The organism is Nocardia sp. NPDC055050, from assembly GCF_053608345.1.
The window spans coordinates 1-54,969 of record NZ_JBSGVG010000003.1 but is presented as its reverse complement, the minus strand read 5'-3'; the positions used below and the strand labels follow the sequence as shown (position 1 = coordinate 54,969).

Here is a 54,969-nt window from a genome sequence, read left to right as displayed (position 1 = left end):
ACCGCCCGCGATCGCACGCCATGGCGCGCACGGCAATATCTCACCGTCGACAACAGGGGAGAACGGGGTGGGCGTGAGCGCCATCGGGCCCCAGGCATCGACGAACTCGGGCATCGCGGCGATCACCGCGGTGGTGGCGTCGGTGAGTGCGCGTGGCGGCAGCAGGGCGAGGTCTTCGACGGTGGCCTGGACGCCGAGCTGTGCGGCGATCGTGGTCGAGATCGCGGCGGCGAGGCTCGGAGTGAAATAGGTGCCGGGCATGCTCTGGCTGATCGCTCGGCGAAACAGTCCGGCCGCCATCGGCATCACCAGCAGCGCACCGATGGACGCACCGCCCGCGGACTGCCCGAAAACGGTGACGTTGGCGGGGTCGCCACCGAATGCGGCGATGTTGTCCTGGACCCAGCGCAGAGCAGCGATCTGGTCGAGGATGCCGCGATTGTCCGGAGCTCCAGCAATGCGGGCGAAACCGTCGACGCCGACTCGATAGTTCATGCTGACCACCACCACGCCGGCCGCTGCGAGCAGCGCACCGTCGCAATGCGGGTCGGCGGTGTCGTTCTCGAGGTAGGTGCCGCCCTGGATCCACACCATCACCGGCAGTTTCGCGGCCCCGAGGTCGGGTGACCAGACATTCAGGGTCAGACAGTCCTCGGATCCGTCATCGGTCGAGCCGGACGCCGACGACATCACCGAACCGCCATTGCGGGCCTGGGGAACCGGAGGGCCGAACATCAGCGCGTCGCGAACGCCCTGCCACCGCTGTGCAGGCCCAGGCGCCGCGAACCGTCGTGCGCCGACCGGCGGCGCTGCATAGCTGATCCCCCGAAAGACCGCGACAGCGCCTTCCCACCGGCCGCGCACAACACCGGCGCCCGTGCGGATTTCAGGTTCGTTGCCCACGCGATACTCACTTCCTGGTGTCAGAGGCCGCGCATCGTCGACCACATCGACGACCACGGCTGAATCGGACCCACGCATTCCCAGATCGTGGCATCGGTGGTGATGCCGGGAATTCCGAGCGGGTAGTCGGTTCGGCCCGCTGGGACGACGGAGCTGAACCAGCGACGCAGATCCGCCTCGGTACCGCCGACGTAGACGACCGTGTCAGCGGTATCCGGCGGGACACCGAAGTAGCCGAAGCCGCGGTTCGGACTGAAGACCGGCGGTAGACCCGCAGTGGAACGAGCGTGATCGAGCGCTGACGCTTGCACATACCATTGCGTCACGACCACGGCCGTGCGCTGCCGGTGCGGCGGTAATGCGCGGTAGGCGTTCGCAGTAGCCGCCACCAGCTCGGGCCATCCGAGTTCGCTGTATGCCGAAGGTCCCAGTGCGGCAGCGAGATCGGGGGCAGGGGCGTAGTCCGAGGCGGCACGCCACGGCGTCACGTACACGACGGCCGCAACCATCGACAGCGCTGCCGCCTGCACCGCGACGATGGTGAGCCAGCGTCTGGGTATCGCGGCCGATCCCACGGCCCCGGCCGCGATCACCACCGGGTAGATGCCCGCACCGTAGCCGCTGCGACCGCCGCTGATCGCGATGATCGCCACCGCCAGTAGAAACGCCACACCGAGGAACCGGTAGCGGCGCAGGAGCGGCGATCGGCACAACTGCCACACACCGCACACCACGAGCACCGCGGCGAGCGGACCCCACCATGGCAAGGTGCGCGGGACGAACCACAGCGAGCCGGCGAAACCGCCGGTCTGGCCGCGAACCACCGCCCCCATGCCCAGATGCGGCCAACCGTTCATGGCCTGCCAGATCAGCCCCGGCGCTGCCGCCAGCACCACAATGCTCGCGCTCCACCACAGCGCCGGTCGCCGCAACAACGCTCTGGGCCCCAGCCAGGCCACGGCGACGACCACCGCGATCCAGAAAATCGGGATCAACCATTTGACCTGCACGGCAACGGCTGTCGCGAACCCAGCCGCCCACAGCAACGCATCGTCGCGGGTCCGGACCCAGCGCACCAGCAGCCAGGTGAGCACCGCCCACAGCAAGGTATCGATGGCGTTCGTCGACAAAGTCTGCGCCTGACCGAGTACGAACGCCGATGTCGCGCAGGCGATCGCTGTCAGTGACTGGGCTCCGCGAGCACCGCCCAGTTCGCGGGCGATGACCGCGCTCAACACCACTACGGCGAGCGACGCCGCCACTGCCGGAATGCGCAATGCGATGAACGATCCGGGACACAGCCAGTCCATCGAGCGCGCGAGCAGCGGCACCAGTGGACCTTGGTCGGCATAGCCGAACGAGGGGTGCTTGCCCGCGGCGATGAAATACAGCTCGTCGTAGTAGTAGCCGTACCGCGTCGCCGATAGCGCCGCGACGATGCCGAAGACCACTCCCACCACCGCAACAGCGAACCGCGCGAAGGGCGGGCGTGGATCATCGGTCGTAGAAGGAGATCGAGCTGAGTCGACAACCACCCCTGGCACGGTGTCCGACACTACCGGCTCGGCGGGAACGACAAGCATGCAAACGATCCAGCCCTGGCCTACGCCACGGGTTTCGGGCCCCGCAGGCGCTGTCGCTTCGACAGGCGTCCGACGCCGCCCCCTGTCGGCGGACAACGGCATCAGCTTCGGTCTGCTGCGGTGCCGCTATCGCACACCGATACTGCCGACGATCAGATCGGTCAGCGCCGAGATCGCTTCGTCGGGCGTGGTCGTACCCAGGTTCAGTTCCGCGGCCAGTGTTTCGGCCGCGCCGAGCACGCCGACGCAGCGCAGTCGCAGTGCTGTGGCGGTGAGTGGCGAGAACGGTTGCAGGGTGGCTGCCATCCAGTCGCGGTAGCTGTCGAGCATGTCGTGCTGGATCGCCTGGACGTCCGGATTGCCTTTCAGGGCGGCGGAAATCGCGTCGAATTCGGGCATGTCGGTGGCGCAGGCGAAGTAGGCGGTGCCCATGACGCGGGCGATCTCGTCGACGGTGGGGGTGGCGTCGCGGGCGGCTTGTTCCGAGGCCAGGCGGTGGCGTTCGTCGAGTTGACGGTAGAGCGCGAGGAGCAGTTCGGGGCGGGTACCGAAGTGGTCGTAGACGATCGGCCTACTCACGCCCGCAGCTTCGGCGAGAGTGGCCAAGGTCAGGCCGTCGGTGCCTTGCTCTCGTACCAGCGTCAAGGCGGTGTCGAGCAGCTGCTCGCGCCTGGCCGGCTTCGCCAATCTGCCCGATCGTGTGGTCATCGTCCTCCCTTGCGCCATGTCCACAGCTTAGCTACAAAGAGTAAGTTACAACTTGTAGCTTAGCGGAGAGGGATTTCACCATGGAGCAATCGGTACTGATCTTGGGCGGGTCGGGACAGGCGGGGTCGGACACCGCCGCCCTGTTGCGTCAATGGCATCCGACCCTGCCGTTGACCATCGCGGGCCGTGATCTCGGTCGTGCGCAACGGGTCGCCGACGCCGTCGGCATTGCCACGGCGGTGACGATCGATCTGTCACGCCGCGACCTCGGTCTCGCCGACGCCGACTACTCCGCGGTCGTGGCGACCCTGTGGGACCATCGGCTCAACGGCCTGCACTACGCACAGGACCGTGGCCTGCCCTACCTCAGCATCTCCAGCGGCCTGCTCGACATCGGCCCGGAGATCGTCGCGGGCGCGCAAAGGTCCAGTGCGGCACCGGTTCTGGTCGCCAGCCACTTGATGGCGGGCATCATCGTTCTCGCCGCGCTGGATTCCGCGCGCGAGTTCGACCGGGTCGACAGGGTCCGAGTCGGCGTCGCGCTCGATGACACCGACACCGGCGGACCCGCGGGAATCGCCGACCTGGAACGCTGGTCGGCCGTCACGACGGCAGGTCTCGTGCGCCGCGACGGCGTCTTCACCTGGCTCGCCGAGGCCGACGCGCAAGCCGACGTCCGCACCGTCGACGGCACCGCCCTGCCCGGCCAGAGCATCCCGGTTCTCGACGTGCCCAGCCTGGCCCTCGCTACCGGCGCACCGAACGTCCGGGTCGACTTCGCGGTCGGTGCCACCCCGAGCAGGCGGCGCGGTGAACCTGCCTCCGTCGAGGTTCGGATCGATCTCGCCGGAACCGGCCGGAACGGCGCACCGCTCAACAGAACACAGCACCTCGTCCATCAGGACGGTCAGCGACCGCTGACCGCAGTGGGGATCGCACTCGGCGTCGAACGGCTGCTCGGCCTGCGCGGCGACCGTCCCGCACCGGGCATCCACACCCCGGAGGCATTGATCGACCCCACCTACGCCGTCGAGCGGCTGAGCGAGATCGGTGCCGCGTGGCATCGAGATGGCGACGGCCCCCGGCCATAACCGGGGGCCACCGACTCCTACCGCACCGACCGGAAGAACTCGCGCACATCATCGATCAGTAGCTCGGGCGCTTCCATCGCGGCGAAGTGGCCCCCGCGGTCGTATTCGGTCCATCGGACGAGGTTGTTCTGCTTCTCGGCGATGCCGCGAATCGTGGTGTCACCGGGGAAGACCGCGACCGCTGTGGGGACACCGGAGCTGGGCAGGTCCGCGCCCCACTGCTGGGATTCTTTGTACAGCCGCATCGAGGAGCCCGCGGTCCCGGTGAACCACAAGATCGCTGTTTCGGCGAGCATGGCGTCGCGGTCGAGGGAATCCTCGGGCAGCGCGGCGGCGGGGTCCTTGTAGGTGTTGACGACATCGACGACCCACGCGAGCAGACCTGCTGGTGAATCGGTCAGAGCATGGGCCAGGGTGTGCGGGCGGGTGCTGTGCACACCCGCGTAGGCAGAAGTTTCGTTGCTGCTCCAATCCTGGAGCGCGGCGAGCTTTTCCTGATCCTGCTCGGTGTAGCCCGCACCGTCGTCGTTCCAGGCGGGGATGGTGATCGCGGCGTTGAGGTGCACACCGGCGACCCGCTCGGTATCGACCCGACCCACCTGCGGGGCGATGAACGAGCCCGCGTCGCTACCCTGCACGCCGTAGCGCTGGTAGCCCAATTCGCCCATCAGCCGGGCGATCAGTTCCGCGGATCGCTCGGTGGCCGCCTGGCCGGGCTGGTGGGTGGGTCCGGAGAAGCCGAATCCGGGCAGGGTCGGGATGATGAGGTCGAAGGCGTCGCGCGGGTCGCCGCCGTGCGCGCGGGGGTCGGTCAGCGGTCCGATCGTCGCACCGAAGTCGGTGAACGGCCAGCCGTGCACCAAGACCAGCGGCAATGCGCCGGATTCGGGTGAGCGCACGTGGGTGAAGTGCAGGCGCTGCCCATCGATCTGGGTGACGAACTGCGGGTGGGCGTTGCGTGCGGTTTCCGCGGCACGCCAGTCGAACCCGGTCCGCCAGTAGTCGGCGAGCTCGCGCAGATAGGCGGTGGGCAGGCCGTAGGTCCAGCCGGTGCCGGGCAGGTCGTCGACCCAGCGGGTGCGGGCGAGCCGCTCACGCAGGTCGTCGAGGTCGGATTGCGGGATGTCGATCCGGAAGCTGTCGATGTCGCTCATACCGACAACGCTAGGCAGCACTTAGGTCAGTACTGTTCCTAAGTTCGCGGCATGATGGAGAGATGTCCGAAACATCCGCTCGGCTGCTCCGGCTGCTGTCGCTGTTGCAGACCCGCCGCGCGTGGTCGGGTGCCGAACTCGCGACCAAGCTCGATGTCACCGCGCGCACCGTGCGCCGCGACGTGGAACGGTTGCGCGGATTGGGCTATCCGGTGCAGGCATGGCAGGGCAGCGCGGGGTATCGGCTGGGAGCGGGTGCGTCGATGCCGCCGCTGCTGCTCGACGACGAGGAGGCCGTGGCCGTCGCGGTCGGCTTGCGCACCACCTCGGGCGGCACGGTCACCGGTATCGAGGACGCCTCGCTACGCGCGCTCGCGAAGCTGGAACAGGTGCTCCCCTCGCGACTGCGGCACCGGCTCACCACCTTGCAGCAATCGATGGTGCGGGTCGCCGCCGAAGCACCGCGGGTGGCACCGGAGACGCTGCTGACGATCGCGCAGGCGTGTCGATGCCACGAGCGTCTGCGCTTCGACTACACCGATCACGCCGGTCGGACGTCTCGCCGCGATGTCGAACCCGATTCGCTGGTCAATGTGAGTAGGCATTGGTATCTGGTCGGGTGGGATGTCGATCGAGCCGATTGGCGGTCGTTCCGCGTCGACCGGCTCGAGCCGCGAGTGCCGACGGGCCCACGGTTCACCCCGCGACCGCTGCCCGACGGTGACGCGGCGACCTATCTGTCCCGCAGGCTCTCGGTCGCGTCGTGGCCGTGGCGCACCGTCGTCACCCTGCACGGGTCGGCCACCGAGGTGGCCGATCGGGTCTGGCCGGGCATGGGCGTCCTCGAAGCGGTCGACGATGTCAGCTGTCTGTTGCATCTGGGCGCCGATTCCCCGGCCGCACTGGCCTGGATGATCACCGCCCTGGACATCGGATTCACGGTCACCGACCCGCCTGAGCTCGTCGCGGCGCTGCGGACGGTGAGCGAACGATGCCGTGACGCGATCGTTGATGCACCCGGTGCCGACTTGCAGCGTGTGCCATTTCCGCGTTGACAGCGTCGCGGAGTCACCTCGACCTTGCTGCGCGGCGGCCGGCGCCCCGACCAGGCGAAGGATTCAGTCGCACAGCGCGTGGGTGAGCATCCCGCCGAGATCGACAGACGACGATGTGCCGGTATAAGCGATGGTAACCGCGAGGTCGGACCCCGTGGCACCGGCGACAGTGGAGAAGCCGGGGATGCCGCCGATGTGGCCGACATACTGCGCACCGCACGGCAGCTGGGTGTACCCGAGGCCGAGACCGTAGGACATGCCGTCACCGTTGCCCATGTCGATGCCGTCGAGCATCTGCGCGAGTTGGGGTTGGGGCACGACCCGACCGGCCAGCAGCGCGAGGAAGAACCGATTCACATCGGCGCCGGTGCTCACCAGCGCGCCCGATGCCCACGGCACCGACGGCTCCATCAGGGTCGTGTCGGTGAGTGTCCCACCGACGGTGGTGTAGCCGGTCGGATGCGGTTGACGGAGACCGGTTTCGCCGGTGGCGGGCAGGTAGGTATTCGACAGGCCGAGCGGTGTCAGGATGCGGTCGCGCAGTTCGTCGGTGTAGCGATGCCCGGTCACGGCTTCGATCAGCATGCCCGCGACGATGTAGTTGATGTTGGCGTACTCGAACCGGCCACCGGGCGCGAACTTCGCCGGATGTTCCAGGGCCAGGGCGACCTCCTGAGCCGGGGTGAAGGTGCGGCCGTTCTTCGCCGCTTCGTGTTCGTCGAGCTCCGGGGAGCGGGCCGGCTCGGGCAGGCCGCTTCGATGGCCCAGGATCTGGCGGACGGTGATCGCGCGCCCGTCCACGCCCGCACCGGTGAGCAATCCGGGCAGATACGTGTCGACGGACCTGTCGAGGTCGACGCGGTGTTCGGCCACCAGCTGCAACACGATCGCGGCGGTGAACGACTTGGTGACGCTGCCGACCCGGACGTGTTGGGGACCATCGGTTCCGATCGGGGTCGCCGCGCCCGCGTCTGCCAGTCCGGAACCGATAACGGTGTCGGCCTCGTGCGCGGTCAGCGTGGCGATGGCTCCGACAGCACCGGAGCCGACTAGCGCGTGGAGGTCGCCGCGCACGCTGTCCACACGAGCCGAGGCGAGGGGATCAGCCGTGCTGGTCGTGCAGGCGGACAAGCCCAGCGCGACGGCGAATATCGGCACAGTGAGGGTTCGAAAACGCATGATCGAACGGTAGGAAGCCGAGGCCCGCACACGCATCGGACTGCGGTACTACCCCCGCCTCGGTCTTCGGTAGCGGGGCAGGGCGGTCCGGTTGCCCTGCCCCGCTACCTCATCCGATCAGTTCCGGCGCAACGCCAGCACCGGAATGGTGCGGATGCCCTTCGTCTTCTCCTCGTATCCGGCGAAACCGGGATACCGTCGTGCCTGCTCGGCGTAGAGGCGGTCGCGTTCGTCGCCGGTCACTTCGGTAACGGTGACCGGAAAGGTCTCGGTGCCGACCTCGGCGTCGGCCGCGCCCGCCGAGATGAGGTTGTAGTACCAGTCGGGATTGGTGGGGGCACCGGCTTTGGAAGCGAAGACGTACACGAGCTTCGGGTCGTTCTCGTCGGCCAAGTACATCATCGGCGACACCAGTTGCCGGTCGGTACGCCGCCCTCGGTGATGCACCAGCACCATCGGCGCACCCTCGAACGGCCCACCGACGCGCCCTTCGTTGGCTCGGAACTCGGCGATGATCTTGCTGTTCCAGTCCTGTGATTCGCTCATGCCTGGCATCTTCTCCCCCGGCCCGCTCGTGCGCGAGCAACCACGCTCACGGCTCGTCGAGTACTTCTTGCAGGCGGGCGGCGAAGGTGACGGCATCGTTGACGAATCCGATGTGGTCGCCGGGGAACAGGACCGGGTCGACGCCCAGCGCCGATGCCAGTTCCCGCGAGGTGCGATCGCAGAACTGACTGGTGGACTCGGCACCGATCCCGACGATCACCCGGGTCGGGATCGAACGCAGCAACGGCGGGTCCGGTACCCAGGAGGTGGTCGGGCGCAGTTCATGGGCGAACCAGAAACGTTCGCTGGCGACCTGTCGGGGATCGCGGTCGCCGCCGAAGATCTCTACGAGCATCGGTTCCGGGATGGCAATAGCGGCTTGGGCGAAGAACTTTCGCCAGGCGCCGATCACATCGCCGGTGGCGTAGGTGGCGACGATGTCCTCGGTGAGTGAGCGCTGAGCTTCGGCGTCGGGGAGCAGTTCACGCAGCGGCGCCTCATGGGCCACGACAGTGGTGACCAGGTCGGGGTTGGTCTGGGCCAGGGCCAACGCGGTGACCGCGCCACCGCTGGATCCGAACACCACGGCCGGGCCCGCGCCGAGATGGGTGATGAGCTGGGCGAGGTCCCCGGCGCGGGCGAGCACCGTCGAATCCTGATTCGGGTCGTCGAGGGGGCTGCCGAAATGCCCGCGCGGATCGGTGGTGAGCACGGTGTTGGTGGTGGCGAGTTGTTCGGCGGCCGCGGCGAACGAGGCGGCGTTCATCGGGGCACCGACGAGGACGAGCAGCGGTCCCGCACCACGGACCTCGTAGTACAGGCAGGCGTCCGGCACCACGAGGGTGCCGGTGGTGACGGCGGAACTGGCGGTCATGAGGCTCTCCCGGATCTCGGCTACAGGTAGCACTCATACAGACGGTGCGCGCCGGAAGAACTCATCGCTCGCCACGAAAATACTTTTCAGACAATCTCTTCCGCAGGTCAGGCGAATTTTTGCGGTGACCCTGGGGTGCCGACGTGCGGGCTCAGCGAGCACATGGCCAGCGCGTGGAGTGTACAGACGTGCACTGAATGCTCTAGAGCCCTGCTCGTCGAAGGACGGCAAGTGCGCGAACGCGACGGAGAGAGCCAGCCTTGGCGCGCCCGACGAGGTGATGCGTCAGGGGCGCTCGGTGGGCAGTTCGCCGTACAGCTGCCGCGCCCGAGCAGTCAGCAGCGGCAGCACAACGGTGCGCCAGGTCGGCAGGTCCACAGCTTCGGATCGCCCTTCGACCAGCACGGACGCCTCGGACAACGCGTCGGCATCGTCGACGTCGACCCCGGTCACCTGGACGATCTCACGCCGCAGCAGCGTCACGAACTCCGTCGCGGTCTCCGGCGGGACCTGCGCGCAGACCTTGTCCCGCACCGCATTCCAAGCCACCGGGTCCGCGGGCGACCCCCAGTGGCGCGGTCGCCGATCGAAAAGGCGGGCTATCTCGGAAGAATCTGGCACCCGCCGAATCCTACCGAGACCCGCTCGCCGCCGCCGCGGCGACTTCCCGCGAACGCCGCAGCGGCATGGAGGAATCCGCACGGGGGCGCACTCAACGGCGGCGGCGGAGCTCGTCAGCGCTGGCCCGCAGCGTTCCGGCGACCAGTTCACGTCCCTCGTGCGCCAGATCGACCACCTCGCGCGCGCTCTTGCGGCCCGCGTCGCCCAAGATGGCGGCGAGCGCGGTCCCGGTGCGGCGTGCCGCGATGGACAGCTCGTGGATCAGTTCTCGGCCGGGTTCGAATTTGTCCATCTCGGTGGAACTCCATTCGCAGTGCGGGCCAGCTCGGATGCCTGGCAACACATCAGTGTACAGTCGTGCGCCGAACTCGTGTCAACCCCCGAATCCGGCACTACAGTCCGCCCGTCACCTGAACCCGAATCGGTGCGACGCCGCATGTCCTGAACGCGTCCTCCTGGCCACAGGAACACCGGTGCCGCGCAGCCAGGGAGCTGCGCGGCAACCGGGGAGGCGACTTCAGTTGTAGGAGTTGGCAACCCCGTCGAGCAGGTGCTCGAGGGTCTCGTAGGCCGGCACGTCGACGACGTCGATCAGATCGGCGGCCACCGGCACCGAACGTTCGGCGGCAACCGAGGTGAACTGGGCGGTGTCGCCGGTGCGGAAGCCGTGTTCGGCGGCCAGGCGACGCAATTCGGCGTTGTCGGTGAGCAGTTTGCCGATCTTGTCGCCGGTGGCGTCGAGCGGGACGAGGGTGTGGCTCGACAGGACCGTCGGGGTCGGATAGGTCAGCACCATGTCCGGCTTGATCCGGCCCTTGCCCGCGGCTTCGACGAACTGCGCCTCGTAGATGCAGACCAGCGGGGTCGGGCCCATGCCGTTGGTGAGGTACTGGTTGAACGGTCCGTCGCTGCTGTTGTCGGTGTAACCCTGGGCGAGGAACAGTTTCGACAGTGCCGGCAACACGTGCTGTTCGGCGGTGGCGCCGCGCACGATGGTGTGGTCGTTGGCGACATAGCTGGCGATCGAGAGGTACATGGCCGCGGAGTTCGAGCTGCGCGGGTCGGTCGTCGAGACCAGGATGTTCTTGGCGACCGGGTAGGTGGTGTTGTCGGGCAGGTCGTCCCACTGCACGCCGGTCCCGGCCAGCTCCAGGTACTTGCCCATGTCGAACGTCGCGACCGGGCCGGGCTTGATCACTCCGGCCGCTGTGAGCAGGTCCGCGATCGGCCGGTAGGTGGCGATGGCGATCGGTGACGAGAACGGCGTGTACTTGGTGGTGATGTTGCGCTGGCGCTGGATTCGCTCGGCGGCCGGAATGCTCGACGGGAACGCGAAATCGAACGCACCGAGGTCGACGGTGGTCGCGATCTGGCGCGAACCGGCCGGTTCGACCTCGACCCGCAGGCCGTTGTCGGCGAGCACCTTCGCCACGCGCTCGTCGGCGAAGAACGACATCTTCTCCGACCCCACCACCCCGCGCACCACCGTCACGGCGGCGACAGGAGCGGCGGCCGGCGCATCGGCACCGCCGGGCAGGAGCACGACTCCGGCGACGACACCGGCCACGACCACGGCCGCGCCGATCGACAACGGCACCACCGCACGCCTGCTCACCGCCCGCTTCGGCGGTTCCTCGGTGGTGTTCGACTCGCGCGCGATCAGTTCCGCGGCGCGCACGCCGGCCGCGGGGGCAGGAACCCGTACCGTCGGGTCGGGATCGGCGAGTTCGCGGCGCACGATCCGCTCGACCAGGATCGGCACGAACTCCCGGATCGGTTTACCACTGAATCGGTGGTGCGCGGCGCCGACCGCCGACGTCACCTGGTCGACGGGGACGTTCTCGGACAGGTCTTCGACCAAACTCTCGGTCATGCGCCGCATAGCCAGCTCTTCACGCTGGACGGCATCGGCAGCTACGCCGGGGACTACGCGCGACACCACATTCTCCTGGGCTCACATTCGGGCTGCGGACGCGGCGCGCCGAACAGGGCCCTCCCCGTGCGCACGCCGCGGGCCACGCTACCGTCGCGCAGCACAGATACCCCAGCCGTGAGCGAGGGTGCACGCAGAGTTCAGCGCTCGCTCGACTGCCCGCAATGTCACGTTGTCCGTGAGTTCGCGTAAACCTCGAATCTTGAAGTCGCAGTGTGTGATTCGCTACTGCAGCTCGGTAGCGGCCCGAACCGGCGGCGGCTGCTCCTCGGTCGCGGACCCGCGCGCTGCCTGCATCGCCGCCCGCCCGAGCCCACCGGCGAGCAGTTCCATCACGGCGATCACGACCAGCCCGGCACCGGCCATCGTGGCCAGCCCGGTGACCGTCTGGAAGGTGATCGCGATGATGGCGATGCCGATCGCGGTGGTGGCGAGCCCGCACAGTTCGTGCGCCCAGCCGTCCTCGACGCTGTCGTCCCACGCGGCGACCAGCGCGTGCACCACACCGCGCACCGACCAGCCGATGCCGATCCACAGGGCCAGCAGTTCGATATTGCCGCCCTGGAAGGCCAGGCCCGCCAAGATCCCCGTCAGTGCGACGCTGACCAGTACCAGCACCCGCAGCGGGAACGCGATCCGTGCCATGAACGCCAGATACACCTGCACCACGGTGCTCAGGATCAGCGAGACCCCGAACAGCGTCGCCAGCGTGGATTCGTCGCGCCCGGGCCACAGCAGCAGCGCCACACCGAGCAGGAACGAACATCCGCCGGCGACGAGCATCGCGGTGCGGGTCCGATCCGCGCTGCCGGTCATGTCAGCCGCTCCAGCAGGTAGGGCGCAGTCCGGCTGACCGCACTGTCCGCCACCTGTTTCGGTGTCCCCTGCGCCACGATCCGGCCTCCCTGCCCGCCGCCGCCCGGTCCCATGTCGATCACGTGGTCGGCCCCGGCGACAACGGTCATGTCGTGTTCGACCACCACCACACTGGCGCCGCTGTCGACGAGCGAATTCAGTTGTGTCATCAGGATATCGGTGTCGGCCGGATGCAGCCCGGTAGTCGGTTCGTCGAGCAGGTAGACCGTGCCCGCGCGCCGTGCCCGCTGCAATTCGGTGGCCAGTTTCACCCGTTGGGCCTCACCGCCGGACAGTTCGGTGGCGGGTTGGCCCAGCCGCAGGTAGCCGAGGCCGACATCGCGCAGCGTGCGCAGGGCACGCGCGACGACGTCGACGTCGTCGAGGAAGTCGGCGGCCTGGTCGACGGTCAGATCGAGCACCTCGGCGATGGTTTTGTCGCGGTAGGTGATGTCGAGGGTTTCGGGGTTGTAGCGCGCACCGTGGCAGGCCGGGCACGGACTGTAGGTGCTGGGCAGGAACAGCAGCTCCACGGTGATGTATCCCTCGCCCTGGCAGGTCGGGCAACGGCCTTCGGCGACATTGAACGAGAACCGGCCGACGCCGTATCCGCGGGCTTTGGCGGCGTCGGTCGCGGCGAAGAGTTTGCGGACCGTGTCGAACAGGCCGGTGTAGGTGGCCAGGTTCGACCGTGGGGTGCGCCCGATCGGCGCCTGATCGACTTCGACGACTCGCACGATGTCCGGGTCGGCGGCGGCGGTCGTCGACACAGCGTGCAGCAGAGTGGATTTGCCCGAACCGGAGACGCCGGTGATCGCGGTGAACACGCCGAGGGGGATGTCGGCGTCGAGGTCGTGCAGGTTGTGGCTGGTGACGGCGCGTAATCGGAGCTCGCCGGTCGGGGTGCGGGCCGCGCGCGGTGCGCGGACGATCTCGTCGAACAGGTAGGGCCGGGTGACCGAGTCGGCCACCTGCCGCAACCCCTCGACTTCACCGGCGTAGAGCACCGTGCCGCCGTTCACACCGGCGCCGGGACCGATGTCGATGAGCCAGTCGGCGTGGCGGACGACGTCGAGATCGTGTTCGACCAGGAACACGCTGTTGCCCGAGCGCTTGAGCCGGTCCAGCACCGTCGTCAGTGCCGCGGTGTCGGCCGGGTGCAGTCCCGCCGAGGGTTCGTCGAGAATGTAGACGACGCCGAACAGGCCCGACCGCAACTGCCCGGCCAACCGTAATCGTTGCAGCTCACCGCCGGACAGCGTCGGGCTCTCCCGGTCGACGCTCAGATAGCCGAGCCCGAGCTCGATGAGCACATCGATGCGGGAGGTGAGGTCCTGGGTGAGTACCGCCACAGCTTCCGTGCCGGAGGTGTAGGGGCGCAGCACCTCGACGAGTTCGCTGAGCGGCAGGTCGGCGAGCTCGGTGATGTTGTACCCGGCGAAGGTCACCGCGAGCGCTTCGGGTTTGAGTCGTCGACCCGCACACAGTCCGCAGACGGCGGTGTGCAGGTATTCGGCCGCGCGGGCCCTGGTCGCCGCGCTCTTGGATTCGGCGTGCGAGCGCAACAGCAACTGCTTGGCGCCGGTGTAGGTGCCCTGATAGGGGCGGTGGATGCGGTGCGGTTCGCGCACCGGTTCCACTGTGACCACCGGCTTCTCCTCGGTGAACAGGATCCATTCGCGGGCGGCGGGTGAGAGTTCACGCCACGGGCGGTCGATGTCGTAGCCCAGCGCGCCGAGTACGTCGCGCAGATTCTTGCCCTGCCAGGCACCGGGCCACGAGGCGATCGCGCCCTCGCGGATGCTCAGCGACGGGTCCGGGACCATCGACGCCTCGGTGGCCTCGTGGACGACGCCCTGTCCGTGGCAGCGCGGGCAGGCGCCTTCGACGGTGTTCGGGGAGAACGCGTCGGAGTAGAGACGGTTGGTGCCCTCCGGGTAGTGCCCGGGGCCCGTCCTGGCCGGGGTGTCGGGATAGTCGCCTTCGCGGGACATGAGCATGCGCAGCGTGTTCGAGATCGCGGTGACGGTGCCGACCGTCGAGCGTGACGACGGCGAGGACCGGCGCTGGGCCAGGGCCACCGTCGGCGGCAGGCCGGTGACGGTGTCGACATCGGGCGCTTCCACCTGGTTCAGCAACCGGCGGGCATACGGTGCCACCGACTCCAGGTAGCGGCGTTGCGATTCCGCGTAGAGCGTGCCGAACGCCAACGAAGACTTGCCGGAACCCGACACTCCCGTGAAGGCGACCAGGGCATTTCGTGGCATGTCCGCGTCGACATCACGCAGGTTGTGGACCCGGGCGCCACGCACCCGAACCGAAGAATCGACCTCGTGCGAATCCACAGCTACCCACCGTACTCCCGGGGGAGCAACCTTCGGGGCGAACGCGCCCGGTGCCGAGATATTAGAAGAACCACCCCAATTGCGGGGCACGGTCGGTGGTGAAGGCTTCGTCGAACGCACGCAATGCCTTCGGATCCTCGACGGCGATCCGGTGCGCGGCGGCGAACATGTTCGCGCGATGGGCACCGAAGTAGAGGGCGCCGAGAATATTGATATCGAAGCCGAGAGTCGCTGTCCGGGTGGTCGGCTCGCACTCGGCGACGCCGTCGCGGATCCGCAGGGCGAAATTCCCGCCGGCGTCGCGGAACGGATCGCGCACCGCCACGACGGTATCGAGGTCGGCGCGGTAGGCGCGGGCGGTCAAAGCGGCGGGGACATCCATGACCCGCGCCCACAGTGCGTCACCACGGTGGGTCATCTGCACGGTGCGCGGGTCGGTGAGCATGTAGGCGAGCGGATCGTCGTCGGCGATCTCGGCTTCCACGGTGTCGACGAGGTCCATACCGAGCAGCACCCGCCACAGCGCGGCGTGCGCGTCCGGGGTGACCGCACGCAATTCCCACACCGAGGCGATGTCACGGTTCTCGCGCCGCGAGCGCCGATACAGGGCATAGCCGTCGGCGTGCAGCAGGACGAACAGCGTCGTCGCACCGTGGCGGTGGCGTTCTATGTCGGCGAAGAACAGGTCCCACTTGGCATCCGGCCGAACCTGTGCCCCCGCCGTCACCTGCTGCCAGCGCTCGTAGATCTCGCGGATCCGCGGGGCGGCATCGTGCAGTGTCTCCAAGGTGACGCCACCGGGATCCGGTGTGGTGGAACGGAATTCGGCACGCCGCGGATCGATGGAGATCGCGGTGTCGAGGACGGCCACCTCGTAGCCGAACCGCCCGTAGATCGTGCCCTCGCTGGCGGTGAAGATCGTCAACGGCAACCCGTCGGCCTCGGTCCGAGCATGCTGGGCCCGGTACAACTCGCGCAGGATCCCCCGCCGCCGGTGCGTCGGCGCCACCGCGACCCCCGACACCCCACACGCGCGCACCGTCCGCTCCCCCGGCACCGTGATCGTCATCGTCCGATCCACCGTGTGCCCGACGATCCGGTCGCCCTCCACCGCGACCAGTGACCGTTCGACCGGAAAGACCGCTCCCCGGTATTCGTTCTCATCACTCCCGTACCGCATCCCGAACCCGGCCTCCTGCAACCCCGCGATCGCCGCGGAGTCCGCGGGAGTCGCCGTCCGAACGCACACGCTCTTCGCCGATGCCATGCTCGTACCCTGCCACGCCACCCCACCCCGGCACATCCGGTTTTCTCCCCGGCAGAGCACGTGTCGGTCCGTCCCGCACGGGCAGCGCTATGCCCAGTCGGTCACCACGCTGATCAACTCGACAACCGGGCCCAGCGCCGAGGGTGCGGCGACCGAACCGGCTCCGCCGACCCACAACGACACCGGCACCCGATGGAATCGCACGGCAGCGGACCCCCAGGGCACATCGGTGTGCGCGACGCCGTCCACAGCCAGGCCGAGGTTGCCGTCGGCCGACCCGGCCGGTGTCACAACGACCGTCGGGTCGGTCGTGTCGCTCAGACTCTGAGCCTGAGCGGTCGCGCGGCCGGTCAGCAGATCGATGACGGCGGCGATCGCGACCGGATCGCGGGTCGCGTCGTAGATCCAGCGCCGGCCGAGCACCCCGTGCTCGGCAGTGCCGATCAGCGCCGAGTCGCCGCCGTGCAGCGGTGCCCCGCGATAGGTCATCGGCACCTGATACAGCACCTGGTCGGCACCGGACCCGTCGACGAACAGCACGAATTCGATCCCGACCTCTCCGGCCGGGTCGTCGAGGCGGAAGCCACCGACTCTATCCAGGCACGGGGTCGTGCCCAGGTACCACTGCCGACTGGGCAACCACGCCGCGACGAGATCGCGCTTGGACGGGGTGACGGTGGTCTGATGGATCACTGCCATCGGGGGCCTCAGCCTTTCGCGGTCATGGCGCGCACGTCGGGCAGGGTGCCGATGCGCTGGGTGGTCGGACGGCCGGGGGCGGCGGTTTGGGGCGAGCCGGTGGTGCGGAGCAGGGTCCGGATCTGGTCGGGGGTCGCGCGGCCGGGGCCGGTGGTACGAATGCCCTGGTAGGCGGCGATGGCGCCGACGACGATCGGAGACGCGCTGGAGGTGCCGCTGAATTCGTCGGTGTACCAGAGGTCTTCGTCGGGACCGCCTTGCAGGTCGCCGTAGCCGGTGGTGGTGACTTCGCGGCCCCAGCCCTGGGTGTCGAGGCGGGCGCCGTGGTTGGAGAAGTCGAGGCGCGAGCGGGCGGGCCCGTGGTCGCGGCCGTGCAGGCCCGGCGGTGGGGCGCCCGCGCCGACCAGGATGGCACCGGAATCGGCGGGGCCCGCGCGAAACGGGTTGTGCCAGGTGGCGGGGAAGTCGCCGGGGCGGGTGTCGTAGACGGCGTCATCGAGGTTCTCACCGCCGTTGCCTGCCGCTTCCACGACGACGATGCCCCGGCTCACCGCGTAGCGGATGGCGGCGAGGTCGTCGGGCCACCATTCCACCGCGATGTAGCCGCGCTGATCGGGGGTGGCCTGGTAGTCGAATCGTGGTCCGGGGCGGTGCAGTTCGATGAGCACGATGTCGCCGGGATGCAGGGCGTCGGCCGCGGAGCGGATCGCGGCGGCCGAGCCGATGCCGAAAATCGAGATGGCCCTGATGTGGGCGTCGGGTGCGATTCCGGTGACGCCGAATTCGTTGAGGTCGCCACTGATCTCGCCGGCGACGGCGGTGCCGTGGTTGCGCCATCCCAGATCGGCGGAGGCGGTACCGCCGATGACTCCGCCCTGGTTCTGTCGCAGATCTTCGTGGGTGAACCGCCACGCACCCTCGACGTCGATCACCCGCACGCCGGTGCCGAGTCCGCCGGGCCTGCCATGGGCCCACACCGCGTCGATGCCGTGCGGTGCGGCGTCGAGATAGGCCTGTCTGACCCGGAAATCGGGTGTCACAGCGGGCGCTCGCGGTGCGACGATGTTCTCCGCGAGGGGTGCCAGCGGCGGTTCGGCCGCCGGCTTGACGTAGGCGGCGGCGACGGTGTCGTCCTCGCGCAGCCGGTGCGCGAGCTCTCCGAGGTCGCCCAGTTCACCGTGCACCGAGTAGTAGCTGAGGTACTCCCCCGCGACCGGCGCCTGCGGGGTGTCGGCAAGGCGGGCCGCGAGCCGGTTGTCCGGGCCGAAGATCGGTACCAAACGCGCGGTGGCCGGCAGGAGCTCGTCGACCCTGGTGCGCACGGACCGGTTCTCACGCAGCGCGATCGGCGTGATCTCCGGGCCGGTCGGCGTGGTGACGACGATCAGTTCGCCCGGCGGGACCGAGGGTGCGGGCACCCCGGGTCGGCGCTGCCTGCTGGATCGGGTGGAGGCCATGGCTACCAGTCAACCGTGCCCCGCGCCCGCCCGCTACCGTTCTGCCACACCGGCTTTGGCGACACGCCGCTACCACACCGCGGCGACGGCCCCGATCACGGCGATCGCCCCGACATACCCCAGCACCAGCCGGGTATCGCGCAACCAGCATCGACTGCGTTTCAACCCCGCCCGCCACGCCCGCCAGTATCCGGCGAACGCGAGCGCACCGAACCCGACCACCGCCCACGGCCCCACCAACCACGTCAGCAACGCCACCGTCGCGACCACACACAAGGTCAACGGGTCGTGCGGTTGCTGCCCGCGCATCGCCTCCTCGTAGTAGACCCCGCGTTCGCTCACCGCACCTCCACCGGCAACAACGCCCGCCCCGCCGGTGCCGCCGCCGACAACCGCTGCCGCGACAATGCTGGCCAGGCCTGCACCGCGCAGAACGGCGCGCACTGATCGGCATCGGCACGGGTCCCCACGTGCACGCAGCACTGGGTGAGCCGTTCCTCGATCATCGTCGAGATATCCATGAACGGTTTCACCGTGATCCGCACAACGCGTTCCCCGAGCAGTGTGCGCAACCGTTGACGCCGCCCCGGCAACGCCGACGACGCCAGCGTGAGCAGCGTCGACATCCCCAGATCGCAGTTCTCGCAGATGTTGCGCCACACCCGCCCGATCTCCGGATGCGACAGCGACGATTGCTCCGAGAGCAATCCCAGCAACGATTCCTGGACCGCTACCCGCAGTTCGGCGGGCAGCGCCGAGTCCGCGATCCGGTTGGACACCAGTCCCAGCTGCTGCTTCAGTCTGTCGTGTCCGATCAGCGAGACCAGCGACCGCCATTCACCCGCGTCGTCACGCAGCAGGTAGCCCACGGAGCAGCAGTGTGGATGCGAGCACGGCAGTGCGGTGAGGTCACGCCAGGTCACCAATCCGTCGGTCTGGGGGCCGAGCCGGGCCAGCACACCGGTGTGGGTGAGCCGGTCCATCGGGTCGATCGTTCCCGAACGCCCGGACCCGAATTGCGGTTGGATCGAGACCCCGCCGACGAACGGTGTGTCCATCGCGGTGCGCAGGACCGCGCCGATCTCGTCGTCGTTCACACCCAGGGCCACGGTCATCACCAAGGTGGTGAAGACGGCGTTCGACGACAGCCGTCGCAGTGCCTGCTGTTTGCGGACACGCAGGTCACCGCCACGGTGATGGCGGGAGGCCTGCGCGGTTTCCCCGTCGTATTGCAGATACACCTCGACCCGGTCGCGATGGGCACGCAGCAGCGCCAGCAGTTCGTCGTCGCCGGCGATGCGCAGACCGTTGGTGTTGAGCAGGATCCGGGTGATCGGCCGTGCGGTCAATTCGGTCAGCAGCCGCGCCAACTGTGGATGCAGAGTCGGTTCGCCGCCGCTGAGCATCAGTACGTCCAAGCGCCCGTTCTCGCGGGCAAGGCGCTGATCGACATTGGCCAGCACGTCCTCGACCGACACCACCCCGCGCAGTTCGGGCGAGGAGTCGGCGAAACAGGTGGGGCAGCGCAGGTTACAGCTGTCGATGATGTCTTCGAGCAAGATGCAGGTGTGCTGGGTCTGCATCTCGGGCAGCCCCCGCAGATACGCCGAGGGCACCGGGTCGAAATTGCCCACGGTGTCGGGCAGGTGCGCTTTGGTCGGAGCGGTCCATTCTTCGAGGTAGGCCAGGATTTCGGGGTCCTCGTCGTAGAGGGTGCGCACCATGCCGTGGGTTCGACACCCTCGTTCGAGAAAGACCTTCCCGTCGCGTTCGGCGAGCCACCCCGACAGTCTCGCGACGTCGGGCAGCGCGGTGTCGGGGTGTTCGTCGTGGCAGCGGGGACAGAACGCGGTCACGTAGCGCAGGATCCGATCGCCCCGCAACGGCATCCCGGTCATCGCGCCATCCCGAACATGCCCGTGTACAGCTCCGGGTTGATGGCCGTGCACAAACCCGCCGTGCACACCGTGACCAGCGACCACCCGATCATCAGCCCCATCCCGAACCCTTTGGGCGCGGGCCGTTTGCGCCGGATCAACAGCCAGCCACCCCCGAATGCCGCTGCCGCGCTGACCACCGCGGTCAGCCCGAACAGCGCTTTGGTCGCGGCGTCGTCATCGAGAGAGGCGACGACCATGAACACGAAGAATCCCGCCATCGCGTTCGCCACGATGAACGCCATCGCCCCCGCCAACGCCGCGACCTGACCGCCCTGGCCCGGCGGTTTCCCGCCTTGCTGCGGCGGTGGGGGCGGCATGTTCGGTGGTGGGCCAGGAGGAAAGTTCATGCCACGACCTTTCGTCGAAGTACACCGTCGTAGTTCCCGCGCCGGCGGCCGATGCTCCAGCGCACCGCGACCAGGACCAGTCCCGGCAGCAGGAACCATTGCGGGCGCGTCAGATCCAGCCATACCGTGTCGTTGGCGCGGGTGAACTCGACCAGGAACCGGAAGATCGCGTACGCCCCGACGTAGAGGGTGAACAGCTCACCCGGCGTGCTGATCCGGTCTCGCAACCACCACAGTGCGCCGAAAGCGGCCAACTGGAACACGATTTCGTAGAGAAAGCTCGGATGCATCGCGACACCGGCCACGCATCCCGGGCACTGCGGCACCGTCGCGGGAGCGTGGATCGCCCATGGCAGGTTCGTCGGCCGTCCCGGTGCCTCGGTGAGCAAGCAGCCGACGCGCCCCATCGCCATGCCCAGCGCCACCGCGGGTGCGAACAGGTCACCGGTCCGTTCCCGATATCCGATGATCTTTTTCGCGATCAACACGCCCACATATGCGCCGAACAATCCGCCGAGCACGCTGCGCGCACCGAACATCCAGCTCTCGTACGGATCGAGGGTCTCGACCAGACTCGACAACCGCATGCCGATCGCCCCGCCGACCAGTGCCCCGGTGACCGCGACCAGGGACTCTTCGCGCAGCGCGTCGCGGCGCCTGCACTCGGACACGAACACCACCGCGGCCACGGCGACACCGAGCGCGACGAAGAACCCGTGCGTCGGGATCCCCCACATCAGCTGCGCCACCATGGCGAAAGGTTAGCGGGCCCACGGGCGGGCACGCGTGAGTGAAACTACTCCCGAATTCGGGTACTACCCTGTTCGTTGGTGAACGCCGGTGCAGGAGTGAGTGTTTCGTTTAGAATGATGCACGGTGAGATCCTCACCCCCGGTGCCGCTCCTCGGGTACCAGCGTCAATCATCGCGATAGTTCCACCATCTCGGAATTCCATCGGATACGCAGCCATACAGGGGGTCAATCATGTCTACAGCTGTCGATTTCGCGGCCAGGCTCATCGAACCGCGGGCGATCGTCGCGGCGGGCCATTCAGCGGTTCTCGCCTACATCTCACCGAGCAGGCCGGGTGCGAACTTCGGTGCCAAACCGATCACCGCCGACTACGCTCGCGCGCTCACCGCCGCCGGGCTCGACATCGTCTCCATCTGGCAGTACGGCAAACCCGGCGACGCGACCCCCTCGGACTGGACTACCGGTTTCGAGGGCGGTCGCCGGATGGCCGAACAGGCGTCGGCCACCCACCTGAGCGTGGGCGCGCCTGAACACGCACCGATCTTCTTCGCCGTCGACGAGGACATCTCGCTGTCGCAGTGGAACAGCACGGCCGTGGAGTTCTTCCGGGGCGTGAACTCGGTACTGGGGACCGCCTGGACCGGGATCTACGGGCATTCGCGAGTGTGTGCGTGGGCGATCGAGGACGGGGTGGTCGGCGCACGCGGGGAATTCAGCTGGGCATGGCAGACGCGGGCCTGGTCGGGTACCGAACGGGAACCACGCGCGGTGCTCTACCAGCGGGTGATCGACACCCCGAGCAACCCCGGACCGATTATCGACGGCACCCGCGTCGACGTCAACGACATCCTCGCCCCCGACTTCGGGCAGTGGGCGCTCGACCGTTCGGTATCGATACCTCAGTTCACCGAGATCGACCGGCTCGGACCCTCGCACTCCCCGCGCGAAGGGGCTCGCATCACCAATTTCCTGTTGCACACCCAAGAGGGCAACGGCACCGCCGAATCCCTTGCCGCCTACCTCAACAACCCCGCCAACGGGGTGTCCTACCACTACACACTGCGCGACGCGGTGGTGGTGCGCGTGGTGCCCGAGGAGCTCGCGTCCTGGTCGGTGCTCTCGGCGAACCCGTTCACGGTGAATCTGTGCTTCGCGGGCAGCCGGATCGCATGGTCGCGGCAACAGTGGCTGGCCATCGACGGCGACCTGCGGATCGCGGCGTTCCTCGCTGTCCGCAGCGCGCACCGGCACGGGTACTCGACCGAGGTGATCGAGCCGGATTACCACGTCGGCGACGGGATCTCCGACCATCAGTACGTCACGAGGGCACTGGGCATCGGCTCGCATACCGATGTGGGCCCGAACTTCCCGTGGGATGTGTTCGCCGCCCACGTCGCCTCGTTCGCCGACGGGACCGGACCGAACGCGATCGATGTCCGTGCCGCCGCGTCCCCGTGGTTGGGCGCGCGGCGCACCGACGGTGAACTCAGCACACCGGACGGGGTGGGACGTTTCGCCGAATTCGAGCACGGCTACGTGTACTGGCATCCGAGCACCGATGCCCACGCCGTCCCCACCGCGGTCATGGACAAGTACGCGGAGTTGGAGTGGGAGACAGGCCCCTTGGGCTATCCGACGGCCGAGCACACCGAACTGCCCGATCGGCGCGGGTCCGGCCCCGGGCTGGCGCAAGCGTTTCAGGGCGGCATGGTCTACCGGCGCGCCGGCCAACCCGCGTACTGGGTGCACGGTGCGATCGGTGCGCGGTGGGCGGCGGCCGGGTACGAGAACGGCGAGCTCGGCTGGCCGGCCTCCGACGAGACCGCCCACGACGACGGGGTCTACCAGGCGTTCGAGTTCGGCCGGATCTACTGGGTGCCCGAACAGATCGTCGCGCTGCGAAATTCCGGCGAACCCGACACTCCGCTGCCCCGGCCCGCGTGAGAGGTCAGGCCAGCAGGATCGCGAGGGTGGTGGCACCGGCGCCCAGTAGCAGTGCCACCACCACCAGGATCGCGATCAGTCGCGTCCGTGAGGTCGGTCCGGTGTAGGTTTCGTCGGCGTTCAGCATGTCGTCGATGTCGATGGCGGCGAACTCACGCGTCGATTCGAGAGGGCCGGGCTGCTCGGTCATGTGCGTGACGCTAGTCCAGGTCACTGCTCGCCGCCCCCGATACCCCCGCTCATGTTTGCGGTAGCGGGGTGCGGGTGGTGGCGAGGAGTTCGTCGAGCTGCGCTTCGGCGCGTTCGGCACGGGCCAGCGTTTGTTTGCGGGCGTCGTCGAGCGCGGCCCACCGTTCGGCGGCTTCGGTGCGCACCTGCTCGAGTGCGGCTGCCGCTTCGTCGCGGCGCTGCTGGGTTTCGGCGGTGGTGGTACGGCGCAGCTCGGCGAGTTCGGTACGGGTGCGGTCGAGTTCACCGCGCGCGGTGTCGAGTTCGGTGCGGGCCCGGCGCCACTCCTCGCGTGCTTCGGCGGCGGCCTCCACGCGTTCGGCGGTGGCTTGTTCGGCGCGTTCGGTGGCACGGTCGGCGTCGGCGGCCCGCTGGATCGCCAGGTCCCGTTCGGCGTTCGCGGCGGCGATCCGGGCCTCGGCGTCGCGGCGCTGGTGCGCGACCTCGGTGTCGGCGCGCTGTTGGGCGCGGGCCACGGTGTCGTCGGCTTCTTGTCGCGCCGCGTCGATGTCGTCGGCTGCTTGTTGGTGTGCCGCACGTACTTGTGCCTCGGCGTCACTGCGTGCGGCGAACACATCTTCGGAGGCTTGTCGGGTGAGCGCGTCGACCGAGGCCACGACTTCGTCCCTGGCCGCGAGCGCTTCCCCCACCGCCTGTTCGGCGTGTTCCGCGGCCGCCACCGCCTCTTCGGCCACTGATTCCGCCAGTGCGCGTGCCTCTTCGGCCTCGCGCCGCGCTTGTTCGGCCGCCACTGTCGCCATCTCCGCCTCGGCGATCCGGCGAGCCGCGTCGGCTTGGACCGCCTGGACCTGCGCCTCGGCCACCGACGGATCCCCGATTGTCTGCAGCTCGGCGACCGCTGCATTCAGCGTGGTCCCCAGCTGCTCGGCCAGTCCCCGGAATTGCCCGAGCAGCTCGTCGGCTCGCAGACGCGCCACCGTCACCGGCCCCTGAGCCGTCACAGTGACGGTAGGGGCCGCACTCTCGGACTCCTGTTGCTGCCGTTGCCTTTCCCGCCACGCCCGCCACCGCGTGTGGTCGGGGTGATCGCAGTACTCGGAGGGACGACCCGGCCCACCGGCGCGGGTAATGGGACGGGCACAGCCCGGATAGTTGCATACGCTCGACACGGGTGAATCGTAGCGTTGGTTTCGTCGATACGTTACGTATTACACGAAACGAAATCCGTGTCGCCCCTTCGCGAGTCAGATCCGGCGATGCCCAGTCTGACCTCCGATAAGTGAACATTATCGGTGGTCAGGATCTGAGATCGTTTCGAATGACCTTGAATGATTTACGTTTCCGTTTGGTCGCAGACAACGAAACGTAATAGCTACGGAACTCATGAAAAACTGTGCTCGCCTGTACGGGCGTACCAATGACCGATTCACTCTGAGCTCACGGCCGATTCAGCGACTGCACGAAACCCGCGCCCCGGAAATCAGATGCTCACCCTTGCCAGTCGACATAGCGTCACCCGATGGTCCGCCGCCCAAGGCAGCACACGGTTTCGAAGCTCAGGACGCCCCTGGGCGGGAGACGACCGCGCCTGTTGATGGCAGCGGTCTCCCCCGTGACTGCCACTATCTTTCGATATGCGCTGGCCGTGCCCGCACTGTGACTGCTCGCGCAGGGAACGTCGTCGGGACGGTCCACTGTCTCGGCGGCCGGTCATGGTCGCGGCGACGGCCGGGGTGCTGTTCGCCGCTGACGGGCTGAGCAGCACAGTGAATGCCGCCGTCCTCATGCTGGTCCCGGTCGGCACGCTGGGGTCGGCGGTGCTCTTCCTCGATGAGAACCCCACGCAGCTTCGACTATTCGGATGCGTCGTGATGCTTGCCGCCGCCTACACCGCGGCGACTCGGGGCGACCACCGTCGATCGCTTGGTTGATCGGAGCCGGTGTCCGGCAGCGGGCTGCTCACCTCCGATCTCGCGTTGCCGGAACGGAGCACTCGGGCCGTCGCCCGCGCTGTGCTCACCGCGCCGATCTCACGGACGAACGCGGGTGGCGCCTTGCTTCACGTCGGTGGCCGAGGAGGTGTGGAGATGCTGCAGATCCGAGCGGCTGATCGTCACGGCCGCGATGACGACGCCGACCGTGACGCCGATCAGGGTGTCCACGATCCGGCTGACGCCGATCTCGGGCGAGAGGTGCACCCCGAGGCCGACCATCAGCAACGCCATCGGCGTGACCGCCAGTGAGGTGAGCGCGTAGCTGCGTGCGGCCATCACTTCGGCGCTCACCTGGAAGACCACGATCACCACTGCGGTCGCCCAGTACCCCAGGCCCGCCGCGATCAGCAGCGCCCCGATGACCGCGCCGCCGACATTGCCGAGCAGTCGCTGGATTCCACGCTGCACGGTCATCGCGTACGAGACACCCTGCATCGCGGCCATCGCACCCATCGACGCCCACAGCGGATGGGTGAGCCCGGCGGCCGCCGCGAACCACCCCGCGCAGGCCGAGGCGAGCGCGATGCGCGCCGCGTTGCCGAGGACCGCGCGTGAGCGCAGTCCGGACAGGCCCGTCGCCAGGAACCCCTCGGGACGCGGCAGCGCGGACGCCCCGACTTCGGCGCCACGGTCGAAAATGATGCTGCGCCGCTTGATCTTGCGCAGTTCTGCCTCGTGCCCGACCACGTCGAGCAGTCGCGTTCGGTCCCCCGCTGTCCAGTCGTCGACCGCGGCCTCCGCCTCGTCGAGCAAGGCGATCAGGTCACGGTGGTGTCTGGCATCCCCGCCCCGAACACCGCTGAGCGCCACCTTCTCTCGAGCGTGCGCGATCGCGACGCGGGCCGGTTCGACGGACCCACCGCGATCGAGAGTGGCGACAGTCGAGAGCGCCCGGGCGACGGCCAGCCGGGCGGGCCCCAGGGGCAGCACCAGCAGTGGCACCGTCTGCGCGAGCAGTCCCACCGCGGCGCCGATCGCCGCGGCCGAGCACACGCGGACGACATCGCCGGGGGCGCTGACATATCCGATCGCCGCGGTGGCCGCGAAGACGAGGATCACCGGGCCGGGACCGGTGATCCGGAATGCCGATACCGACATCGCCGCAACCGCGGCACCGACCGACATCAACGCGACCTCGGCCCACATCGGCACGTGCGCGAGGGCGAGCAGCCCACCTCCTGCGACGAAAGCGACAACCAGCACACCGACGAGCGTCACCTTGGCAGCGACCCGAACCATCGGCTCGTGCCGGGCAAAAGCGGAGGCCAGTGCACCGAGTACCGCGAAGCCGACGTACTGCCGCAGATCGAACAGGCCACAGCCGACGAAGACCAGCGCTGCGGCAACGCCGACGCGCAACGAGGCCGCCACGGTCGCGTCGGCAGGCCGCACTTCGAGCGCGCGCCGCCAGGTGGATGCGGAGACCGAGTGCGCCAACGCGCCACGGGAGTGTCGCAGCCGGGTGGCGGTGGGCGGGTTGTGTAGGTCGGAAGTCGCGGCAGGCACGCTGCCATCCTAAATGTATTTTACTAGTAAAGTATATCTGAAATAGTGTGAGACCGATCGCTAGGATGAGTACATGGCCGACACCTCCCCCGACTTCGTCGACGGCGTTCGAGCCGAATGGGCCGAGACCTATCCCGAGGTGGACACCTCCACGATCGAGGTGATCGGGCGGATCAACCGGATCAGTTCGCTGACGCTGCACCAGCTCGACCGGGCACTCGCGCCGAGGGGCGTCAACCGCGGCGAATTCGACATCCTGTGCGCCCTGGCCCGCACCGGCCGCCCACTGCGCGCCAGCGAGGTGACCGCGAGGACCATGACCAGCGGCGCTTCGACCACCAAGCACGCCGACCGGCTGACCAAGATCGGACTGGTCGAACGGCTGCCGTTCGAGCGCGACGGCCGGGTGGTGCTGCTGCAGCTGACCGCGGCCGGGCGCGATCTCGTCGACACCGAACTGCCCAGCCGCGTAGCACGCGACCATCGGCTGCTGGAGGGACTCGATGAGCAAGAGCGGCAGACGCTCGCGACCCTGCTCCGCCGGGTATCGCGCAACACCGACGCGGCCGCCTGGCCGGCCCCCGGATCCTGAGCCTTCCCGGCGGCCTTGGCCGTCACAGCTGCGCACCGCGTCGGAGGGTGATCACACCGGGACTGCTCGGACCTCAGCCGCTCAGCGCGGCACGCATGGCCTCGGCGGTGGTGGCGGGATCGTAGTCCTCGGCGACCCCGCCGACCAGGATGATGTCGCCCTCGATGTGCCGCGAGCGCAACGGCGCGATCTCCTGGTACGCCGGTGAGTCCCACCAGGCGCGCGCCTGGTCGATCCCCGGGAAGCCGATCATCACGATGCCCCCGCTCCAGCTGCCTTCCTTCACTTCGTGTGGCGTCACGTGCACGAGAAAGCGGCCTCCGTACGGCTCGAAGGTGGCGGGAATGCGCTCGATGTAGTCGGCGATGTCCGCGTGCAGCGGGGCGTCCTGCAATCTGGCGATGGCGTAGGCGGTCATGATTCTCCTCGGCTCCGTTGCGGCTCGATGCTCGAAATCGCGTTGTCGTCACCAAGTTAGGTGGCCGACAGCGATCCGGAATCTGTCGTCTATAGGTACTGAGGAGACAGCCGCCACGGCTCTACTGCGGCGCCTGGAAGCCGCCGATCTTCTGTTCGAGCAGTTCGGCAAGCCGCAGTGGGGTGCGGTCCTCGAACTGCGGGCCGATCAGCTGCACCCCGACCGGTAGGCCCTCGGGTGAGCGTCCCGCCGGGATGGCGGTGGCGGGCAAGCCGGGCATCGTGGCAACACCGGCCCAGACAAGCTGGTCGAGATACGGGTAATCCACACCGTCGATATCGAGCCGGCGGCCCAGCAGGTCGGGGTCGTGATCGTGGGCGAACGCGGGCGTGGGCGTGATCGGGCACACGACGGCATCGAATTCGGTGAACAGTCGCCGCCAGCCGGCGCGGTGGAGTTCGCGACTGTTGTTCGCTTCGAGCCAGTCGCGGTGGCTGAACACCAGCGCGCGTTGGCGCACCGCGACGAGACTGCGATCGTCGACGCTCAGCTGTGCGACTCGGGTCCGTAGTTGCTCGTAGGCGTCGACGGGAAAACGTGCGCCCGCGCCGGCGAACAGCAACTGCATGTAGACCGTCGCGGCTTCGGCGAGATCCGGCAGCAGGGAACTGTGTCGTGCCACGCGGGCGCCACTGTCGACCAGCGCGTCGGCCACCCGGTTCACACCTGCGCGCACCGCGGATCCGGTCGGGATGAGCGGATGCTCGTCGAGGATCAGGACACGGAAGTCGGCGAGTCGCTCATGGCGCGAAGGCGGTAGTGCCAGGTCGTATGCCACACCGTTCGTCAGCGGGTCCGGTCCCGCCATGACGTCGAGGAGCAGGGTGAGGTCGCGAGCCGTACGCGCCATCGGACCGACGACCGCGAGGTCGAGATCGGTCGGCAATGCCGTCGCGGGCGGTGCGACCATGCCGCGGCTCGCGGCCAGCCCGAGTGTCGGCTTGTGTGCGTAGACGCCGCAGAAATGCGCAGGAGTGCGCAGAGAACCGCCGATGTCGGACCCGATGGACAGCGCACCGAATCCGGACGCCAATGCCGCCGCGGACCCGCCGGAGGATCCACCGGGGGTGCGAGCGTGATCCCACGGGTTGTTGGTGGTGCCGTAGATCTCGTTGAAGCTCTGCACGTCCTGCAGTCCCAGCGGCACATTGGTCTTGCCGAGCACCACCGCGCCCGCAGCGGCGAGCCGCGACACCTGCACCGCGTCCGCGGGCGGAGAGTAGTTCGCGAATTGCGGCATGCCCCAGGTCGTGGGAAGCCCGGCGATGTTGTAGGACTCTTTGACCGTCACCGGAATTCCGAGCAGTGCGCTGTCGGCACCGCGGGCGCGTGCCTGGTCGGCACGGTGTGCGGCCTGCCTCGCACGGTCGAAATCACGCACACAGATCGCATTGATCGCCGTGTCGTCACGCTCGATACGGCCGATTGCCTCCTCGGTCAATTCTACCGATGACACCGCACCCGCCCGCAGCGCGGAGACGAGTTGTTCGGCCGATTGAAAGCTCCACTCCATGAATCCGACCGTACCGAGCTGTCGTGGGCTCTCGCTCTCGCTGCGCGCGCCCCTGTCCGCCAGATATGGCCAACGGTTCACCCGCACTGAGGAATTCGCGTCCAGGTTGTGCCGACCACAGAGAATCATCCCAGTTCACAGCACCGACGCCACAGGGCACAGGCGCACGTCGGCCACGAAATACCGCTACGCACAACGCGAGGGATGTCTCACTGCGCATCTCGACGATCGAGGTTTTCGACAGTGGGTGTCCTGGGTAGTTCGTTCAAGGCAGTCGCCCCGCCCACACCGGATGGACCGCGCTGCCGCGGTGCCGACGGTCGTCCGCCGACTGATCGGGCACCGGAATTTCGCCGAATCAACTGCCAGGAGAAAAATGCGTTCTGTCACAGCCGGTGCCGTCGCGGTAGCCGTCGCCGCCACCATCGCCTGCCTCGCCGGGCCGGCCAATGCCGTCGACAACCCCGCGGAGCCCAACGAGATCATCACCATCGACCTCAATCTGCTCGGGTGCTCCATCGGTGCCGGGCTCGGTGGCGAACTCGCCGCCGCGTTCACCGGAGCTACGACGGGCTCGGCCACCGGATCGAGCAGCAGCGTCGACACCGGCTTCGCCTCCCGCCTGCGTGCGGCCGGCTGCTTGCCGTCCTGGAAGTAGCCAGACGAACACCGACGCCGAGTCACCGGGACGCTGTCCTGCTGGTGACTCGGCATCGGTCTCGTACAGGGTCCGCTGGCGGCCGACTCCCGCTTCGGGTACGACTGGAGGCGAGCAGAGGGGGAAGCTGTGCGGGAGTCGAAAAGCGCGACATCAGCGATCGGTCACGGGGCAGGTGGGCGAAGAGTGCGTTCCACCGAGGAATGGCTCGCCTACTTCCAGCAGAATGCGCTCCAGCAGCGTGAGGTTCCGTGGCAATCGAACGGGGTCGGGGCATCTCCCGCCGAGATGGCACCCCTTCGCCGGTCGCTGCAGGCCTGGCAGCTCGGCGAAACATCGGATGGACAGCATCTGGCGGCGTCCGCTGACCGATTTGCCACTGCCACCGACGATCCCGCGTATCGCGAGATCATCGACCTGTTCATCCGTGAGGAGCAACGCCACGGCGCGCTGCTGGGCCGGATCTTGGACGATGCGGGCATCCCACGGCGACACGCTGATTGGGGCGACACACTCTTTCGCAGACTTCGGTACAGCATCACCGACATCGAGGTCTGGACCACCCCCGTGGTCATGGTCGAAGTTCTGGCGATGGTCTATTACAACGCGATCCGTCGGGCTACCGGCTCACCGGTCCTGCGTGCGGTCTGCGCCCAGATCCTCGCCGACGAAGTGCCCCATGTGCGGTTGCAATGTGAGCGACTCGCGGTGCTGCTGCACAACCGCTCCCGCACCCGCTACCGCTGCACCATGCTTGTCCACCGTGTCCTGTTCCTCGCAGTGATGCTCCTGGTGTGGGTCGGTCACCATCGCGCGCTGCGCGCCGGCGGGTACACATGGACGCACTACCGCCGGGCTGCCTACACCACGATGAACCGAGCATGGCGACGCATGGATCCGCAACGCTACGTCTGGACCTGATTCAGCCCAGCAGCTTTTCGATCAGGTCGGCCGCGCGCATCGTCCCGCCTTCGGCGTGTGCGTCGGCGCGCAGCCGAGCGCAGCGGCGAGCGAGGTCCGGGTCTGTGACCATGTCGTGCAGAGCCTGGCGGAGGTTCGCGGCGGTGGCGTCCGCGGTGTCGATGCGGCGCGCAACCCCCAGTTCCACGAGCCGGTCCGCGTTCATGAACTGCTCGGCGCCCTGGGGCACGGCGATCATCGGGACACCCGCCAGCAGTCCCTCGCCGCAGCCGCCCATGCCGGCGTGGGTGACGAAGGCGTCCGCGCGTTCCAGGATCGCCCGCTGGGGAACCCAGGAGTGCACTTCGACATTGGCGGCGATGTCGCCGAGCTCGCTCGGGTCGGTGTGTTTGCCGATCTGCAGAACGACGTGCCAGCCGGGGAGGTCGCCGAAGGCTTGGAGGCACTGGCGGTAGAACTCGGGTCGGCGGGTGTATGCCGAGCCCAGGGAGATCAGCAGGACCTTCTCGGCGTGGGCGGGGCGGTCCCAGCCCGCTGACGGGCGGGTGTCGAAGCAGGGGCCGACGAAAGTCACTGTGCCGGAATCGACTCGGTCGGCGTGCGGTTGCATCGCTCGGGGAATCAGCGCCAGCGCCTGGTCGGGCACGCCGGAGAAGTCGTCGACATCGGTGGTCGCGGCACCGCAGCCGGCGAGCCAGCGTGCGAATTTCGCCTGGTAGGCGTCGGCGCCCGGCAGCTGCCGCAACGGTGCCGCGACTTCGTGTTCGTAGCCCGTCCACGCCACGAAAGTGGGCGAGAGCTGGATCATGCGGCGGTGTTGGGTTTCGGCGAGGGCGCGTCCGGCGTAGGCGCCGATGTCGTAGAGATAGAGGTCCGCGGGGTCGTGGTCGTAGGCCGCGCGTAGCTGAGGCAGCGCGAGCTGGGCATTGTCGAGGAACAGGTTCATCACCGCGACAGGGTCTTCGGGCCAGGTGTTGTCGGCCACCGGCAGCATCGAGGTGCACGCGATCAGCTCCGCGCCGGCTTCGGTGATCAGGTCCGCGACGGCCGGGTCGTTGGCGTAGGTGACGCGATGGCCACGAGCCACCAGCTCACGGATCACTTCCAGGCTCGGCAGGACATGGCTGACGATGGGGATGCCGATCATCGCGATATGGGCTGGACGAGAAAGCATTTCGCTCACTTCGAGGATTCGGCGGCGGCTTCGAGGTCGTCGATGCTGCCGGACATGATCGTCGGCACGTGTGCGGTGATGTGCTCGGCGGGCCAGTCCCACCACGCGACTGCCAGCAGGCGGGCGATGTCGCGGTCGCCGAAGCGGGTTCGGATCAGGCGGGCGGGATTTCCGCCGACGATGCCGTAGTCGGGGACGTCGCCGGTGACGACGGACCCGGTGCTGATGATGGCGCCGTGGCCGATCCGCACGCCGGGCATCACCGTCGCGCCGTTGCCGAACCAGACGTCGTTGCCCACAACGGTGTCACCTCGCCCCGGCAGGCCGGTGAGCAGGTCGAAGTGGTCCGACCAGGAACCGCCCATGGTGGGAAACGGGAAAGTCGACGGGCCGTCCATGCGGTGGTTGGCCCCGTTCATGATGAACCGCGTTCCGGTGCCCAGGGCGCAGAACTTCCCGATGATCAGTTTCTCCGGGCCGTAGTGGTAGAGGACGTTGCGGGTTTCGAAGGCGGTCGGGTCGTCGGGATCGTCGTAGTAGGAGTACTCGCCGACTTCGATGAGCGGTGAGGTGATCAGCGGCTTCAACAGAACGACTCGCGGCTGCTCGGGCATGGGGTGCAGCACGGTCGGGTCGGCGGGAACAGGCGAGTGATCGTGCTGCACAGCGGAACTCCTTCGGCGCGTGGGCTATCCGGTGGAGGCCGAACACCTACGGCTTCCTAATACGACAACTGTCGCACTAAGCTACGACGGTAGTACTTGTCCCGTCAAGCGATCGGATTGCCGACAATGAGATCTGCATCGGATGCTTCCGAACCCCCTTCCCCGGCACGCTCGCGTCCCGGTGGCCGAACCGCCCGCATCCGAACCCAAGTGCTCGACGCCGTCACCGCCGAGCTGGCCGAACACGGCTACGACGCGCTCAGCATGGACGCGGTCGCGGCCCGCGCGAACGTCCACCGCGCCACGGTGTATCGCCGCTGGCACGACGTCGGCGGCCTGCTCGCCGACCTCTTCGACGCGGCGGGCGGCCGGCAATGGCACCCCCGCGACACCGGCTCCCTACGCGGTGACCTCGCCGCACTCAACCACGAGATCCAGGATTCGTTCACCGAGGAGCCCTCGCTCGCGATGGCGCTGATCGCCGCCTCGTTCCGATCCGAGGAAGCCGCCCGAGCACTGCGTCGCCTCTGGGATGACCGCTACACCCAGTCCGAGATCATCGTCGAGCGCGCGATCGGTCGCGGCGAGCTGCCATCCGAGGTCGACGCACGAGCCCTCCTGATCGCCGCGACCGCACCGATCTACCACCACCTGGTCCTGTTACGCACCCCACCCGGTCCTCGTCTGCCCGACCTCGCGGCGACCAGCGCCGCCCTCGCAGCAGACGCGGGCGCATTCACCCGATGACCCCTCCCACCGATTGGGGACGCGGTCACTGCGAGGACGGCGAGGTGGCACGCGAACGGCTACGGGTGCACCAGCTTCGAGACCCCCCGGGTCTATACGAGCGTTCCGTGGCCGACGGTGACGTTGCCGTACAGGTTGCGCGCGAAGACCTGGACGGCCTCTCCGTTCCCCGTCGACTGATCGACGGGTTCCATCCGGTTCTGCACACTGCCGTGCAGGGCGTTGACCTCCAGCCGCGCCGCGCTACCCGGCCGGATGCCGACCTCGAGATCGCCCATCGAGGTCTCCAGTCGCAGCACCCCCCGCGCGGCCTCGTCGACGCGGATGTTGCCCTTGGCGGTCTTCGCGCTGACCGAACCGCTCGGGCGTTCGACCGCGATGTCACCGGCGGACACTTCGAGATCGCACCGGTCGAATTCGCCGACGCTCACCAGTCGACCCATCGCGAGGGTCGCGTCGAGGGCGGAGCCGATCGGCACCTCGACGGTCACCGAGACCGACGGGTTGCCACCGAACGGGGTGAAGGACTTCCATTTCTTCGGAGCCTCGACCGTGAGCTTGCCGTCGGCGAACTCGACCCGAAGCTGTTCGGCGGCACGGACATCAGCCTTGCTGGCGGTATCGACCGGGCGGACCTCGACCACAGTGTCGGCGCGATCGGAGGCGACCACGGTGACGTCACCACAGGGCACATCGACGGCGACGGCGACCGGCTGCGGCGTCTGGAAAGTAGGCATCTGTACTCCTAGGCTACGAAGGTTGTACGTAGATGTATACGTACATTGCGTGCTCTCACTATAAGTAGATGTATACGTATAGCGCAAGCGCGAGTTTTCGCCTGTGCACAGACGATCAGGGAGCGAGCCTCGCGACATCGGGCGCGTAGACCGTCATCCAGTGTGGACGCAGGCGGTAGTAGACCACCTCGTTGTCCCAGTCGAAGGCGTCGCCGCCGTAGAAATCCTGGAAGTACGCCAGCAGTTCCGGCCAGCCCGTGCCGGGTTCGCCGCCCAGCGGGTTGAGGATCTCGACCGTGCCGTGGGTGAACACGCCCAAGTTCTCACCGCGCAAGTGTGCGACGCTGGCAGCGGGCCTGGCCGCGAGGTGGCGCGCCTTCGCGGCAGTGCGCGCCGTGCCGAAGTGCCAGTGTCCGTGCAGGAAATGTCCGTCTACCGCGCTGATCCGAGGTTCACCCTTCGCCGTCACGGTGGACAGCGCGAGGGTGCACATGCCGGTGAGGGTCTGGGTGAGTTCCGCTGCGGTCAGCGTGTTCTCGGCGTCGATGATCGATCGCAAGTGTGATGTGGCGCTGGTGAGCGAGGCGTCGAGAAGCGCCTGAAGTGCTGCGAGATCTTCTGGAGTTTCACGCAAGGCGGTCCCTTATCTGTGGATGGTGCGGCAACGGACGATTCCCATCCTCGACCACAACCTTGACATCTTGTGTCAGGTTTCCGTCCGATCTTCGCCGCCCGACAGGCAGATCGAGGTTGCCCGGCGAGGGCGTGCATCAACGTCTTCGCGTCGGGGAGTCGGTCGAGGTCCAGCTCCTGGCGGCAGTGGCGAGACGACCGTTGGACGGGCGTTGACAGTGAATTTACTATTTTGTAAATTACTCATACGTCAATAGGAGGAGTCGGCTTGCTGTCCGTGTTCTGGGACCACATCAACAACCCTTTGATCTACGCAGTTCCGTTCTTTCTCGTCTTCATCGCCATCGAAGCGCTGAGTCTGCGCCACGCGGACGCCGAGGACACACCGCGGGCCTACTCGCCCATCGACTCGCGCACCAGCATCACGATGGGTTTCGGTGCGATGGGCGCGATGGCACTGTTCAAGCTCGCGACGCTGTTCGTATTCGTGATCCTCTACGCCGAGCTGGCGCCGTGGAAGTTGCCCACCGGCTCCTGGTGGTACTGGCCGCTGTTGCTGGTGGTCGTCGATATCGCCTGGTACTGCAATCACCGGTTCTCTCACCGTGTCCGCATCGGCTGGGCCGCGCATCAGGCACATCACTCGAGTGAGTACTTCAACCTCGGCACCGCCCTGCGACAGAAGTGGAACCCCTGGTCGGAGGCGATCTTCTGGGCGCCGCTACCCCTGCTGGGCTTCGCACCGTGGACGATCTATGTGGCCTTCGCCTTCAACCTGATATACCAGTTCTTCACCCACACCGAGACGATCGACAAGATGTGGCGCCCGCTCGAATTCGTGTTCAACACCCCGTCCCACCATCGCGTCCATCACGGCAGCGACCCCGAATACCTGGACCGCAACTACGGCGGCATCCTGATCATCTGGGACCGCATGTTCGGCACCTTCCAGGCGGAACTGCACACTCCCACCTACGGTCTCACCACCCCGGTCGGCACCTACAACGTGCTGCGCCTGCAGTACCACGAGTACGCCAACATCGTCCGCGACGTTCGCCGTGCGAGCCGGTGGCGTGACCGGCTCGGCTACGTCTTCGCGCCGCCCGGGTGGCAACCGGCTACGCGGAAACCCGTGGTGGGTGTCGCGAAGAAGCAGGCGGCATGAATTCCGTCGACGCCGCAGCCCTCGTTCTCCGGCTCACCCTCGGCACCGTCGTCCTCGCTCACGGCATCAATCACGCCTGGGGTGACGGCAAGCTGACCGGCACGGCGGGTCGGTTGATCATCTGGTCGGCATCGCGATGGACGGCACAGCACCGCTGATGATCTCGGTCGTGCTCGGCGTCGTCTCTGCGACGCTGCTGCTCGGTGTGTTCTGGCGGCCCACACCGCGCGACAGCCGCTGAGCGAGGTCAGCCCTCCTTGATGCTGTTCAGGAAGAACTCTCGGATATCGGCGGCGAGCAGGTCGGGAACCTCCATCGCGGCGAAGTGACCGCCTCGGTCGAATTCCGACCAGTGCCTGATGTCGTAGAGCTGCTCGGCCAGCGGGCGCACCGACTGGGTGATGTCATGGGCGAAGACGGCGACGCCCAGAGGCACCGGGCACGGCGCGCTCGCCCTCGCCGATTCGCGGTGTAGCCGTGCCGAGGATGCCGCGGTGGCGGTGAGCCAGTACAGGGAGATGTCGGTGAGCATCCGGTCGTCGCTGATCGGTGAGCGTGGGTCTGTCCATTGCGCGAAACGTTCGGCGATCCAGGCGAGTTGGCCGACGGGCGAGTCGGTGAGCGCGTAGCCGATGGTCTGCGGGGTGGCAGCCTGGAGTGCCTGGTAGGGCGGTCGATTCGCCATCAGCTGTTTGATCTTGCCAAGTCGTGCTTCGTCGGCGTCGGAGAGTTCGACATCCGGGTTCGGCCGCGTCGGCAGGTAGTTCACATGGACACCGACAACGCTGTCCGGCGCCACCGCTGCGAGCGACTGGGAAATACCCGAGCCGAAGTCGCCACCCTGCGCACCGAAACGCTCGTAGCCGAGCCGCCGCATCAACTCGGCCCACGCGCGCGCCACCCGGACGATGTCCCAGCCGCGCTCGTGGGTCGGCCCGGAGAACCCGTAGCCCGGAATGGACGGGATCACCAGGTGGAAGTCGCGCGACAGTGGTTCGATCACGTCGAGGAATTCCAGGAACGAGCCGGGCCAGCCGTGGGTGAGGATCAGGGCGAGCGCGTCCGGCTTCGGCGAGCGGACATGGACGAAATGGATGTTCTGGCCGTCGATTTCGGTGGTGAAGTGCGCGAGTTCGTTGAGTCTCGCCTCGTGCGCTCGCCAGTCGTAGCCGGTGCGCCAGTATTCGGCGAGTTCCTTCAGCCGCGCCAGCGGGAAGCCATAGTCCCAGCCGGCGTCGGCGAGCTCGTTGGGCCAGCGGGTGCGGGCGAGGCGGTCGTTGAGGTCGTCGATATCAGCCTGGGGGATGTCGACGCGGAACGGCTCGATCATGGTCTCAACTCCTTCGTCTACCCAACGTTCGGGCGACTAATGTTTGCGTGACCAACGATATCGCGATCGTTGGTCGCACAAACGATTTGTTAGAGTTGTCACATGGAACACCCACCCGAGCCGACCCCAGCCAGGTGGAAGAACCTGCCCACCTGGCTACTCACCCAAACAGCGAACCACGCCCACCGCCTGGTCAGCGATGGTTTCGCGGCCGCCGACGCTCGCGGCTACCACTACCGGATCCTGGCCACCCTCGACGAATTCGGTCCAGCCAGCCAAGCCACCCTCGGTCGCCGCAGCGGCATCCACGTCAGCGACATGGTCGCCACCATCAACGAACTCGCCGAACTCGACCTCGTCGACCGCACCCCCGACCCCACCGACCGCCGTCGCAACGTCATCACTCTCACCACCCCGGGCAAACGCCAACTCCGCCGCCTGGAAAAACAACTCGCCCACAGCCAAGAAGAACTCCTCGACCCGCTCTCCCCCGCCGAGCGAGACCAACTGACCGAGCTGCTCTCGAAGCTGCTGGACCACCACGATCAACAAACCGGGAACTCGGACCAGCCGCCGCACTGAATGACCACGGCACACCAATGATGGACACACGCGCAGTGTCGGTCGAGCAACAGCACTGGTTGCGCCTCGTTCGGTGCGGACGGCCGAGCAGGCCGCGCTGAGCGACTACCTGGCTTGCAGGAACTGCCCGGCGTGCACCCTGGTGCCGAATCCTTCGGCGAAAACACCGTATTCGTAGAGCACGTGCCCGGCCACGATCGTGGCCGCGACGGCGCGGTCGTTGCGGTTGACCATGCGGTCGACCCCATCGAGGCCGGGCATGGGCGATTCGGCGTAGGCGGCACTGGAACCGTCGAAGCCGGCAGGATCGATGATCGCGATATCGGCGCGCGACCCGAGGGTCAGGTGTCCGGCGTCGAGCCCGTACCAATCGGCCAACTCGCCGGTGAGACGATGCACCGCGGCCTCGAGGGTCATGAATTTGCGGGTGTGTACCCGCTCGAGCATCCGGACCCCGAAGTTGTAGAAGGCCATATTGCGCAGGTGGGCACCGGAATCAGCGAACCCGACCTGCACTTGGGCCGATTGCTGGAGTCGATCGAGCACATCGTCGCGGTCATTGGCGATGGTGGTGCGCCAGCGCAGGTCCGTGCCGTAGGCCACCGCCAGATCCAGCAGCGCGTCGACCGGGGAGACGCCCCGCTCGACCGCGACCGAACCGAACGACTTTCCCACCACCGAGGCGTCCGGGCAGGCCACGATCTCGGCGTCGTGCAGGTCGCGATGCCATATCTTGAAGCCGCTCGCCGTCATCTCCTCACGGAAGCGCTCTCGGAAGGTTTCATCGTCCAGCAGTTCGCCACGGGCGATGACCTCACGAATGTTCAACGCCGCCGCACCGGAACCGAATTCCTCGAATACGACCACGTCGATACCGTCGGCATAGACCTCGAACGGGACCGGTAGGTGCTGCCAGCGGAACCCGTCACCGCCGAGTGTGTTGACGATCTTCGCCGCGGCGATCGCCATGCGTACCACGGTGCGGTCGGCCTTGACGTCGGCGGCACTGATGATGGTGGTCTTGAGCGGCTTGCGCTTTCGGCCCATGCTCTGGGCGAAGTAGCGCGCCATCTCCGAGCGTTTGGCGAGATTGGGTGTGCTCTGATGGATCCGGCCACGCGCGCGCAGCAGCGCGTTGAGCGCACCGAATTCGCGCCAACTGGCATAGGTCGAGGGCAGCAACCGTGCCGGCCAGCGGGTCCCCTCCAGCTTGGAGAACGAGCTGCGGATCGTGGAAAGACCGACGAATCCGGCATCGAGGGCGGCGGTCAGCATGGCTTTCATCCGCGCCAGCTCGGCGTCGGTGGGGACGACACCCGGCGAGGTCGCGCGATCCAAACCCATGACCGCGGCACGGATGTCGGAGTGCCCGAGAAATCCGGCGATATTGCAACCGAGCGGTAGTGCGTTGATGGCATCGACGTAGGACTGGGGATCGGTCCAGGTCTTGTGCTCCTTGACCGCGGAATGCACTGCGTCCCAGGGCAATGCCTCGACGCGGGCGAACAGGTCGGCGCAGTCGTCGGCGTCGGCGTAGACAGTCGAGAGCGAACAATTGCCGAGCACGACCGAGGTGACTCCGTGCCGCACGCTCTCACCCAGGCCCGGCGATCCCAGGACCTCGGCGTCGTAGTGGGTGTGTACATCGAGCATGCCGGGGATCACCCATTTGCCGGTGGCGTCGATCTCGCGCTCGGCAGTCGCCGACTCGATGGTCCCGAGCGCGACGACCTTGCCTTCACGCACGCCGATATCAGTGCGAACGGGTGCCGACCCCGCACCGTCGAACACGGTGCCGTTGCGGATGACGAGCGAATAGTGCGACATCAGAACCCCTTGATACTGGCGAGTATTGAAATTTCGATACTCGCGAGTATCGTCAGCGTGGTGACCACAGTCAACCCCCGAATCCGCACTCCTCGCGCCGAAGTACGGGAACGAGTCCTGGCCGCGGCCCTGTCCGAGTTCGCAGGCAAAGGGTTCGTCGGCACCACGATCGACGCGATCGCCGACGTCGCCGGATTCACCAAGGGCGCCGTCTACTCCAACTTCGGTTCCAAAGACGACTTGTTCTTCGCGCTGCTCGATCAGCAGATCAGTCGACGGATCGAGGCGGTCACCGCGCTGGCCGACGCCGCAGCCACTCGCCCCACGATCACAGCGATCGGCGATCTGCTGATGCAGGGCATGCTCGACAACCGAGACTGGCAGCTGCTGTTCACCGAATACTGGCTGCGCGCGCTCCGAGACGAGTCCGTCCGCGAGAGATTCGTACAGCACCGTCGTATCGTCCGCGCCGCGATCGCGGAGGCGGTCGAGCGCTTGGATCTCGGAACCGAGATCGACCCCGCCACGACCGCCGTCCTGGTGCTGGCACTCAACAGCGGGCTCTCGATAGAGGAATTCACCGAACCCGGCGTCGTGCCCGCAGACCTGTTCGGCACCGTCCTGCACGCCGTCACAGCACAGCGATGACATGAGCCGACCGACTACCTCGGCACCTGGCATACCAGCATCTCGTTGGCGCCCGCCTGAAATTCGTAGTCGACCTTCGCGATTCGGCTGCTGATACCTGATTCGGCAAGATCGGCGAGCAACTTCTCGAGCTGCGGGTAGCGCTCCGACGAACCGATGGGAGTCAGGGGGAACAGCCGGATCTCGGTGGTGGCGACGCGTGCGAGTTCCATGATGGATTGGTGATGGAAGGTGTAGTCGAGGTCGTCGGCGTAGCTGAAGAGCAGATGGGAGCTCAGGGCCAGGTCGAAGGTGTTGTCAGCGAACGGGAGTGTGGGCAGGCGGCCTGGGATGTAGTGGTGGGGGGAGGTGCGGGTGTGGGTGGCGAAGTGTTGCGCCGACTCGCGGCGGGCGCGGTGGTGTTCGTCGGGGTCGGCGAAGAAGGTCCAGCGGTAGGCGTCGGCATGCTCGCGGACGTATCTGTTGCCGCGGTCGGCTTCGGCGACCGCGGTGGCGGCCACTCGGTCGAGACCATCGTCGAAATAGGCTACGTCGCAGGCGGTGACATCACCGCCGCGTCGACTGACCTCGGCGGCGAAGCCGGCCGCCCCACCCGGGCAGTCCAGAATTCGGCGCCCGAGATCGTCGTCGGTGAGCGCGAACATCGCCCGGTACTCGTGCAGGGAGCGCGAGCTGACGAGGATCTCGCCGAACCCTCCGGTCCCCGTAGACGCGTCGTTGTCGATCATGGTCGTCCTTCCGTTCCAGGGCCGCCCGTGGGGCCGGAACAGATGTCGTCACGACAGATCTGGCCACCCTCGGGGCGGCCGCGCACAACTCGGTCAGCCGCTAGGTCAGCGGCCACCACTGTTGGGCGAACATCATCACCCGGTGATTGAACCACGTGGAAGTTCGCTCGAGTAGGAGATTTTCACCGCTGTAGCGGATCATGTGGCGGTGAATCAAGATCGATTGAGGGTCAGGGCGACGGAATTCGCCGGCACACTCGAGGTCCGGATGCTGGTATGGCGTCCGGTCGTGATGATCTGCGGTCTGACATGAATCCGACCGAGCTCGCAGCGGATCTGGATGAGCGACAGTTCGCCCGGTACGAATGTCCCTGCTGCGAAGAGCCGATCGAGCGCACCTGGAACATGGTCACCCGCGACGGAATCGCCTACGCGGCGTACTTCGCCAACAGCTACCACCACACCGACCAGGCCCATGACACCTGGATCGACGTCATCCTCGGAACCTGGGATACCGAATCCGCAGACGATCATGTGACTTTCGGTTGTCGCGTCGGCCCGGTCCAGAGCAACCCGTACCCGGCGGCGACCCTGGTCCAGGCCTGTTTGGACGGATCCGCCGACGACGTCCACGGCGTGGTGCTCTCGCGCGCGGACGGCTTGGTCCACCCCCGCCTCCCGGAGTTCTGGGACGTCGTCGACTTCGTCTTGGCCAACGACCCGACCGTCACCGCACACCTGTACCAGTAGACAAGGGGTCATCCGGTGTGGATGACCCCTTGCCGCTCAGCCGAGTGGACTGTGCCCCAGTAGAACTCGGCCGCTGAAGCGAGTCTGCTTCGCGCGAGGCAGTGGGTGGAATTGGCAGCCGTGGATGTCACGGTAGAGGCGTTCGAGGTCGCAGGCGCGGGAATAGCCTGCGCCGCCGGTGGTTTCGATCGCCAGGCGGACGGTGGTGATGAGCGCGTCGGCCGCGACGGTCTTGCGGCTGAGGGTGCGCGCGGCGTAGGCATCGGTGTTGGGGAAGCTCAGGTTCTCCGAGGCGGTGAACATGGCGGTGACGAGGTCCTCGGCGGTGGTGTAGGCGTTGAGCATCTCACCCGCCGACTGGACCGTGTGGGCGTCGGAACGGCCTTCCAGCAGACGCGCGGTGAGCTCGACAGCAGCGTCCGCGACACCGAGATAGGCGGCCAGCACCAGCGGAAGCGCCGCACCGATCACCACATTCAGCACCGGCGGCCACGGACCCGCCGGGCGAGTCATCGAGATCGCGGCATCGGGCACGAACACCTCGTCGAGCACGACCGTGTGCGACCCACTCGCCCGCAAACCGAACGAATCCCAGGTCTTGTCGATGCTCACGCCCGCGGCGGCCAACGGGATCGCGAAATGCAGCACCTCACCGTCGCAGCGGACACTGGTGACGAGCACATCGCCCACCTCACACCCACTCGCGGGCGCCTTACGCGCACTCACCCGATACCCACCCTCGACGCGCACCGCCTGCCCGTTGGAATCGACCCAATCCGAGGCGCCCGTACTGACCAGAATCGCACCGCCGGCCACCTTCGCGAACACCGCCGAAGCGTCCACCCCATGGTTGTGCCGCCACACCTGCGCGGCCACCAGGTGTGAGTGCATCGCGAACGCGACCGCCGTCGACGGATCGTGCCTGCCGAGTTCGCGCAGGATCTCCCCCATCTCCCGATGAGAGGCACCCCCACCGCCGAACTCGACCGGCACGAGCGCCGCGGAGAGTCCGCTCGCTCGCAATCGATCGAACGCGGCGACAGAGATTTCGCCGGTGCGGTCCCGCTCAGGGACCTCGAGACGCAAGGTTTCACCGATCTCGCGGGCCACCGATACCCGGTCGGTGCTGGACGTGGTGTCAGAAATTGTGGAAGTCATGTTTCGAAGTTAGAAAGCGCCGCGATAACCAGATAGTCCAGAAAGTGGACTCTCCCGGTCCAGAAAGTGGACCCCGTCGGTGCGACGGAGGAGCAATTGCCGACCGCTGAGGTGCCCATGACAATCACGACCGCAGGCTATGGCCAGTACTGTCCGATCTCGCGTGCTCTCGACGTGCTCGGCGAACGTTGGTCGTTGCTCATCCTGCGCGACCTGTTCCTCGGCACAACCCGCTTCAACGACCTCGCCCGCGGCCTGCCGGGCCTGTCGCGCAGCCTGCTCGCCAAACGCCTGCGCCAGTTCGAACGGGCCGGACTCATCGAGAAACTCGGCACCGAACACCTGCTCACCGAAGCAGGCAGCCAGCTCGAGCCCATTCTGTTCGGCCTCGGCGAATGGGGCGCACGCTGGACCTTCGGCGCGCCACAGGAGGAAGAACTCGACGCCGCCCTGCTCGTGTGGTGGATGCACACACGCGTCGACACCTCCATGCTGCCGGGCCGACGGCAGGTGCTGCACGTCCGGTTCACCGACGACGTTCGCCGCTTCTGGATCGTGGTCGAAGGCGCGGTGCCCTCGGTATGTGAGACCGATCCGGGCTATCCCGTCGACGTCACGATCAGCGCGGATGTCGCTGGGCTCTACGAAGTGTGGTTGGGGCGCATGCCGCTCACCCACGCGCAACGCACCGGGCGGATCACCTTCACCGGCCCGCCCGCGCTGACCCGCCGCATGCCCGCGGTGTTGCGGTTGAGTCCGGTGGCCGGATATGTCGCGGCAACTGCGCGCCCCGATCCGCAGGCACGCGCCTCATGAGCCGAAAGGTCTTGCCGTTCAGGTGGATCCGGCTCGCCCGGCGATGCTCATCGCCCAGCGGTACAGCTCTACCGGATCTCCCAGCGTCGCCTGCGATTCAGGCCGCTCGAGGACGCCGTTCGCCGCTGACAGCAAGTCGTACAGGCCCAGATAGACCCACTCCCACAGCATGCTGTCGAAGTTGTAGGACATCATCGCCCGTTCGACGCGCCCACGGATCTCGGCGATCTCCTTCGACTCCAGTCCCACCCCGTGCAACCGTGCTTCGGTCGCCCGCTGGTCCTCGGCATCGAACCAGGTGTCGAGGAACGGCTCGAGCAGATCAGCCCAGATATCGAGACGTCGATGGATCGCGATCGCGTTGCGTCGGCAGAAATCGTCCAGCCCGCGACGATGCTCAGCGTGCACGAACAGCGTCTCACCGGTGACGGTACGCAGGTATGGGCGTATCGCGCCCGGATCGGCTTCGCTGATCGCGGATACCGCGATCACGCCGTCGGGATACACCGACGCGCCCGCGAAAGGATAGTCGACGAACCGGATTTCCGTGTCGGCGATGACCACCTGCATCGGTCCATGATGTCGGCCGGCGCAGGCTCCGACCGGGTGTCATGAACTATATGGAACAAAACGTGGCGGTAATCACTACTTGCCACGTCATGTTGGCAGCCGCCGTAATCAAAACGTTAGGATTCGACCATGGTGCGTACCGGAGCAGTAACCTCAGAGCCGTACGAACCGAATGTGCCTCTGCCCCAACATCATCCGGCCCGTCTCGAACTGGTCAGCGAAGCTCCCGAGACTGCCTCGGCGCCTGACCGGGACGTCGACGACCACTTCCCGCGCCTGGGCGACACCAGCTTCCTCACCGGCGCGGCCCGCCACCGCCTCGCGGCCTACATCCACACCCAGCTCGCCGAACTCGAAGAGATGCCGTGACCGCACGCCGATGACATAAGCTGCGACACCGGCAATCATCGGCGGCAGAGGCGATTCACGCGGAGGAGTGGCGAGCTTGAGCGACGCATCGGTGGTGCTTCCCGAGCAGGTCCGCACCGAACTACGCCGCGGAGTGCGCAGCGTCCTCGTCGACACCGCAGCCCTGCGCCTGGTCCGCGAACGCTTCGACGACACCCAGGCAGGCGCACTGCGCCGCTACCTCGAAGCGTCCCAATCGGCGAACACTCTGCGCGCCTACCGGACCGACTGGATCGCCTGGGCAGGCTGGTGCGCGGCCGAACACCGACAGGCCCTGCCCGCCGACCCACTCGACGTAGCCGTCTACCTGGCCGCCTCCGCCGACGCCCGACGAGAAAACGGCACGTGGGCGTTCAGCCCGGCCACCCTGGATCGCAAGTCCGCCGCCATCGCCGCAGTCCACGCCGCCAACGGACTCCCCTCACCGACCCGCTCCGACGTCGTGCGACTCACCCTGCGCGGCATCCGCCGCACCCGTCGCACCCCGCCGACCCGGAAACGCCCGGTCCTGCTGCACACCCTCGACCAACTTCTCGCCGAACTCCCCGCACCCGCCTGGCCCACTGAACCCGCGCGCCGGCGAGACGGTCTGGCGTTGCTGGTCGGCTTCGCCGGCGCACTGCGGCGCAGCGAACTCGCGGGCCTGCGCATCAGCGACGTACACGTACGCACCGACCACACCACCGGCGAACCGCTGCTCGTCGTGCACCTGCCGACAACCAAGACCGACCCGACCGGCATCGCCGAACAGCGCATCGCCCTACCCCGCGGCAAACACCCACGCACCTGCCCGATCTGCGCGTTCGCCGACTGGGTCCGCCTGCTGGAAGTCCACGCCGACACCGGCGACGAGGGCACACGATCCTGGACGGCGAACAACCTCGCCGCCGACCCCGCGATCCATCGCTGCCACGGCTTCACCGGCACCCGGCTCAGCACCGACACCGACCGCGCGCTGTTCCCCACCATCAACCGGCACGGCTCGATCGGCGACACCGCGCTGTCCGGCCGGGCCGTGGCCGAACTGGTCAAGCGCTACGCGGCTCGCGCGGGCCTCGACCCCGACCTGTTCTCCGGGCATTCCCTACGCGCAGGCTTCGCCACCCAGGCCGCCCTCGGCGGCGCCAGCGACCGCGAGATCATGCGCCAGGGCCGCTGGGCCAACCCCCGCACCGTCCACGGCTACATCCGCACCGCGAATCCGCTCGAAGACAACGCCGTCACCAAACTCGGCCTCTGAACCAGCCCCGTACGGCGACAATCGGCCGTCAGCGCCGCACAACGCGATCGAAGCTCGCGAGCCACCGACAATGCCCTCTGATCAGACGATCCGGTCGAGTCGGAAGATGCGGAACTCGCGACCTCCCGAGCGCTGGAACTCCATCTCGTAGCCCGGCCAGAATTCCACGGCCTGGTCCCACACCCGCTTACGCTCGACACCAGCGATCTCGGTGACCGACACCGGGAACGCGGAGCTGCCGTCGAAGCGCGCCGATGCCGTGCGGGCCGCGCGCAGGTTCGCCGACCAGGCCGGATGCTCCGGCTTGCCCCAGTTCGAGCCCACCAGATAGAAGCCGTCGCCGTCGGGCACACACAGCAGCGAGGTGGTGCGCGGCTGTCCCGACTTGCGCCCGACCACCGTGATCTCGATCGACGGGAGCCCGGCCAGATCGAGCACACCCCACCGACCGCCGCTGAGCCTGCGCAACAGCCGCTCGGTCGGCAGAACAACGCCGGCGCCACGCATCACCCAGGGCTGCGACGCGAACACGCGCGCAAAGCCCGGCAAGGGATTCCAAACCATCCCCGAATCCTGGCTCGAGCGAACCCGGTTCGCCCACTCACGACGGTGTGCTGAGAGCCAACTCACTCGGTGTGCTGGACGACCGATCGCCGCAGGCGGACCATAGGAGCATGGACGAGGCCCGAAACGAAGCCCGGCGCACCGCGGCGCAGGCCGAAATCGGCAAACACGGGCGGCTCGTTCGCGGCCCTCGCGACGGGAAGCTGCTCAGCGCGGGCATGCTGCCGTTCTTCCGCCTCCGCACACCGCGTGGGTACGGGATTCTGACCACCACGGGGCGCAAGACCGGTCTTCCGCGCCCGAAGTGCGTCCGGATCCTGCGCGACGGCGATCGCGCGTACCTGGTCCAGTTGATGCCGCCGCACGTGACGGTCGCGCAGCCCGGCGCGGTCAATTCCTGGCTGCTCAACGTCCGCGCCGATCCGCACGTCACAGTGAAGCTGCCCGACGGCACCCACAGCGGGATTGCCAGGGAGATCAGCGACCCGGCCGAACTCGCCACCGCGCGCGCTCTGCTGTGCGACACCGTCGTGCTGGTCGACTTCGGCGAATGCACGCTTCACCTGCGCGGTATGCCCTCACGGGCAAAGATCCGGCGGCTGCACGAGTACTGGTTCGACACCGGCCGTGCGGTAGCCGTAGACCTCGCGGTCTAACGGAAGCCCCTCCCCTGTCCGTGCTGGTGAGTTCACCTTTCGTTCGAACATGTCGTGAATTGAGCGATGTTTGGGGTCATGATGAGGTAACGCATAAGTAGATGCGCATATCTACGTAACCACATGTAATTATTGTGACAAGTTCCAGCCTCGCCGCTCCGCCTTAATTCCCCGCACCGTTCCCCTCGATGTCGCACACTGATCTCACTCCCCTCCCCTAGCCCGCCAGGAGTGCCATGCCCTCCCCCAGTGGTCGACGCATCCTCGCTACGTTCGCTGTGGCCGCTTCGGCCCTGCTCACAACCGGCCCCTCCCCCGCTCTCGCCCGACCACCCGCACCGGCCCACCTGGCGCCCCTCGGACCCGAATTCCTGTGGGGCGTGGCAGCTTCCGGCTTTCAGGCCGAAGGTGATGCGCCGGACAGCAATTGGCGCCGCTATGTCGAATCGGGGAGCACGGCCGACCCCTACCTGAACTCGGTGGACTTCCGCGCTCGATACCGCTCCGACATCGCCCTTGCCGCGAAACTCGGTGTGCGGGTGTACCGCATCGGCATCGAGTGGGCCCGGGTTCAACCGCAACCCGGAATCTGGGACGACGCGGCGCTCGCGTTCTACGACGATGTCATCGCGGCCATCACCGAGGCCGGAATGCGGCCGATGCTGACCCTCGACCACTGGGTGTACCCGGGCTGGGCAGCCGACCGCGGCGGCTGGCGCGATCCGGAGATCGTGGCGAACTGGCTGTCCAACGCCCGCCGCGTCGTCGACCGGTACGCCGGCACCGACCCGTTGTGGGTGACGTTCAACGAGCCCACGTTCTATCTGGTCAACGATCTGCGACACGGCGGCATCGGCGCGGCCGACGTACTGACGATGGGTGAACGAATCACCCAGGTCCACAACAGCATCTACGACTACATCCACGCCGTACACCCCGGCGCTCAGGTGACCAGCAACGTCGCCTACATCCCCAGCGTCGACGACGCGGTCAGCGGACCCCTGCTCGACCGGATCTCCGCCCGCCTGGACTACATCGGCATCGACTATTACTACGGTTTCTCCCCCGCACAGCTGCAAGTCCCCGATCCCGACCGTCTCTGGACGATTCCGCTGCAACCCGAAGGCATCTACTACGCGCTCGACCACTACGCGCGGAAGTTCCCCGGCCGCCCGCTCTACATCGTCGAAAACGGCATCCCCACCGAGAACGGCCGCCCGCGCGCCGACGGCTACACCCGCGCGGATTCGCTCCGCGACACCGTCTACTGGTTGCAGCGCGCCGTCGCCGACGGCATCCCGGTGATGGGCTACAACTACTGGAGCCTGACCGACAACTACGAATGGGGCTCCTACACACCACGTTTCGGCCTTTACACCGTCGACGTGCTCACCGACCCGACGCTGACCCGCACACCGACCGACGCGGTCGCGGCCTACCGGGCGATCACCACGACGGGGGGCGTCGGCCCCGACTACCGGCCGACGCGCCCCGTCGCTGCGTGCTCGCTCGTCGACGGACTCGCCAGTTGCACCGATCCGGTGTCGGTCCCCCGGTAGGGGTTTGAAGCGTCAACGTGTGCTCTACACTCGGGCGGGTGTCGAGCACAGCGTCACGCCCCTCCAGCGCCGTGAGCGGCAGGCAAGCCCGATGGCAGCCGCACAACGACAGCCGCCGGGAGCGGATCGTGCTGGCCGCGGTCGAGCTGATCGAACAGGCGCCCGCCGGCGTCGAGGTGCCGATCATCCAGATCGCCGAGCACGCGGGGCTCGCGAAATCGGTGGTCTACCGGCAGTTCGCCGGTCGCGACGAGCTGGATCGCCGGATCAGGAGCGAGATCGCCGACCGTTTCGTCGCCGACATCGAGGACGCGCTCGACATCGCCGAGGGCTCCATCCACGAAATCCTGGTGCGCACGATCGGCGGCGTCGTCACCTGGATCCAGGATCACCCCCGATTACACGAATTCCTGCGGACCGGGCCGTCGGAGGCCGATCCCGATATCGACGCGATGAGCGCGCTGATCGCCACCATCGCGGGGTCGACCCGGGCTCTGGTCACCGGCCTGGCCGGGGTGGTCGGCGTGACCGACGAAGCCTCGGCCGACACGATGACCTTCGCCATCGTGTCGATGACCGAGGCCACCGTCACCCGCTGGGCCAACGACCCCGAGCCCGCCCTCACCAGGGATCAGCTCATCGAGGAAGTCGCCTCCTACGCCTGGCACGTGGTCGACGGCGTCGCCCGCCGCCACGGCCTGAACCTCGATCCCGATCAGCAACTCACCGAGATCATCACCCAACTCGTCGCCGGCAACTGAATCGCCGCCGGGATCCGCTCAGGCGACGCGACGCGCGCTGCGTTCGGGCTCGCTGCGGTAGCGCGATGCGGGACCGTCGATACCGAACTTGCGCCACAGCCACTTGGCGCTCGGGTTCATCAGACCGAGGTCACTGGCCAGTTTGCGCATATCGCCGAAGTAGCCCGACAGGATCTGCTGGGAATGCTCCGACTTCCAGAACGCCTGCTCGATGACCTCGCGCGGAATGTCGAACTCGCGCTCGAACGACCGCGGCGGCGCCATGATCTCGTTGGCCAGCCAGCGCATCGCGATCGGGAAGGCCACCGAGCAGACGCCGCGATTGAACTTGCCCATCCGCCCGATGTGCGCGGTGAGGAAGTCACCGGCGAAGGAGATGTGACGCGCTTCCTCGGCGATATGGATCTCCATGGTGCGCAACACCATCGGCGGCATCGTCGCGCCCGCGCGGATGACGGCCTTCTGGTAGTGATCGATCGGCTCCTCGCCGCCGAGGATGCCGATGAACAGGATCGTGTGGGCATAGCCGCCCGCCACACCGATCAGCGGCGACAACGCGCGAAACATCGGCCGCATGCCGGGCACGTCGACGTCGATGCGGTTGACCAGCTCCTGGAACATCTGGATGTGGTTGCACTCTTCGGTCATCTCGTGCAAGCAGTACCGGAACTCGGGCGACCCGTTCGGCAGCTTCATGATGTATTGCATCATGCCGCGGATCAGGATGCTCTCGAAGGCGGCGCCGACCTTGATCGAATTGGCTGTGCGCCATTTGCCGATCTCGATGCGCCGGTCCAGCGGTTGATCGCGGTACCACTGCGTAGCGCCGAGCGGGTCGATCTCCGGCGAGAGGACCCACCGCACGTCGTTCGGGTCAAGGGCGAGCTCGGGTGAATCCCAGTCGATATCGAGGTAGGGATCGAAATGACGGTCGACAGAACCCTGTGACAGGGTTGCCAGCGCCTCTCGGTACTCCTCGGTGATGGGTCCGCCACGGCTCGATTCGGTCAGCGTCATCGGTGCCTCCTCGGTTCGCGTCCGGCGCGCACGGCACTGTTATCGCCGTCACACCGTTCCCCGAGAATAACTGAGACCGTCAGTCCCACACAACCCTGGCGCGATAACGTTTTCTCCCCGCCTACTCGACGAGCAGCACCACCAACTGACGAGCCAGCTCGACATCACCGGGACCACCGAGCCAGATCAGTGGGCGACGTTGATCGAGATGGTCCAGCGCTTCGGGCAGGGATACGAAGACGCGATCGGCGCGCACGACGCAGACCTGGGGCACGGACTCCGAGACAGCGGGTCCACCATCGACATCGAGTGCCAGCGAACCGGTCGAGGCGTCGCCTGCCACCGCATCGCGAACCACCGCGTCACCGGACTCGACCGAATCCGAACCGCTGTGCACGACCTGATGACCCGGCGCGCCGGCCCAGTGATCCAGCCACGCCGGGCCCGGCTCGACCGCGGCGAGCACCGTCTGCACGCTCATGCCGTAGAGGACGTCGGCGACCGCGGCGGGCAGGCCCGCTACATCGACGGTGCGCACCAGCGATCCGTACTCGCGCAATCGGTCGACGAACCGCTCGAGCACCTCGGCCCGCTCGGTCGGATCCACGATCGCGTGCCTGCCCGCGGATCGACGCATGGGTACCCGGCGCTCGTCCTCGGGCAGGTCGAGCAGCCCGTCACGGACTCGGCGCAAGATCTCCTCGCGAGAATTCACTCGGGCACTCTCCTTCGTTGGCGACGCCGATGTCGCCGTTCACACATTCCCTCTCCCCACATACCGCGGGAACTCTTCAATTCGCTACCGTACCGACCGGTCCACATGATCCGGGCGCGGCACGACGAAGCCCAGCAGAAGCAGAAGCTGGTCGATGTTCAGGTCGAAGATCTCCGCCCGATCAGCGAAGGTGTCGCGCCCGTACATGTCGAACACGTCGAAGTTCACGGCACCGAAGAGCGTGGTCCACGCGGTGAGGGCGGACGCGATCACCCGATCGGGGGCGGCGAGGCCGAACTGCTCGCGGATCGTCGCGAAATCGGCAGCCGTACGCGGAGAGATCGCGGGCTCGAGCACGGGGCTGTTGAGCTGACCCAGTCGGTAGGCACCGTCGACGATGCCCAGCAGAATCGCGATCACGCGCACGCCCGGCGCTTCCGTGTCGGCCGCCGGTGCGGCATAGCCGGGGACGGGGGTACCGAAGAGCAGGCCGTACCAGGCCGGTTCGGCCAACGCCCACTCCCGTACCGCTCGCGCGGCGACCCGGAAGCGGGTCGCGGGGTCGTCGGGTGCGTCGAGCAGGGCCGCGTCCACCGCGTCGCCCAGTGCGTTGTAGCCGTCGACCACCAGCATGGTCAGCAGTTCTTCGCGGCTGCGGACATACCGGTACACCGCCGACGACACCACGCCTAGATCGCGGGCAACCGCGCGCAACGACAACGCCGCCGCACCCTGCGTGGCCAGATGCTCGCGGCCGATGCGTTTGATGTCGGCGATCGTCTGCGCGCGGGCCAGTGCGCGCGGACCCGGCTGGTCGGAGCTCATCGTCCGATCATCGCCCACTCACGGCGCGGGCCGGATCCCGGCGTCCGGCCGTGTCGTCCTCGGCGGCGGCGCGTTCGATCTCGGCGGCCAAGGTCGCGCCGCCGACCGCCCAGGCCGTCGCCAGCAATCGGTCGCGGAAGCGGCTCAGGTCCACGCCCACCCCTTCACCGCCGTACCCGGTGCCCGAGGCGTCGCGCACCGTGCCGACCACCTCGTCGGCGAGATCGGCGATGCGCGACTGGATCAGCGTCCGCAAGACCCCGCTGAGCGTGACGTCGATACCCACGTCGTAGAGGACCAGTGCGGCCTTGAGCATCGTGCGGTCCGCGACGAACCATCGGTGGCCGCGTCGTTCCAGGTACCCCGCCGCGGCGAGTTCGGTGAGCACATCGGTGCCACGCTCCCCCAGCATCGCGGCGAGTTCGGCATCGTCGAGGTAGGACGAGCGTTCGATCGACTGTCCCGCGCGCGGATCGAACAGCGTGCGCCAGTCACCTGCCTGCGGTTCGGTGTCGAATACCTCACGGATGGCGTCCAGCCGCAGCCCGCGTGCCTGCATGGCGACGATGTCGCGCAGCCGGTCCAAGTGCTCGTCGGTGTAGACGACTTCCTTGCCCGCTCGGCCGGGTTTCGGCAGCACGCCGAGCGAGTGGTAGTAGCGGATGGTGCGCGACGCCACGCCGCTGACGTCGGCGAGTTCCGCTCGGGTGTATCGGGCCACCCGACCAGCATAGGTGGGCTCGGAGCCAACGTTGACAGCTCTGGCTGTCGCCATTAGCGTTACCCGCGTCACTGTCGACACCGATCGAGGAGCTCCCCCATGCCCGAGCGCACCACCGATTTCGACGTTCTGATCGTCGGGTCCGGCTTCGGTGGCAGTGTCACCGCACTGCGGCTGGTGGAGAAGGGCTACAAGGTCGGCGTCATCGAAGCCGGTCGCCGCTTCGCCGATGACGAACTGCCCAAGACCAGCTGGGACCTGCGCAAATTCGTGTGGGCGCCGAAGCTCGGCTGCTACGGCATCCAGCGCATCCACCCGCTGCGCGACGTCCTGATCCTGGGCGGCGCCGGCGTCGGCGGTGGCTCGCTGAACTACGCCAACACTCTCTACGTGCCGCCGGAGCCGTTCTTCCAGGATCCGCAGTGGCGCGAGATCACCGACTGGCGCAGCGAGCTCACTCCCTATTACGAGCAAGCGAAGAAAATGCTCGGTGTGGTGACGAATCCCCACATGACTCCCGCCGACGAGATCTTCAAGGCCGTCGCCGAGGACATGGGTGTGGGCGAGACGTTCGTGCAGACACCCGTCGGGGTGTTCTTCGGTACGCCCGGCAAGACCGAGGCCGACCCCTACTTCGGTGGTGCCGGCCCCGAGCGCACCGGCTGCGTGGAATGCGGCGACTGCATGGTCGGCTGTAAGTTCGGCGCCAAGAACACCCTGGTGAAGAACTACCTCTATCTCGCGGAACAGGCCGGCGCACAGGTCATTCCGATGACCACGGTGTCGTCGCTGCGACCGCTGCCCGACGGCACCTGGGATGTGGCCACCGAGCGCACCGGCGCCTGGGTGCGCAAGGCGCCCAAGACCGTGACCGCCAAGCATGTCGTCCTCGCGGCGGGCACGCTCGGCACGCAGAAGTTGCTGCACGCGATGCGCGACGAAGGTGCGCTGCCGCACCTCTCGGACAAGCTCGGCCTGCTCACCCGCACGAACTCCGAGTCGATCGTCGGTGCCGCGACCAAGACGCTCGGGCCCGACCAGGACTTCACCAAGGGCGTCGCGATCACCTCGTCGATCCACCCCACCCCCGACACCCACGTCGAGCCGGTGCGCTACGGCAAGGGCTCGAACTCGATGGGCATGCTGCAAACGCTCATGGTCGACGGCGGCGGGCGGGTGCCGCGATGGCTGCGGTTCCTGGGCCTCGTGCTGTCCAACCCCCTGATCTTCCTGCGCTTCATGAGTGTGAAGAACTGGAGCGAGCGCACGATCATCTCCCTCGTCATGCAGCACCTGGACAACTCGATCACCACCTACACCAAGCGCGGACTGTTCGGTGGCCGCAAGCTGACCTCCAAACAGGGCCACGGACAACCGAACCCGACCTGGATCCCGGCGGGCAACGATGTGACCCGCCGGGTCGCGGAGAAGATCGGCGGCGTCGCCGGTGGTACCTGGGGTGATGTGTTCAATGTGCCGATGACCGCGCACTTCCTCGGCGGCGCGGCGATCGGCGCCGACCGTGAGCACGGCGTGATCGACGCCTACCACCGCGTGTACGGCTACCCGACGCTCAGCGTCGTCGACGGAGCCGCCGTGTCGGCCAACCTCGGCGTGAACCCGTCGCTCACCATCACCGCGCAGGCCGAGCGCGCGGCCGCCTACTGGCCGAACAAGGGCGAACTCGACACCCGCCCCGAACAGGACGCCGGCTACACCAAGATCGCCCCGGTCCGCCCCAACCAGCCGGTCGTGCCCGCGGGCGCACCCGCCGCCCTGGTCCTGCCGATCGTCGAGATCCGCAGCTCGGAGAAGACCGCGGGCTGATTCGAACGAACCCGGCCCCGGCTTCGCGGTTACCCACCGCC

General features: G+C 67.5%; 57 protein-coding genes and 1 pseudogene (1 of these 58 only partly in view). 20 read left to right on the top strand and 38 right to left on the bottom strand.

The annotated features are described in order from the left end of the window. The 3 genes from ACWGCN_RS04810 to ACWGCN_RS04800 form a co-directional block, all read right to left on the bottom strand. Nucleotides 1-903 carry the 5' portion of a carboxylesterase/lipase family protein gene (locus tag ACWGCN_RS04810; RefSeq protein WP_452457501.1) on the bottom strand. It extends 606 nt beyond the left edge of the window, so the window shows 903 of its 1,509 coding nt (coding positions 1-903); it begins with the start codon at nucleotides 901-903; its stop codon lies off the left edge, out of view. Nucleotides 904-923: 20 nt separating this feature from the next. Beyond that, on the bottom strand, nucleotides 924-2,363 hold the full coding sequence (locus ACWGCN_RS04805; protein ID WP_452457502.1) for an ArnT family glycosyltransferase: 1,440 nt from the start codon (nucleotides 2,361-2,363) through the stop codon (nucleotides 924-926). Between the two features lie 249 nt (nucleotides 2,364-2,612). Continuing rightward, nucleotides 2,613-3,194 (bottom strand): TetR/AcrR family transcriptional regulator, encoded by a 582-nt coding sequence (locus ACWGCN_RS04800; protein ID WP_449962432.1) that lies wholly within the window; start codon nucleotides 3,192-3,194, stop codon nucleotides 2,613-2,615. An 80-nt stretch (nucleotides 3,195-3,274) separates the two neighbouring features. Between ACWGCN_RS04800 and ACWGCN_RS04795 the strand changes: the two genes are divergently transcribed. Beyond that, nucleotides 3,275-4,285, top strand: a complete 1,011-nt coding sequence (locus ACWGCN_RS04795) for a saccharopine dehydrogenase (protein ID WP_452457503.1) — start codon at nucleotides 3,275-3,277, stop codon at nucleotides 4,283-4,285. A gap of 17 nt (nucleotides 4,286-4,302) precedes the next feature. On the opposite strand, the gene ACWGCN_RS04790 is transcribed toward ACWGCN_RS04795, so the two are convergent. Then, nucleotides 4,303-5,439, bottom strand: coding sequence for an epoxide hydrolase family protein (locus tag ACWGCN_RS04790; protein ID WP_452457504.1), 1,137 nt, complete (start codon nucleotides 5,437-5,439; stop codon nucleotides 4,303-4,305). A 62-nt stretch (nucleotides 5,440-5,501) separates the two neighbouring features. On the opposite strand from ACWGCN_RS04790, the gene ACWGCN_RS04785 reads away from it, so the two are divergent. Next, the gene (locus ACWGCN_RS04785; RefSeq protein ID WP_452457505.1) at nucleotides 5,502-6,494 is read left to right on the top strand and encodes a helix-turn-helix transcriptional regulator; all 993 of its coding nucleotides are present in this window, start codon (nucleotides 5,502-5,504) and stop codon (nucleotides 6,492-6,494) included. 63 nt (nucleotides 6,495-6,557) lie between these two features. On the opposite strand, the gene ACWGCN_RS04780 is transcribed toward ACWGCN_RS04785, so the two are convergent. From ACWGCN_RS04780 to ACWGCN_RS04710, 15 genes are all read right to left on the bottom strand, one after another. Then, a complete protein-coding gene (locus ACWGCN_RS04780; protein ID WP_452457506.1) occupies nucleotides 6,558-7,673 on the bottom strand; it encodes a serine hydrolase domain-containing protein in 1,116 nt (371 codons plus the stop codon). 117 nt (nucleotides 7,674-7,790) lie between these two features. Then, entirely contained in the window at nucleotides 7,791-8,219 is a 429-nt protein-coding gene (locus tag ACWGCN_RS04775; protein WP_379312107.1) for a nitroreductase/quinone reductase family protein, read from the bottom strand. 46 nt (nucleotides 8,220-8,265) lie between these two features. After that, nucleotides 8,266-9,093: an alpha/beta fold hydrolase gene (locus ACWGCN_RS04770; protein WP_452457507.1), complete on the bottom strand. Its 828-nt coding sequence runs from the start codon at nucleotides 9,091-9,093 to the stop codon at nucleotides 8,266-8,268. 285 nt (nucleotides 9,094-9,378) lie between these two features. Next, nucleotides 9,379-9,714, bottom strand: coding sequence for a hypothetical protein (locus tag ACWGCN_RS04765; protein WP_378991701.1), 336 nt, complete (start codon nucleotides 9,712-9,714; stop codon nucleotides 9,379-9,381). Nucleotides 9,715-9,805: 91 nt separating this feature from the next. Beyond that, on the bottom strand, nucleotides 9,806-10,006 hold the full coding sequence (locus ACWGCN_RS04760; RefSeq protein ID WP_378629218.1) for a hypothetical protein: 201 nt from the start codon (nucleotides 10,004-10,006) through the stop codon (nucleotides 9,806-9,808). Between the two features lie 225 nt (nucleotides 10,007-10,231). Beyond that, the gene (locus ACWGCN_RS04755) at nucleotides 10,232-11,653 is read right to left on the bottom strand and encodes a three-helix bundle dimerization domain-containing protein (RefSeq protein WP_452457508.1); all 1,422 of its coding nucleotides are present in this window, start codon (nucleotides 11,651-11,653) and stop codon (nucleotides 10,232-10,234) included. 219 nt (nucleotides 11,654-11,872) lie between these two features. Continuing rightward, nucleotides 11,873-12,463 carry a DUF308 domain-containing protein gene (locus ACWGCN_RS04750; protein WP_452457509.1) on the bottom strand — a complete coding sequence of 197 codons (591 nt, stop codon included), beginning with the start codon at nucleotides 12,461-12,463 and terminating at the stop codon, nucleotides 11,873-11,875. After that, nucleotides 12,460-14,769, bottom strand: a complete 2,310-nt coding sequence (locus ACWGCN_RS04745) for an ATP-binding cassette domain-containing protein (protein WP_452457536.1) — start codon at nucleotides 14,767-14,769, stop codon at nucleotides 12,460-12,462. The genes ACWGCN_RS04750 and ACWGCN_RS04745 overlap by 4 nt, the downstream gene beginning before the upstream one ends. A gap of 139 nt (nucleotides 14,770-14,908) precedes the next feature. After that, nucleotides 14,909-16,114: a GNAT family N-acetyltransferase gene (locus tag ACWGCN_RS04740; protein WP_452457510.1), complete on the bottom strand. Its 1,206-nt coding sequence runs from the start codon at nucleotides 16,112-16,114 to the stop codon at nucleotides 14,909-14,911. 87 nt (nucleotides 16,115-16,201) lie between these two features. After that, a complete protein-coding gene (locus ACWGCN_RS04735; protein ID WP_449962460.1) occupies nucleotides 16,202-16,813 on the bottom strand; it encodes a maltokinase N-terminal cap-like domain-containing protein in 612 nt (203 codons plus the stop codon). A gap of 8 nt (nucleotides 16,814-16,821) precedes the next feature. Beyond that, nucleotides 16,822-18,270 carry a S8 family serine peptidase gene (locus tag ACWGCN_RS04730; RefSeq protein ID WP_452457511.1) on the bottom strand — a complete coding sequence of 483 codons (1,449 nt, stop codon included), beginning with the start codon at nucleotides 18,268-18,270 and terminating at the stop codon, nucleotides 16,822-16,824. A 69-nt stretch (nucleotides 18,271-18,339) separates the two neighbouring features. Then, entirely contained in the window at nucleotides 18,340-18,612 is a 273-nt protein-coding gene (locus tag ACWGCN_RS04725; protein WP_378991692.1) for a hypothetical protein, read from the bottom strand. Continuing rightward, nucleotides 18,609-20,159 (bottom strand): radical SAM protein, encoded by a 1,551-nt coding sequence (locus tag ACWGCN_RS04720; RefSeq protein ID WP_452457537.1) that lies wholly within the window; start codon nucleotides 20,157-20,159, stop codon nucleotides 18,609-18,611. Before ACWGCN_RS04720 ends, ACWGCN_RS04725 begins: the two co-directional genes overlap by 4 nt. Before the next feature lie 5 nt (nucleotides 20,160-20,164). Beyond that, nucleotides 20,165-20,557 (bottom strand): hypothetical protein, encoded by a 393-nt coding sequence (locus tag ACWGCN_RS04715; RefSeq protein ID WP_452457512.1) that lies wholly within the window; start codon nucleotides 20,555-20,557, stop codon nucleotides 20,165-20,167. Beyond that, nucleotides 20,554-21,309, bottom strand: coding sequence for a prolipoprotein diacylglyceryl transferase (locus ACWGCN_RS04710; RefSeq protein ID WP_452457513.1), 756 nt, complete (start codon nucleotides 21,307-21,309; stop codon nucleotides 20,554-20,556). The genes ACWGCN_RS04715 and ACWGCN_RS04710 overlap by 4 nt, the downstream gene beginning before the upstream one ends. A 232-nt stretch (nucleotides 21,310-21,541) precedes the next feature. On the opposite strand from ACWGCN_RS04710, the gene ACWGCN_RS04705 reads away from it, so the two are divergent. Beyond that, complete coding sequence (locus ACWGCN_RS04705) at nucleotides 21,542-23,254, top strand: glycoside hydrolase domain-containing protein (RefSeq protein ID WP_452457514.1); 1,713 nt, start codon at nucleotides 21,542-21,544, stop codon at nucleotides 23,252-23,254. A gap of 4 nt (nucleotides 23,255-23,258) precedes the next feature. Here ACWGCN_RS04705 and ACWGCN_RS04700 read toward each other — a convergent pair whose 3' ends face one another. Together ACWGCN_RS04700 and ACWGCN_RS04695 are read right to left on the bottom strand one after the other, a co-directional pair. Continuing rightward, entirely contained in the window at nucleotides 23,259-23,444 is a 186-nt protein-coding gene (locus tag ACWGCN_RS04700) for a hypothetical protein (protein WP_378991687.1), read from the bottom strand. A gap of 49 nt (nucleotides 23,445-23,493) precedes the next feature. Then, the gene (locus ACWGCN_RS04695; RefSeq protein WP_452457515.1) at nucleotides 23,494-24,444 is read right to left on the bottom strand and encodes a hypothetical protein; all 951 of its coding nucleotides are present in this window, start codon (nucleotides 24,442-24,444) and stop codon (nucleotides 23,494-23,496) included. 711 nt (nucleotides 24,445-25,155) lie between these two features. On the opposite strand from ACWGCN_RS04695, the gene ACWGCN_RS04690 reads away from it, so the two are divergent. Beyond that, nucleotides 25,156-25,374 (top strand): hypothetical protein, encoded by a 219-nt coding sequence (locus tag ACWGCN_RS04690; protein WP_379312095.1) that lies wholly within the window; start codon nucleotides 25,156-25,158, stop codon nucleotides 25,372-25,374. 99 nt (nucleotides 25,375-25,473) lie between these two features. On the opposite strand, the gene ACWGCN_RS04685 is transcribed toward ACWGCN_RS04690, so the two are convergent. After that, nucleotides 25,474-26,943 (bottom strand): FUSC family protein, encoded by a 1,470-nt coding sequence (locus ACWGCN_RS04685; protein ID WP_452457516.1) that lies wholly within the window; start codon nucleotides 26,941-26,943, stop codon nucleotides 25,474-25,476. Nucleotides 26,944-27,008: 65 nt separating this feature from the next. On the opposite strand from ACWGCN_RS04685, the pseudogene ACWGCN_RS04680 reads away from it, so the two are divergent. Continuing rightward, nucleotides 27,009-27,535: pseudogene (locus ACWGCN_RS04680) on the top strand (MarR family winged helix-turn-helix transcriptional regulator). A 73-nt stretch (nucleotides 27,536-27,608) separates the two neighbouring features. Here ACWGCN_RS04680 and ACWGCN_RS04675 read toward each other — a convergent pair. Both ACWGCN_RS04675 and ACWGCN_RS04670 read right to left on the bottom strand, forming a co-directional pair. Continuing rightward, nucleotides 27,609-27,953 (bottom strand): DUF1330 domain-containing protein, encoded by a 345-nt coding sequence (locus tag ACWGCN_RS04675; RefSeq protein WP_449962480.1) that lies wholly within the window; start codon nucleotides 27,951-27,953, stop codon nucleotides 27,609-27,611. Nucleotides 27,954-28,074: 121 nt separating this feature from the next. Next, on the bottom strand, nucleotides 28,075-29,526 hold the full coding sequence (locus ACWGCN_RS04670; RefSeq protein WP_452457517.1) for an amidase: 1,452 nt from the start codon (nucleotides 29,524-29,526) through the stop codon (nucleotides 28,075-28,077). Nucleotides 29,527-29,902: 376 nt separating this feature from the next. On the opposite strand from ACWGCN_RS04670, the gene ACWGCN_RS04665 reads away from it, so the two are divergent. Next, nucleotides 29,903-30,184 (top strand): hypothetical protein, encoded by a 282-nt coding sequence (locus ACWGCN_RS04665; RefSeq protein WP_378991678.1) that lies wholly within the window; start codon nucleotides 29,903-29,905, stop codon nucleotides 30,182-30,184. A gap of 186 nt (nucleotides 30,185-30,370) precedes the next feature. Continuing rightward, nucleotides 30,371-31,105: a ferritin-like domain-containing protein gene (locus tag ACWGCN_RS04660; RefSeq protein WP_452457518.1), complete on the top strand. Its 735-nt coding sequence runs from the start codon at nucleotides 30,371-30,373 to the stop codon at nucleotides 31,103-31,105. 1 nt (nucleotide 31,106) lies between these two features. Here ACWGCN_RS04660 and ACWGCN_RS04655 read toward each other — a convergent pair whose 3' ends face one another. Together ACWGCN_RS04655 and ACWGCN_RS04650 are read right to left on the bottom strand one after the other, a co-directional pair. Further along, nucleotides 31,107-32,279, bottom strand: a complete 1,173-nt coding sequence (locus tag ACWGCN_RS04655) for a macrolide family glycosyltransferase (RefSeq protein WP_452457519.1) — start codon at nucleotides 32,277-32,279, stop codon at nucleotides 31,107-31,109. 5 nt (nucleotides 32,280-32,284) lie between these two features. Further along, entirely contained in the window at nucleotides 32,285-32,893 is a 609-nt protein-coding gene (locus ACWGCN_RS04650; RefSeq protein ID WP_452451348.1) for a CatB-related O-acetyltransferase, read from the bottom strand. A gap of 177 nt (nucleotides 32,894-33,070) precedes the next feature. On the opposite strand from ACWGCN_RS04650, the gene ACWGCN_RS04645 reads away from it, so the two are divergent. Continuing rightward, nucleotides 33,071-33,691 carry a TetR/AcrR family transcriptional regulator gene (locus tag ACWGCN_RS04645; protein WP_452457520.1) on the top strand — a complete coding sequence of 207 codons (621 nt, stop codon included), beginning with the start codon at nucleotides 33,071-33,073 and terminating at the stop codon, nucleotides 33,689-33,691. Nucleotides 33,692-33,783: 92 nt separating this feature from the next. Here ACWGCN_RS04645 and ACWGCN_RS04640 read toward each other — a convergent pair whose 3' ends face one another. Next, nucleotides 33,784-34,428 carry a DUF4097 family beta strand repeat-containing protein gene (locus tag ACWGCN_RS04640; protein WP_452457521.1) on the bottom strand — a complete coding sequence of 215 codons (645 nt, stop codon included), beginning with the start codon at nucleotides 34,426-34,428 and terminating at the stop codon, nucleotides 33,784-33,786. A 115-nt stretch (nucleotides 34,429-34,543) separates the two neighbouring features. Next, nucleotides 34,544-35,062 carry a pyridoxamine 5'-phosphate oxidase family protein gene (locus ACWGCN_RS04635; protein WP_378991671.1) on the bottom strand — a complete coding sequence of 173 codons (519 nt, stop codon included), beginning with the start codon at nucleotides 35,060-35,062 and terminating at the stop codon, nucleotides 34,544-34,546. Between the two features lie 276 nt (nucleotides 35,063-35,338). On the opposite strand from ACWGCN_RS04635, the gene ACWGCN_RS04630 reads away from it, so the two are divergent. Together ACWGCN_RS04630 and ACWGCN_RS04625 are read left to right on the top strand one after the other, a co-directional pair. After that, entirely contained in the window at nucleotides 35,339-36,226 is an 888-nt protein-coding gene (locus ACWGCN_RS04630) for a sterol desaturase family protein (protein ID WP_452457538.1), read from the top strand. Beyond that, on the top strand, nucleotides 36,223-36,384 hold the full coding sequence (locus ACWGCN_RS04625) for a hypothetical protein (RefSeq protein WP_452457522.1): 162 nt from the start codon (nucleotides 36,223-36,225) through the stop codon (nucleotides 36,382-36,384). Before ACWGCN_RS04630 ends, ACWGCN_RS04625 begins: the two co-directional genes overlap by 4 nt. Nucleotides 36,385-36,473: 89 nt before the next feature. On the opposite strand, the gene ACWGCN_RS04620 is transcribed toward ACWGCN_RS04625, so the two are convergent. Next, nucleotides 36,474-37,556, bottom strand: a complete 1,083-nt coding sequence (locus tag ACWGCN_RS04620; RefSeq protein ID WP_449962501.1) for an epoxide hydrolase family protein — start codon at nucleotides 37,554-37,556, stop codon at nucleotides 36,474-36,476. Between the two features lie 102 nt (nucleotides 37,557-37,658). Between ACWGCN_RS04620 and ACWGCN_RS04615 the strand changes: the two genes are divergently transcribed. After that, nucleotides 37,659-38,138: a MarR family winged helix-turn-helix transcriptional regulator gene (locus ACWGCN_RS04615; RefSeq protein ID WP_449962505.1), complete on the top strand. Its 480-nt coding sequence runs from the start codon at nucleotides 37,659-37,661 to the stop codon at nucleotides 38,136-38,138. A 105-nt stretch (nucleotides 38,139-38,243) separates the two neighbouring features. Here ACWGCN_RS04615 and ACWGCN_RS04610 read toward each other — a convergent pair whose 3' ends face one another. After that, nucleotides 38,244-39,965: an N-acyl-D-amino-acid deacylase family protein gene (locus ACWGCN_RS04610; RefSeq protein ID WP_452457523.1), complete on the bottom strand. Its 1,722-nt coding sequence runs from the start codon at nucleotides 39,963-39,965 to the stop codon at nucleotides 38,244-38,246. Nucleotides 39,966-40,025: 60 nt separating this feature from the next. Here ACWGCN_RS04610 and ACWGCN_RS04605 point away from each other — a divergent pair, with 60 nt between their 5' ends. Then, nucleotides 40,026-40,613 carry a TetR/AcrR family transcriptional regulator gene (locus tag ACWGCN_RS04605; protein ID WP_452457524.1) on the top strand — a complete coding sequence of 196 codons (588 nt, stop codon included), beginning with the start codon at nucleotides 40,026-40,028 and terminating at the stop codon, nucleotides 40,611-40,613. 14 nt (nucleotides 40,614-40,627) lie between these two features. Here ACWGCN_RS04605 and ACWGCN_RS04600 read toward each other — a convergent pair whose 3' ends face one another. Continuing rightward, the gene (locus ACWGCN_RS04600) at nucleotides 40,628-41,341 is read right to left on the bottom strand and encodes a class I SAM-dependent methyltransferase (protein WP_452457525.1); all 714 of its coding nucleotides are present in this window, start codon (nucleotides 41,339-41,341) and stop codon (nucleotides 40,628-40,630) included. Nucleotides 41,342-41,650: 309 nt separating this feature from the next. Between ACWGCN_RS04600 and ACWGCN_RS04595 the strand changes: the two genes are divergently transcribed. Continuing rightward, nucleotides 41,651-42,091, top strand: coding sequence for a hypothetical protein (locus ACWGCN_RS04595; protein ID WP_378991663.1), 441 nt, complete (start codon nucleotides 41,651-41,653; stop codon nucleotides 42,089-42,091). 36 nt (nucleotides 42,092-42,127) lie between these two features. Here the strand turns inward: ACWGCN_RS04595 and ACWGCN_RS04590 are convergent, their stop codons facing one another. After that, a complete protein-coding gene (locus ACWGCN_RS04590; RefSeq protein WP_452457526.1) occupies nucleotides 42,128-43,249 on the bottom strand; it encodes an acyl-CoA dehydrogenase family protein in 1,122 nt (373 codons plus the stop codon). 117 nt (nucleotides 43,250-43,366) lie between these two features. Between ACWGCN_RS04590 and ACWGCN_RS04585 the strand changes: the two genes are divergently transcribed. Continuing rightward, complete coding sequence (locus ACWGCN_RS04585) at nucleotides 43,367-44,065, top strand: winged helix-turn-helix transcriptional regulator (RefSeq protein WP_449962519.1); 699 nt, start codon at nucleotides 43,367-43,369, stop codon at nucleotides 44,063-44,065. 18 nt (nucleotides 44,066-44,083) lie between these two features. Here ACWGCN_RS04585 and ACWGCN_RS04580 read toward each other — a convergent pair whose 3' ends face one another. Further along, nucleotides 44,084-44,635 carry a hypothetical protein gene (locus ACWGCN_RS04580; protein WP_452457527.1) on the bottom strand — a complete coding sequence of 184 codons (552 nt, stop codon included), beginning with the start codon at nucleotides 44,633-44,635 and terminating at the stop codon, nucleotides 44,084-44,086. 174 nt (nucleotides 44,636-44,809) lie between these two features. On the opposite strand from ACWGCN_RS04580, the gene ACWGCN_RS04575 reads away from it, so the two are divergent. Continuing rightward, on the top strand, nucleotides 44,810-45,004 hold the full coding sequence (locus tag ACWGCN_RS04575; RefSeq protein ID WP_452457528.1) for a hypothetical protein: 195 nt from the start codon (nucleotides 44,810-44,812) through the stop codon (nucleotides 45,002-45,004). 76 nt (nucleotides 45,005-45,080) lie between these two features. After that, nucleotides 45,081-46,283, top strand: coding sequence for a site-specific integrase (locus ACWGCN_RS04570; protein WP_452457529.1), 1,203 nt, complete (start codon nucleotides 45,081-45,083; stop codon nucleotides 46,281-46,283). An 81-nt stretch (nucleotides 46,284-46,364) separates the two neighbouring features. Here the strand turns inward: ACWGCN_RS04570 and ACWGCN_RS04565 are convergent, their stop codons facing one another. Continuing rightward, nucleotides 46,365-46,847, bottom strand: a complete 483-nt coding sequence (locus tag ACWGCN_RS04565) for a nitroreductase family deazaflavin-dependent oxidoreductase (protein WP_378991654.1) — start codon at nucleotides 46,845-46,847, stop codon at nucleotides 46,365-46,367. Nucleotides 46,848-46,957: 110 nt separating this feature from the next. On the opposite strand from ACWGCN_RS04565, the gene ACWGCN_RS04560 reads away from it, so the two are divergent. The 3 genes from ACWGCN_RS04560 to ACWGCN_RS04550 all read left to right on the top strand — a co-directional run bounded on the left by ACWGCN_RS04560 (nucleotide 46,958) and on the right by ACWGCN_RS04550 (nucleotide 49,823). Beyond that, entirely contained in the window at nucleotides 46,958-47,503 is a 546-nt protein-coding gene (locus ACWGCN_RS04560; RefSeq protein WP_452457530.1) for a nitroreductase/quinone reductase family protein, read from the top strand. Between the two features lie 236 nt (nucleotides 47,504-47,739). Further along, nucleotides 47,740-49,062, top strand: coding sequence for a family 1 glycosylhydrolase (locus ACWGCN_RS04555; RefSeq protein WP_452457531.1), 1,323 nt, complete (start codon nucleotides 47,740-47,742; stop codon nucleotides 49,060-49,062). A 38-nt stretch (nucleotides 49,063-49,100) separates the two neighbouring features. Next, a complete protein-coding gene (locus tag ACWGCN_RS04550; protein WP_378652493.1) occupies nucleotides 49,101-49,823 on the top strand; it encodes a TetR/AcrR family transcriptional regulator in 723 nt (240 codons plus the stop codon). A gap of 18 nt (nucleotides 49,824-49,841) precedes the next feature. On the opposite strand, the gene ACWGCN_RS04545 is transcribed toward ACWGCN_RS04550, so the two are convergent. The 4 genes from ACWGCN_RS04545 to ACWGCN_RS04530 all read right to left on the bottom strand — a co-directional run bounded on the left by ACWGCN_RS04545 (nucleotide 49,842) and on the right by ACWGCN_RS04530 (nucleotide 53,101). Beyond that, nucleotides 49,842-50,840 carry an AurF N-oxygenase family protein gene (locus ACWGCN_RS04545; protein WP_452457532.1) on the bottom strand — a complete coding sequence of 333 codons (999 nt, stop codon included), beginning with the start codon at nucleotides 50,838-50,840 and terminating at the stop codon, nucleotides 49,842-49,844. A gap of 121 nt (nucleotides 50,841-50,961) precedes the next feature. Continuing rightward, nucleotides 50,962-51,555: a hypothetical protein gene (locus ACWGCN_RS04540; protein WP_378991646.1), complete on the bottom strand. Its 594-nt coding sequence runs from the start codon at nucleotides 51,553-51,555 to the stop codon at nucleotides 50,962-50,964. Nucleotides 51,556-51,639: 84 nt separating this feature from the next. Beyond that, nucleotides 51,640-52,380 (bottom strand): TetR/AcrR family transcriptional regulator, encoded by a 741-nt coding sequence (locus tag ACWGCN_RS04535; RefSeq protein WP_452457533.1) that lies wholly within the window; start codon nucleotides 52,378-52,380, stop codon nucleotides 51,640-51,642. Nucleotides 52,381-52,387: 7 nt separating this feature from the next. Beyond that, nucleotides 52,388-53,101 (bottom strand): MerR family transcriptional regulator, encoded by a 714-nt coding sequence (locus tag ACWGCN_RS04530; protein WP_378991643.1) that lies wholly within the window; start codon nucleotides 53,099-53,101, stop codon nucleotides 52,388-52,390. Between the two features lie 99 nt (nucleotides 53,102-53,200). On the opposite strand from ACWGCN_RS04530, the gene ACWGCN_RS04525 reads away from it, so the two are divergent. Then, complete coding sequence (locus ACWGCN_RS04525; RefSeq protein ID WP_452457534.1) at nucleotides 53,201-54,928, top strand: GMC oxidoreductase; 1,728 nt, start codon at nucleotides 53,201-53,203, stop codon at nucleotides 54,926-54,928. Nucleotides 54,929-54,969 lie beyond the last annotated feature (41 nt).

Coding starts and splice junctions, on each gene's coding strand:
- ACWGCN_RS04665 (WP_378991678.1), top strand. CDS start 29,903: ATGCGTTCTGTCACAGCCGGTGCCGTCGCGGTAGCCGTCGCCGCCACC.
- ACWGCN_RS04670 (WP_452457517.1), bottom strand. CDS start 29,526: ATGGAGTGGAGCTTTCAATCGGCCGAACAACTCGTCTCCGCGCTGCGG.
- ACWGCN_RS04560 (WP_452457530.1), top strand. CDS start 46,958: ATGGACGAGGCCCGAAACGAAGCCCGGCGCACCGCGGCGCAGGCCGAA.
- ACWGCN_RS04760 (WP_378629218.1), bottom strand. CDS start 10,006: ATGGACAAATTCGAACCCGGCCGAGAACTGATCCACGAGCTGTCCATC.
- ACWGCN_RS04710 (WP_452457513.1), bottom strand. CDS start 21,309: ATGGTGGCGCAGCTGATGTGGGGGATCCCGACGCACGGGTTCTTCGTC.
- ACWGCN_RS04780 (WP_452457506.1), bottom strand. CDS start 7,673: ATGCGTTTTCGAACCCTCACTGTGCCGATATTCGCCGTCGCGCTGGGC.
- ACWGCN_RS04770 (WP_452457507.1), bottom strand. CDS start 9,093: ATGACCGCCAGTTCCGCCGTCACCACCGGCACCCTCGTGGTGCCGGAC.
- ACWGCN_RS04640 (WP_452457521.1), bottom strand. CDS start 34,428: ATGCCTACTTTCCAGACGCCGCAGCCGGTCGCCGTCGCCGTCGATGTG.
- ACWGCN_RS04720 (WP_452457537.1), bottom strand. CDS start 20,159: ATGCCGTTGCGGGGCGATCGGATCCTGCGCTACGTGACCGCGTTCTGT.
- ACWGCN_RS04690 (WP_379312095.1), top strand. CDS start 25,156: ATGGTCGCGGCGACGGCCGGGGTGCTGTTCGCCGCTGACGGGCTGAGC.
- ACWGCN_RS04525 (WP_452457534.1), top strand. CDS start 53,201: ATGCCCGAGCGCACCACCGATTTCGACGTTCTGATCGTCGGGTCCGGC.
- ACWGCN_RS04555 (WP_452457531.1), top strand. CDS start 47,740: ATGCCCTCCCCCAGTGGTCGACGCATCCTCGCTACGTTCGCTGTGGCC.
- ACWGCN_RS04655 (WP_452457519.1), bottom strand. CDS start 32,279: ATGCTTTCTCGTCCAGCCCATATCGCGATGATCGGCATCCCCATCGTC.
- ACWGCN_RS04565 (WP_378991654.1), bottom strand. CDS start 46,847: ATGGTTTGGAATCCCTTGCCGGGCTTTGCGCGCGTGTTCGCGTCGCAG.
- ACWGCN_RS04650 (WP_452451348.1), bottom strand. CDS start 32,893: ATGCCCGAGCAGCCGCGAGTCGTTCTGTTGAAGCCGCTGATCACCTCA.
- ACWGCN_RS04545 (WP_452457532.1), bottom strand. CDS start 50,840: ATGACGCTGACCGAATCGAGCCGTGGCGGACCCATCACCGAGGAGTAC.
- ACWGCN_RS04595 (WP_378991663.1), top strand. CDS start 41,651: ATGAATCCGACCGAGCTCGCAGCGGATCTGGATGAGCGACAGTTCGCC.
- ACWGCN_RS04700 (WP_378991687.1), bottom strand. CDS start 23,444: ATGACCGAGCAGCCCGGCCCTCTCGAATCGACGCGTGAGTTCGCCGCC.
- ACWGCN_RS04730 (WP_452457511.1), bottom strand. CDS start 18,270: ATGGCCTCCACCCGATCCAGCAGGCAGCGCCGACCCGGGGTGCCCGCA.
- ACWGCN_RS04580 (WP_452457527.1), bottom strand. CDS start 44,635: ATGCAGGTGGTCATCGCCGACACGGAAATCCGGTTCGTCGACTATCCT.
- ACWGCN_RS04535 (WP_452457533.1), bottom strand. CDS start 52,380: ATGAGCTCCGACCAGCCGGGTCCGCGCGCACTGGCCCGCGCGCAGACG.
- ACWGCN_RS04785 (WP_452457505.1), top strand. CDS start 5,502: ATGTCCGAAACATCCGCTCGGCTGCTCCGGCTGCTGTCGCTGTTGCAG.
- ACWGCN_RS04615 (WP_449962505.1), top strand. CDS start 37,659: ATGGAACACCCACCCGAGCCGACCCCAGCCAGGTGGAAGAACCTGCCC.
- ACWGCN_RS04590 (WP_452457526.1), bottom strand. CDS start 43,249: ATGACTTCCACAATTTCTGACACCACGTCCAGCACCGACCGGGTATCG.
- ACWGCN_RS04610 (WP_452457523.1), bottom strand. CDS start 39,965: ATGTCGCACTATTCGCTCGTCATCCGCAACGGCACCGTGTTCGACGGT.
- ACWGCN_RS04795 (WP_452457503.1), top strand. CDS start 3,275: ATGGAGCAATCGGTACTGATCTTGGGCGGGTCGGGACAGGCGGGGTCG.
- ACWGCN_RS04585 (WP_449962519.1), top strand. CDS start 43,367: ATGACAATCACGACCGCAGGCTATGGCCAGTACTGTCCGATCTCGCGT.
- ACWGCN_RS04705 (WP_452457514.1), top strand. CDS start 21,542: ATGTCTACAGCTGTCGATTTCGCGGCCAGGCTCATCGAACCGCGGGCG.
- ACWGCN_RS04740 (WP_452457510.1), bottom strand. CDS start 16,114: ATGGCATCGGCGAAGAGCGTGTGCGTTCGGACGGCGACTCCCGCGGAC.
- ACWGCN_RS04790 (WP_452457504.1), bottom strand. CDS start 5,439: ATGAGCGACATCGACAGCTTCCGGATCGACATCCCGCAATCCGACCTC.
- ACWGCN_RS04645 (WP_452457520.1), top strand. CDS start 33,071: ATGAGATCTGCATCGGATGCTTCCGAACCCCCTTCCCCGGCACGCTCG.
- ACWGCN_RS04675 (WP_449962480.1), bottom strand. CDS start 27,953: ATGACCGCCTACGCCATCGCCAGATTGCAGGACGCCCCGCTGCACGCG.
- ACWGCN_RS04775 (WP_379312107.1), bottom strand. CDS start 8,219: ATGAGCGAATCACAGGACTGGAACAGCAAGATCATCGCCGAGTTCCGA.
- ACWGCN_RS04745 (WP_452457536.1), bottom strand. CDS start 14,769: ATGCCACGAAATGCCCTGGTCGCCTTCACGGGAGTGTCGGGTTCCGGC.
- ACWGCN_RS04625 (WP_452457522.1), top strand. CDS start 36,223: ATGAATTCCGTCGACGCCGCAGCCCTCGTTCTCCGGCTCACCCTCGGC.
- ACWGCN_RS04600 (WP_452457525.1), bottom strand. CDS start 41,341: ATGATCGACAACGACGCGTCTACGGGGACCGGAGGGTTCGGCGAGATC.
- ACWGCN_RS04735 (WP_449962460.1), bottom strand. CDS start 16,813: ATGGCAGTGATCCATCAGACCACCGTCACCCCGTCCAAGCGCGATCTC.
- ACWGCN_RS04750 (WP_452457509.1), bottom strand. CDS start 12,463: ATGACCGGCAGCGCGGATCGGACCCGCACCGCGATGCTCGTCGCCGGC.
- ACWGCN_RS04715 (WP_452457512.1), bottom strand. CDS start 20,557: ATGAACTTTCCTCCTGGCCCACCACCGAACATGCCGCCCCCACCGCCG.
- ACWGCN_RS04620 (WP_449962501.1), bottom strand. CDS start 37,556: ATGATCGAGCCGTTCCGCGTCGACATCCCCCAGGCTGATATCGACGAC.
- ACWGCN_RS04800 (WP_449962432.1), bottom strand. CDS start 3,194: ATGACCACACGATCGGGCAGATTGGCGAAGCCGGCCAGGCGCGAGCAG.